Raw genomic sequence first — 55,253 nt, 5'->3', positions numbered from 1 at the left:
CTGACCACGGCGAAGTCGTGGTAGTTGAGGGAGCTGGCATGCAGGCGCACGGTGATCTCGCAGGCTGCGGGCGCGGCGGTTTCGCAGGTGCCGACCTGGACCTTGTCGTAGCCGCCGCCGGGCAGGACGTAGAGAGCCTTGGTGCTCATGGGGTGGGTCTCCATCGTGGGAAAAGGTGCAGTGCAGCTTAGACAGGTCTGGAGGATCGCGGGGGCAAGCCCGCTCCCACGATGGTAGGCACGGGGAGCGGGCTTGTCCCGCGACAGGGCCGTCAGCCGAGCAACGCCCTCAACGCCCGGCAATCTGCCGCGTGCCAGTCGGCCAGCTGCGGCCAGGGATTGTCCGGCAAGTTGACCAGCACGGTGCGGGTGCCTGCGGCCCGCCCGCAGTCGAGGTCGAAGCGGTAGTCACCGACCATCACCATTGCACCGGGGCTTACACCCCAGGCCCGGGCGATCTGCAACAACCCATCCGGGCTGGGCTTGGGTGCCGCCTCGTCGCGACCGAGGATAAGTTCGACCGGGAAGCAGTCAGCCAGGCCGATGGCCTCGAGGGTCACGTGGGCAAGCTCGCGGGCATTGCGCGTGAGAATGGCCAGCCGGCAATCGCGTCGGGCCAGTTCGCGCACCAGCTCCACGGCGCCGTCGGCGGCCTTGGAAGCTATCGCCAGGTCGCGCTCATGCTCCAGCAGCCAGGCATGCTTGGCCACCGCCTCCGCTGCCGGCAAGGCTGCCAGGTGGGTGAGGATGTCGTGCTCGGACGGGATATCGAGCGCTTCGCGGATGGCCGCGAAGTCATGCACGGCGACCGTGAGGGTGCCGTCCATGTCGAACACCCAGTGGCGGATGTCGCCCAGGCTCATGCCCAGTCCTTGCGATGGCGGATCAGGCCTTCCTGGGTCGACGAGGCCACCAGTTGCCCGGCGCGGTTGAAGATGCTGCCCCGGCAGAAGCCACGGGCGTTGCCGGCCCAGGGGCTGTCGGTGGCGTACAGCAGCCAGTCGTCGGCGCGCAGGTCACGGTGGAACCACAGCGAGTGGTCGAGGCTGGCGATCTGCATGTCCTTCTGCCACACCGACTTGCCATGGGGCAGCAAGGCCGTGGTCAGCAGGCCGAAGTCCGAGGCGTACGCCAGCAGGTACTTGTGCAGCGCCGGAATGTCCGGAAGGTTGCCGTCGGCACGGAACCAGGCGTACTTGACCGGATCGCCGGGCTTGGGATTGAACGGGTCGCGCTCGGTGACCGGGCGGATCTCGATGGGCTTGGCGCACAGCACCTTCTCGCGGATGCGCTCGGGCAGCCTTTCAGCCATGGCACTGGCCAGCTCGACCTCGCTGGGCAGGTTCTCCGGGCCGACCACGTCGGGCATCGGCGCCTGGTGCTCGAAGCCTTCCTCGTCGTACTGGAACGAAGCGCTGCAGGTGAAGATCGGCTGGCCCTTCTGGATCGCCGTGACCCGCCGGGTGCTGAAACTGCCGCCGTCACGCACGCGGTCCACCGAGTACACCACCGGCATGCTGGCGTCACCCGGGCGCAGGAAGTAGCCATGCAGCGAATGCACATGGCGCGCGTCCTCGACCGTCTGGCTGGCCGCCGACAACGACTGGCCGAGCACCTGGCCGCCGTACAGCTGGCGGAAGCCCAGGTCCTGGCTGCGTCCGCGGAACAGGTTCTCCTCGATGGACTCGAGGCTCAGCAAGTCGACCAGATCGTCGAGTACGTGGCTCATGGGGTTCTCCTGGCAAGGCAATACGGCGCTGTTATGGCGGCAAATGATACAGGGTTTGTCTGTAGTCCCGCCGTACGAATGGCCACCTATTCAGCCGCGCAGGTTCTGTTGCCAGCGGGCGCGGTCGATGCGGTAGAGCACATGAGGGCGCAGCGGATCGCCCGGTGGCAGGCGCGGGTGCTCGAAGCTGGCCTCGAGGTCCTGGACCATGCCGATGGCCTGCATCACCTTCTGCGACGGCAAATTGCCCTCGGTGGTGAACGACACCACCTCGTCCAGATGCAGCTGGGCGAAGGCACAGCGCAGGCAGGCCCAGGCGGCCTCGCTGGCGAAGCCCAGCCCCCAATGCCGGCGGGCAAGGCGCCAGCCAATTTCCACCGCCGGGCCGAAGGGCGCGTCAAAATTGACGTTGAGCAGGCCGGTCATGCCGATGAAGGCGCCGCTGTCCTTGCGCTCCAGGGCCCAGAGGCCGAAACCGTATTCGTTGAAATGACCGCGCACCCGGCCGATCAGCGCGGCTGCCTCGACCCGGGTCATCGGTGCGGGGAAATAACGCATCACCTGTGGGTCGGCGCACAAGGCGGCGAACTCGCGCAGGTCGTCGTCCTGCCATTGGCGCAGCACCAGGCGCGGGCTTTCCAGTTCGAGGATGGGGGTCATCGGCGCGGCTCCGAAATCACAGTCTGCCAGTGTACAGCGTAGGCCGCGCACATCGGCCAGCCGATGCTTTTTTCACATCGGCTTCACCGCCCCCCGACAGGCCTCTTTGCACAATGCCGGACACTACCGCGGCCTTTGTCGACGCCGCACTGCCATCGGAGTGACGCATGCACCCCAGCAACACCCTGCACAACCCGGCCCTGCTGGCCCGCCCCGAACGCCGCCGTTCTCGCACCGCGCTCGGCGCCGCCTTCGGCCTGCTCCTGGCACTGGCCGGGGCCAGCACCTGGCTAGCGACGAGGACGCACATCGTGAATCTTGGCAACGAGCAACAACTGAGCGAAAGCGGCCTGCTGCAGGACTGGAAGGACGGCGCGGTGATCGTGATGATCCGCCACGCCGAACGCTGTGACAGTGCCCCAGGCCCCTGCCTGGACGATGCGACCGGCATCACCGTGGCCGGCAGCCAGGCGGCGCAGCGGGTCGGCCAGGGCCTGCGGCAACTGGGGCTGAGCGGTGCCGATCTGCTCAGTAGCCCAAAGCTGCGAACCCGCCAGACCGCGCATTTCATCCTTGGCCAGGCCGTCTCCAGCGAAGACTGGCTGGAGCGCTGCGACCGTCCTTTCCCCGCCGAGGCCATGGCCCGCAAGCGGCCCGGGCACAACCTGATACTGGTGACCCACAATGGTTGCATCGATCACTTCGCCCGCCAGCAGCATGTGCCGGGCGGTGAGCGTGAAAGCGGCTACGCCAGTGCGCTGTTCGTGTCGGTGGATGGCAATGGCAAGGCGCGGATTCTGGGGCGGATGAACGAGCCAGACTGGCAAAGGGTGCTGGCATCGGCAGGCCAATGAGCGCCACAAGATGACCGCAGCTGCGTGGGAGCGGGCTTGCCCCGCGATTGCGTTGGCGCCGGCGCCACCAATACTGGCAAGATCGGTGTTCGCCCCCAACGCGCCGACACCATGCCCCTGCCGCTGATCTACCACGACGACTACAGCCCCGAATTCCCGCCGGACCATCGCTTCCCGATGGACAAGTTCCGCCTGCTGCGCGATCACCTGGTAGACAGCGGCCTGACCACCGACGCGGCCCTGCTGCGCCCTGAAATCTGCCCCAACGAGATCCTCGCCCTGGCCCATGACCGCGCCTACATCGAGCGCTACATGAACGGCGAACTGTCCCGCGAGGACCAGCGCCGCCTGGGCCTGCCCTGGAGCGAAGCCCTGGCCCGACGCACCGTGCATGCAGTAGGTGGTTCACTGCTGGCCGCCGAGCAAGCGCTGCAGCATGGCATCGCCTGCCACCTGGCCGGCGGCACCCATCATGCCCACTACGATCACCCGGCCGGCTTCTGCATCTTCAACGACCTGGCAGTGATCAGCCGTTACCTGCTGGAAGCCGGACGCGTACACCGGGTGCTGATCTTCGACTGCGACGTGCACCAGGGCGACGGTACGGCGCGCATTCTCCACGACACGCCGGAGGCGATCACCGTGTCCCTGCACTGCGAGCAGAACTTCCCGGCGCGCAAGGCCCAGAGCGACTGGGATATCCCCCTGCCCCGCGGCATGCACGACAGCGCATACCTCAAGGTGGTCGAGGATGCGCTGAACTACCTGCTGCCGTTGTACCAGCCAGACCTGGTGCTGTATGACGCCGGCGTCGATGTGCACAAGGACGACGCCCTGGGCTACCTGCAACTGACCGACGCAGGCCTCGCTGCCCGCGACGAGCATGTGCTGCGCCAATGCCTGGGCCGCGACATCCCGGTGGTAGGGGTGATCGGTGGCGGCTACAGCAAGGACCGCCAGGCCCTGGCCCGGCGCCACGGCATCCTCCACCACAGCGCGGCGCGGGTGCTCGGTTGTGCACAATGACTGTGGAACCGCCTGTGGATAACCTGCGAGAAAGCCGCTCCAGCCCTTTAACTGCCTGAGCTGCAAAGAGTTGGTTGTTTTTTGAGCAGTGCCGCGAGCCGTCCCGCTGGGGTAGAATGCGCGCTCTTTTCCACAGCCTGCCGCCCGCCATGAACGATCCTCGCCCCGCCTCCCGCCCCCTTGTCGCCGTGATCGGTGGCGGCCCTGCTGGCCTGATGGCCGCCGAAGCCCTGGCCAGGCGCGGGATGGCGGTTGAAGTGTTCGACGCCATGCCTTCGGTGGGCCGCAAGTTCCTGCTGGCCGGTGTCGGTGGCATGAACATCACCCATTCCGAGCCCTACCCGGCCTTCGTCGGCCGCTACGGTAAACGCCACGGCGAGATCGACACGCTGCTGCACGACTTCGACGCCGATGCCCTGCGCCAGTGGATTCACAGCCTGGGCATCGAAACCTTCGTCGGCACCTCGGGTCGCGTATTTCCCCGCGACATGAAGGCCGCGCCGCTGCTGCGTGCCTGGCTCAAGCGCCTGCGCGAGGCCGGGGTGGTTATCCACACCCGCCACCGTTGGCTGGGCTGGACCGACGCTGGTGCCTTGCGGATCAGTTATCCACAGGGCGAACGACACGTGCAGGCAGACGCCGTGGTGCTGGCGCTGGGTGGCGGTAGTTGGGCGCGCCTGGGTTCGGACGGCGCCTGGGTGCCGCTGCTGGTCGAGCGGGGTGTGGATATCTCAGCGCTGCAACCGAGCAATTGCGGCTTCGAAGTCGAAGGCTGGAGCACGCTGCTCAAGGACAAGTTCGCCGGTGCCCCGCTGAAGAACATTGCCTTGAGCGTCCCCGGCGCCGCACCGCGCAAGGGCGAGTTCATCCTCACCGCCCAGGGAGTGGAGGGCAGCCTGGTGTATGCCTGGTCGGCGGCGCTGCGCGAGGCGATCAACCGCGACGGTCGAGCAACCCTGCTGCTGGACCTGCTGCCGGACCGGCCTGTGGAGAAGATTGCCCAAGCCCTGGCCAAGCCGCGTGGATCGCGCTCGATGGCCAAGCATCTGCACGGTCAGCTCGGCATCGACGGGGTGAAAGCGGCGTTGCTGCGCGAACTGACCGACCAGGCGACCTTTGCCGACCCCGGGTGCCTGGCGGCGGCGATCAAGGCGCTGCCGATCGTGCTGGTGCGGACCCGGCCGCTGGACGAGGCGATCAGCAGCGCCGGCGGGGTACGGTTCGAAGGGTTGGACGACGGACTGATGGTGCGCAACCTGCCCGGGGTGTTCTGCGCGGGGGAGATGCTGGATTGGGAAGCGCCGACGGGTGGGTACCTGCTGACGGCGTGCTTCGCTAGTGGGTTGAGGGCGGGAAATGCGGCGGCTGATTGGCTGACGCGCCTGACCTGATGAATGCCGGGCTGCTACGCAGCCCCGAGGATCTCAAGGCTTGGGCTTGCGCGGCTTGCCACCGAACGCCGGCACCTTGCGCACCGCCTTGACCGCCGGTGCCGCAGCCCCCGCGCCCTCGCTGTCCATCCAGCGCCCCAGGCCGCGCTTGGCGCTGTTCTCCTTCGGCTTCTTGGGCTTCTTCGGTTTCTTCAGCACCTGGCCACTGGCATCGGTCACCGGCACCCGGTGATCGGGGATGAAATCCGGCTCCTCGTGCCGTGGCAACACCTGGCGGATCAGGGTCTCGATCGTGGCCAGCAATTGCACCTCGTCGGCGCACACCAGCGAAATCGCCTCGCCCTTGTTCCCCGCGCGGCCGGTACGGCCGATGCGGTGCACGTAGTCTTCGGCGACGATTGGCAGGTCGAGGTTGACCACCAGCGGCAGGTCGTCGATGTCCAGGCCGCGAGCGGCCACATCGGTGGCCACCAGTACCTGGATCTCACGGGCCTTGAAGCTGTCCAGGGCACGCTGGCGGGTGGCCTGCGGACGGTCGCCGTGGATGCCGTCGGCATTCACGCCCTCGGCCAACAGGCGCTCGACCAGTTGATCGACACCGTTGCGAGTCTTGGCGAACACCAGCACCTGCTTCCAGCGCTGCTTGCGCATCAGATGGATGAAAAGATCGGCCTTGCGCTTTTTATCCACAGGCACCAGCCACTGCTTGACCGTAGTCGCGGCGGCGTTGCGCGGGCTCACTTCGATGCTCAGCGGATCGTTCAGCGCCAGGCCCGCGAGCAGGCGGATCTGCTCGGAGAAGGTGGCGGAGAACAACAGTGTCTGGCGCTTGCGCGGCAACGCCGCGTACACCGATTGCAGCTCCTCGGCAAAGCCCAGGTCGAGCATGCGATCGGCTTCGTCGAGCACCAGGGTCTGCACCTGATTGAACTTCACCGCGTTTTGGCGGAAGAGGTCGAGCAAGCGGCCTGGGGTCGCCACCAGCAGGTCAACGCCACGACGCAGGCGCATCATCTGCGGGTTGATGCTGACCCCGCCATACACCGCGTAGGTGCTCAACGGCAGGTTTTCGGCATACTCGCGCACGTTGTTGTGCACCTGCTCCGCCAGCTCGCGAGTCGGCACCAGCACCAGCGCGCGGATCGAGTTGCTGGCGACCTTCTCCCCTTCCAGGGCCAGGCGCTGCAGCACCGGCAGGGCGAAGCCGGCGGTCTTGCCGGTGCCGGTCTGGGCGGCGGCCATCAGGTCACGGCCAGCGAGCACGGCGGGGATGGCCTTGGCCTGGATCGGGGTGGGCGTGGTGTAGTCCAGCGTCTGCAAGGTGCGCAGCAGCGGTTCGATCAGGCCGAGTTGGGCGAAATTCATGGCAATACCGTCAGGGGGTTCAGCGAAGGCGGCAAGTTTACCGCAACGCCCTGCCCTACTTGCACATTTCGCCTTTCAGCGGCACCGGCTGCTGCGGCGCCTTGCGCCATTGCGGCAGGCCGATCAGCACCACCGCGCCAATGATCACCGCCATGGCCACGCACTCCTCGGCGCCGATCTGCTCGCCGGCGAAAACGATCCCCAACAGCACCGCCACCGCCGGGTTGACGTAGGCGTAGCTGGTCGCAGCCGCCGGACGCACGTGCTTGAGCAGGTACATGTAGGAACTGAACGCCAGGATCGAGCCGAAGAACACCAGGTAGGCCAGCGCCCCCCAACCGGCCGCCGTGGGCATCTCGGTCAGGCGCTCGCCGCTCACGGCACTGCCGATCAGCAAGGCGGCGCCGCCCACCAGCATTTCCGCGGCACTGGCCATGGCGCCCTGGGGCAGCGGCAGGCTCTTGCTCCACACCGAGCCGAAGGCCCAGGCCGCCGCGGCGAACAGGATCAGCGCCGCGCCCATGGGGCTGGCCTGCAGGTTCGAGCCCAGGTTGAGCATGCCGATGCCGACCAGCCCCAAAACAATCCCCGCCCATTCCAGGCGCGAGTTGCGATGGCCGAAGAACAGCCCGAACACCAGGGTGAACAGCGGCACCGTGGCTACCGCCAGCGCCGCCACGCCCGAGGCGACTCCGGCATGCTCGGCCAGGGTCACGCCACCGTTGCCGCAACTGAGCAGGAGAAAGCCGATGGCGCCGGCGGCGCGCCACTGCGGCCAGGTCGGCGCCGGCGCGCCACGCCAGCGCAGGAAGCCATACAGCAGGCTGCCGGCAATCACGAAACGCACCCCGGCCATCAGCATCGGCGGCCAGGACTCCACGCCGATACGAATGAACAGGTAGGTCGAGCCCCACACCAGGTACAAGGCAAGGAAGGCTCCGATGAGCAACAGCGGGAAGCGGCGGGCGGTGGACATGGCAGGGCTCGAAATCCGTTTACGGGTGGATTAGTTTAGAAAGGCCCTCGCGCAAACTTAAGTTACAAAACACGTTTAAAACACCAAAACACTTTGCAATACACGGTTATGCAGACGCTTCACCGTCGATTGCAAGGTCACCTGGAATCGCCATGGACAAGTACGATCGCATGCTTCTCGCCGCGCTGCTGGAAAACGGCCGGGCCACCTACGCGCAGCTGGCGCGCCAGGTCAATCTCTCCGCCCCGGCGGTGGCCGAGCGGGTGGCCAAGCTGGAGGCCAGCGGTGTTATCAGCGGCTACACGGCCAAGGTCGACCTGGAAAAAATCGGCCTGCCGATCCAGTGCGTGATGGAACTGCGCCTGGCCAGCCATGGCAACCAGCAGGCCTACGAGGCCTTGGAGAAGATCCCTGAACTCACCGAGTGCCACCGAGTGACCGGTGACCCGTGCGTGATCATGCAAGCGGCCGTCACGTCCATGGGCGAGTTGGAGGCGCTGATCAACCGCGTGTCGCAGCTGGGCTTCACCAAGACCTCGATCATCCTATCCAGCGCGGTGGCACGAAGGGTGCCGCTGGGGCATCTGGGGGGCAACGGCAAAAAAACCTGAGCCTGGGTTCAGTGACGCAGCAGCAGCCTGCCCTCGATCGGCACGTAGCGGCTTGCGGCGCGGATTACCGACAACGCCGTCAACCCCGGCACGCCGTACACGACGGTTTCCACGCCATGGCGTTGCATTGCCCGCTCCAGCAACAGGTCGAAATCACCGTCGCCGGAGGCCAGCACTACCTGGTCGACCCGAGCTGCCGCCTCGATCACATCGAGGGTGATGCCAACGTCCCAGTCGCCCTTGGCCGAACCGTCGGCACGCTGGATGAACGGCTTGAGGCGCACCTCAAAACCGAGGTTGCGCAGGATCTGCTGGAACTGCTGCTGCTTGCTGTCGCCGCGGTCGATGGCATAGGCCACCGCTTCGACGATCTGGCCCTCGCGGCTGACGTCGGCCCACAGCGCGGCGTAGTTGAAATGGCAGCCATGGCCTTGGCGAACCGTGTAGTAGAGGTTCTGTACATCGGCGAACAGCGCGATTTTCTTCACCGGGAGCCTCTCTCTGGCGGTGGCAGACAATCGCGGGGCATGCCCGCCCCCACGCTTCGGCAGGAGCGGACTTGCCCCGCAATCAGACGCTGCAGTATGCCAGAGCCCTCAGACGTAGTCGTCGTCCGAGAAGAAGCCGCCATCGTCGCCGCCGCTGTAGTCGGTATCGGCGAACCCGCCCTGGTCATTGCCCCAGCCACCGTTGTCGGCCACCTGGCGCTGACTGTCCTGATCGTTCCAGCCTCCAGCATCGCTGGCCGGCGCCGGCTCTTCCTTGATCACCTCGACGATTTCTTCAGGCTGCGAGTTGTGGTTGAACAGGCTGCTGATACCTTGAGCCAGCAGCACGCCACCAGCCACCCCCGCAGCAGTCTGCATTGCCCCGCCGAGGAAGCTGCTGGCACCGCTGCGCGCCGGAGCAGGCGCCGCACCGAAACCCTGTTGTGGTTGCGGCGGGGAATAAGCCTGTGGCGATGGCTCACGCCAGCCTCCTGAGGAACTCGAAGCCGGTGCCACCGGCCGCTGCGGCTCCGGGCTGCGCGCTCCGGCGCCGAAGATGCTGGAAAGAAAACCGCCGCCGCTGCCACTGGGGCGACTTGCCTCCAGTTGCGCCCGCACTTGCTTGAGCTCGGCCTCGAGCTGCTTGTTCTGTTCGTCCAGGCGCTTGATCGCCGCTTCCTGCACCAGGATCGCCTGGGCCATGTAGTACGGCGCCGCCGGCTGCTGGCGCAGGTGCTCCTCGATGCGTGCCTGGGCCTGGGCATCGCGCGGCTGGGCCGGGTCTTCGGCTTGCTTGAGACGGCCGAACAGGCCATCGATCAGGGTTTGTTCTTCAGTGTTCATCGGGGCAACCTCGTGCGCTGAACAGGGCATCGGACAGCGTCAAAGATGGGGGGCCGGGCGCGGTGATTCAATTGCCCCGGCCATGAAACTTTTTTCAGCAAGCGGGCGGTCTGGGCTAAAGTTACGCCCTGCTTTTTCCGCCATGCGATGTTGACCGATGAATCCGTTGAGCGTTCTGCGCGACTCCCTGTACTTCTTCCGCCGTCACCTGACGAGCATCCTCCAGCTGTGCCTGCCGTTGGTGGTACTTGAGGCCCTCGGCACCCAGTTGCTCTACAACCATCTCGGCGAACAGGCCTCGCCTGCCTACGGCATGCTGGTCAGCCTGCTGTTCTATCCGCTGTACAGCGCCGCGCTGATCCTCTACCTCGACACCCGCAGCAATGGCCAGGACACCGCCAAGCGCGACCTGTTCGCCCGCGCCCTGCAGCTGTGGCCGATGCTGGCCCTGCTGATCGTGATCAGCTCGCTGCTGATCATGGCCGGCCTGGCGCTGTTCATCTTCCCCGGCGTGTGGATCATGGTGAACCTGGTGTTCGCCGAGTACCTGCTGGTGCTGCGCGGCCTGCCGGTGATCGAGGCGATGCGCACCAGCGCGCGCATGACCACCGGGCACTTCCTGCGCATCATGGTGTGCATGCTCTCGGTGCTGGCGCCGCTGTGGCTGATTGACGGCCTGCTGCTGCAGCTGTTCCCCGAACCGCAGGCCGGTGTGCAACTGGCTTTGGACAGCCTCAGCGGCTTCCTGCAGCTGTTCAGCACCGTGGTGCTGTACAGGTTGTTCATGCTGCTGGAGAGTGAGGCGGGCGCAGCCAACTGATCGCGCGCGTTCAGGGTTTCCTCGGCTTGGCCCTGGCCGTGGCTTGCGCCACCAGCGGGTCGTCCGGCCAGTAATGCTTGGGATAACGCCCTTTCAGGTCCTTCTTCACCTCGGCGTAGGTGGTGCGCCAGAAGTTGGCCAGGTCCTGGGTCACTTGCACAGGCCGACGTGCTGGCGACAGCAGGTGCAGCTTGACCTGCTGCCGCCCATTGGCGATGCGTGGAGTATCGGCCAGGCCGAACAGCTCCTGCAGGCGCACGGCCAGGATCGGTGGTTGCTCACTGTAGTCCAGGCGTATGCTTGAGCCCGAAGGCACGGCCAGGTGCGACGGTGCGAGCTCGTCCAGGCGCTGGGGCAGCGGCCAGGGCAGCAGGTTGCGCAGGATCGAGGCCAGGTCCAGGTTAGAGAAATGGCTCAGCCGCGACACCTTGCCCAGGTAGGGTTGCAGCCAGTATTCCAGGCTGGCCAGCAAGGCGTCATCGCCCAGATCGGGCCACTCGCTGTGGCCGTCCTTTTCCAGATCCAGCTGACGCAGCAGCGCGACGCGGGCCTGCCACTGGCGCAGTTCCGGGGTCCAGGCCAGCAGGTTCAAGCCTTTGCGCCGAACCAGGCCGAGCAACGCCTTGGCCCGCGCCTCGTCGTCCAGCCCAGGCAACGGTTCACGGCTGAGGACCAGCTCGCCGACCTTGCGCTGGCGCTCGGCGCGCAACACCTGCTCGCGTTCGTCCCAGTCGAGCAGGTCGATTTGCTCGACCTGCTCGGCCAGCACTGCGTCGAACAATACCGGGTCGAACTCTGCAGCCAGGTAGATACGTTCCTCGCGCTGCCCCTGCCGGCTGCCCAGATCGGCAATCACCAGCCACGGGCTCTTCATCAGCACATCGGCTTCGGCGAACAGTGCCGCCCGGCCATTGGCCAGGCGGTATTCGCCGCCGCCTTCGCGGCGCTGTTGCGCCACCCGGTCGGGGTAGGCCAGCGCCAGCACCGCGCCCAGCCAGCGTGGATGGTCGGGGTCGGCGACCGGGTTGCGCGGTTTGCCACGCAGCTGGCCGCGGTATTGCCGGGCCAGCTGCCGCGCACGCTGCACACCGCCCTGCCCACCTCGCGCGGCGCGGCTTTCACCGCTGAGCAAAGCCAGCCGGCTATGCAGGTCAGCACCACCGCCACGCAGGATGTCGCGCTCGCCTAGCAACGCTGCGACATCGCACGCCAGGTCGGCCAACCCGAGATCCTGACCGCGCAGCAGCAAATGGGCGATGCGTGGATGCGCAGGCAGCTCGGCCATGGCTTGGCCATGGGCGCTCAGAACGTCGCGGCAACCTGGCTTGAAGGCGCCGAGTCGGGTCAGCAGGTCCAGGGCTTGGCCATAGGCGGCCGTAGGTGGCTGGTCGAGCCAGCTGAGCTGCTCCGGTGGTACGCCCCAGCGCGCCAGCTGCAGGGCGAGCCCGGCCAGGTCGGCCTGGAGGATCTCGGCGCTGCCATGGGCCGCCAACTGGTCGTGTTGCGCCTCGGACCACAGCCGATAGCACACGCCAGGCTCGAGGCGCCCGGCCCGACCGGCGCGCTGGGTGGCGCTGGCCCGGGAGATGCGCTGGGTGTCCAGGCGGGTCATGCCGCTACCGGGGTCGAAGCGTGGCACCCGCGCAAGCCCTGCGTCGATCACCACGCGCACACCGTCAATGGTCAGGCTGGTCTCGGCGATGTTGGTGGCTAGCACCACCTTGCGCTGGCCCTTGGGCGCCGGCTCGATGGCGGCGCGCTGGGCACTCAGCTCAAGCTCGCCGTGCAGCGGGCAGAGCAGGATCTGCGGACGCTCGCCCACGGCCTCCTGCAGAGCCTGGTGCACGCGGCGGATCTCGGCCTGCCCGGGGAGGAACACCAACAGGCTGCCGGATTCGTCGGCCAGGGCCTGGAGCACGCAGTCGACCACGCGCGGCTCGACGAACTCGCCAGGCTGGAACGGCCGGCTCCAGCGAATATCCACCGGGTGCATGCGCCCCTGACTGCTGATGATCGGTGCATCGTCGAGCAGGCGCGACAGGCGCTCACCCTCCAAGGTCGCCGACATGAGCAGAATCTTCAGCGGCGGCTCGTCACGCAGCAGCGCCCGGCCGTTGAGGCTCAGGGCCAGGGCCAGGTCGGCATCCAGGCTGCGCTCGTGGAACTCGTCGAAGATCACCAGGCCCACGCCTTCAAGCGCAGGATCGCTTTGCAGGCGGCGGGTGAGGATGCCTTCGGTGACCACTTCGATGCGCGTGTTCGGGCCGATCTTGCTGTCGAGGCGGATGCGATAACCCACGGTTTCGCCGACCTTCTCGCCCAGCTCGCTGGCCAGGCGTTCGGCAGCGGCGCGGGCGGCCAGGCGCCGGGGCTCGAGCATGAGGATGGTCTGCCCGGCCAGCCAGGGTTCGTCGAGCAGCGCCAGTGGTACGCGGGTGGTCTTGCCGGCGCCGGGTGGCGCCTCGAGCACCGCTTCGTCACGTTCGGCCAGGGCCTGGCGCAGGTCGGACAGTACGGCATCGATCGGTAATGAAATCATGGTGGTCCTCGAACAATCGTCCGAGTATAACGGCGAACCGAGGCAGCCCTATCATGGTCTTAACCTCAGGCGCCGGCGATTGCCGCGCCCTTGATCGTCGTTACCTTTCGGAGATTCACATGCGCATCCCCTCCCGCGTCATCGGTGGCGCCCTCATCGCCACCTTGCTGACCCAGCTGACGGCCTGCGGCACCCTGTTCTACCCTGACCGTCGCGGCCAGATCGAAGGCAAGATCGACCCTGTGGTGGCGGCCATGGATGCCATAGGTATTCTCTTCTACGTGCTCCCCGGCCTGATCGCCTTCGGCATCGATTTTGCCACCGGTGCCATCTACTACCCTGGCGGCAAGAGCGCTCAGGTCGACCCGGCCAAGCTCAAGCCGGCGATCAATGCAGATGGCCACGTCGACAGGACCAAGCTGCAGGCTATCCTGGAGAGCGAACTGGGCCAGCGCCTGCCGCTGAACGACCCACGGCTGATCCAGCACCGTGGCAGTGTCGAACAACTGGCCAGCTACGGCCTGGTGCCCGCCGCCTGATCTGACCACGGACGATTCATAGCGCATGACCGCCAACGCCGAACACCAACGCCTGCTGCGCCTGGCCACCCGTGCGTCGCTGAGCGTTGCCTGCATCCTGGTGCTGAGCAAGGCCGTGGCCTGGTGGCTGAGCGGCTCGGTCAGCCTGCTGGCCGGGCTGACCGATTCGGCGCTGGATGCCGCCGCCTCGTTCCTTAACCTGCTGGCCGTTCACTACGCTCTGCGCCCCGCCGACGACGACCACCGCTTCGGACATGGCAAGGCCGAAGCCCTGGCCGGCATGGCCCAGGCGCTGTTCATCGGGGTCAGCGCGGTTCTGATCGGGGTCCAGGCGGTTGATCGGTTGTCGTCGCCAGAGCCTTTGGGCGATACCGCTGCCGGTATCGCCGTGATGCTGCTGTCGCTGGTGCTCACTTTCGCGTTGCTGGCATTCCAGCGCAAAGTCATCCGGGCGACTGGCTCCACGGCCGTGCGAGCCGACTCGCTGCATTACCGCTCGGACCTGCTGCTCAACGCCAGCATCCTCCTGGCGCTGCTGCTGGCCCGCTTCGGCTGGCCGCAGCTCGATGCCCTGTTCGGCCTCGGGATCGCCTTGTATATCCTGTGGAGCGCGCTGCATATCGCTCGCGAAAGCACGGCAATCCTGATGGACAAGGAACTGCCGGCCGATGTCGGCGAGCGCATGCATGAAATAGTGCTGGCGATACCAGGCGTGAAGGGCGTACACGACCTGCGCACACGGGTGTCAGGCAACCAGTGGTTTGTGCAGCTGCATCTTGAGTTGCCCGGCGAAATGCCGCTGCACGCCGCCCATGAATTGTGCGTGCAGGCATCTCAGGTCATTCGCCAACACTATCCGCGGGCCGATGTGATGGTTCATGCCGACCCGGTGTAGCCGGCTATCGCAACTGACTTGTCAATTGACGCTGTAGCCGCGGCCGCTCAGGCAGGCCCCCAATGCCCGCCTATAGTTGTCCGCCACATTGGCCGGCGGCGCATAGGTCGCCGTCGCCGGATCGAACCCCGACTGGCTCACCGCCCAGCGGTGGCACTGGTAGCGGTCCTGCTCCTGCTGCTCCGGCCCCTGGCCGTACATCGGGTAGGCGATCACATCATAGCCACTGCCCTGCTGCTGCGGTGCAGGCGCAACGCTGGGCGGGTTGACCACCACGTACTCGCGGCTGTCGGCGAGGTACTGGTAGTAGGTGTCGGCCACCAGGAAGAACAACGCACCGCTCAACCACACCTCGCGGGCATAGGGCGGCAGATAGCCGACCCGCACACCGTAAGGCGGCGTGACCACCACGTAGCCGCCGCCATGTGGCCGGTACCAATACCCGCCCGAGTAGAAGTAGTCCTGCCCACGATAAGGCACCTTCCAGTAGCGGTCCGGGAAGCGATCGACGGTGTGCCCTGGGTGATACTGCGGTCCTGGCCCCCAGCCATTGCCATGACCATCGGGCCGTCCCGACCAATCGCCGCCGGGGCGCTGACCCGGACCTCCCGCCTCCCAGTGACGGTTGTCACCGTAACGCCGGGGAATGTCCTGGTAGTAGCCCTGGCGCGGCGGTTGCGTCTGGCGCACTTCGTCCCGTGAATTGAGCGGTGATCCGCGCCGTTCACCACCGCCCTGCTCCTGCTGGCCGCCATGACCGTCATGCCCGTCTCCGGGGCCCTCGGCCATGGCGCCCAGGCTGATGCCCAGGCCCAGCAAACCAACGCCTGCCAACCGCCAGATGCGCGAACTCATGTTGTTCCTCTCGATGAAAACGCTCGCCTTTACCGTTCGCAGTCTACTGCGCAGACCGCGACCGGCAGATGAAATAGCCGACAGCCTAGCGCGCCAGCAGGCCACGCAGAATTAATTCCAGGGCAACCAGAGCCTGGCCGAGGCGGGAATCGCCGTCCTCCACCTGGGCGATCCAGACCGCCGCCTCCGACAGGCTGCCATGTACCAGGGCCGCCAACGCCCAGGGATCGGCCTCGGCAACCACACTTTGCTGGACCAGCCCGCTGAGCATCCGCTGCAGTGATGCGATGCAATGCTGCTGCGCCTCAGGCGAGGCCGCACCCAGGACGGCGCGCGCATCACGCAGGACAATGCGCTGGATTTCCGGCTCGCGGGCCATGCGCAGGTAGGCCTCGCAACGCTGGCAGAAGCCTTGCCAGGGGTCATCGCAGGATGCGGAGATGGCCAGCAGACGTGCATCCATCTCACCATCGATCTGTGCCACCACGGCCGCCAGCAGGCCCTGCTTGTCGCCGAAATGGTGGTAGAGCGCGCCACGGGTAAGCCCGGCGCGAGCGGTCAGGTCATCCATGGACGCCTGTGCGTAACCTTGTTCGCTGAAGACCTGGCGGGCCATTGCCAGCAAGGCGGCGCGGGTTTCTTCCATCTCGGCGCGGGTGCGACGAACCATGGCCTCTCCTTTACGTACAATCCGTATGAATATTTACATTCAACTCGTATGAATATTTAATCATACGCACTGTACGTATTATCCACGTCCTGCCTTGCCGCCAGCAAGCGGGCCGTCTCACGGAGGAAGCGACATGCCCAACCCTTATGCACACTTGTTCGTCCCGACCGGCACCCTCGGGTTCACCTTGGCCGGCCTGCTGGCCCGCCTGCCGTTGCCCATGACCGGTATCGGCATCATTACGCTGGTGGCGCAATGGCGCGGCAGCTATGCCTTGGCCGGGGCGGTGTCGGCCTGCTTCGTGCTTACCTATGCCCTGTTGTCGCCACAGGTATCACGCCTGGTGGATCGCCTGGGCCAGCGCCGCGTGCTGCCGCGGGCCAGCCTGCTGAGCGTGCTCGGGCTGCTGCTGATGGCTGCCTGCGCCTGGTGGCGTAGCGCCGACTGGCTGCTGTTCGTCGCCGCCCTGCTGGCCGGCTGCATGCCGAGCATGTCGGCTATGGTCCGGGCGCGCTGGACCCATCTGTACCGTGGCCAGCCGCAACTGCAGACTGCCTACTCGCTGGAAACCGTACTCGATGAAGCCAGCTTCATTGCTGGCCCACCGCTGGCCGTCGGGCTCAGCGTGGCGCTGTGGCCCCAGACCGGGTTGCTGGCGGCTGCCGCGTTACTGCTGCTGGGTACCCTGGCGTTGACCCTGCAGACCGGCAGCGAACCACCGGTGGCCCCTGCCGAAACCTCGTCCAGACGTGACCTGCCGGCCTGGCGATGCGACGGGGTGCCTCAGCTGACGCTGCTGATGGCGGCAATGGGCATGATCGTCGGCACCGTGGACATCGTCAGCGTCGCCTTCGCCAGCGAACAAGGGCAACCGGCTGCCGCCAGCCTGGTATTGTCGGCCTATGCCGTGGGCTCCTGCGTTTCCGGGCTGCTGTTCGGCACCCTGCGCTGGCGGATGTCGCAGCCCCGTCAGTTGCTGGTCGGCGCGCTGGCTACCACCCTCAGCACCCTGCCGCTGCTCCTGGTCGGCAATATCGCCCAGCTCGCGGCGGCAGTGTTAATGGCCGGGGTGTTCTTCGCCCCGACCATGATCGTGGCCATGGCCCTGGTCGAGCGCAGCGTGCCAGAGCGCCAGCTGACCGAGGGCCTGACCTGGCTGCTCGCCGGGTTGAATGTCGGCGTGGCCATCGGCGCGGCAGGTGCCGGCCAATGGGTGGACGCCACGACAGCGCGCAGCGGCTTCATGATTGCCGTGATCGGCGGCTTGCTGGTGCTGCTGGCGGCGCTCGCCGTGGCGAGTCGCCGCCAGGCCAGGCCTGTGCAATCTTCAGCACAATAAAAAAGGGAGGCCTTGCGGCCTCCCTTCGGGAATTGTCGTCCGTGCTCGGCACTTGTGGCACCGGCTCACCTCGCGCCGTCTTCTGGACAGTGCGTAGCCCGGGGGCCTGGCGGATCCTGTTGGATCGCTGGCCGCGACCGCCCGCCTAGGGCGCGTCGCCGTGGACTGATGTCCGGGCAGTGATTCTGTTGATAAAGATAGGGCAGACGCCGGGGCAGAGGATTGCGAAGATTGCTCTGTTAAATAGGGCTTGCGCAATTTTTCACTCAGGATCGATAATTCGCCGCAATCTGAACAGAAAAGGCCCTTTTCATGAGCAAGCTCGACCGCTACGACCTGAGCATCCTCGCCGAATTGCAGCGCGATGCGCGCATCTCCAACCAGGAACTGGCCGAACGCATCGGCTTGTCGCCGTCACCCTGCTCACGTCGGGTCAAGCAGCTCGAAGACGACGGTTATATCTCGCGCCAGGTAGCGCTGCTGGATCGCAAGAAACTCGGCCTGAGCCTTACGGCCTATGTGCTGATTGGCATGGACCGGCACACCCCCGAACGTTTCGAAACCTTCGAGGCGGCGATCCGCAGCCTGCCCCAGGTCCTCGAATGCAGCCTGGTTACCGGAATGGACGCCGACTACCAGCTCAAGGTGGTGGTGCCGGACATGGATCATTACCAGAAACTGCTGCTGGGCAGCCTGACTCGTATCGAAGGGGTGACCAGTGTGCGCTCCAGCTTCGTGCTCAACCAGGTACTGGCCAGCACTGAGCTGCCATTGACCCACCTGCGTTGAATCCCTGCGCGCCCGGCGTATGATCGGGCTTTGTGCTTGCCTGGAGTAAACCGATGGATCCCGCCGTATTCGAAGAATGGATGATGATCATCCTCGTCACCGTGCTGATCGCCTTCATGGGCTTCATCGTCTGGGACCTGGCGAAGAAGTCCAAGGCTGGCCGCTTCGGCACGCTGATCCTGTTCTTCGTGCTGGGCCTTGGCGTGCTGGCGTTCATCATCAAGAGCGTGGTGGTGGGGTTCCTGGAAGGGGTCTGACAACCCCACCCTGGGCGGCGACTACAGCTTCGCCGCCACTTCCCGCCAACATCCCTGCTGCAGCCCTTCGATCGTCCAGTCACCGATACGCACCCGCACCAGACGCAAGGTCGGCAGCCCCACCGCCGCCGTCATCCGCCGCACCTGGCGGTTGCGCCCTTCACGGATCACCAGCTCCAGCCAGGCAGTCGGCACGCTCTTGCGAAAGCGGACCGGCGGATTGCGCGGCCACAGCTCGGGTTCCTCGAGCAGGCGTGCCTGCGCCGGTAGCGTGGGCCCGTCGTTGAGTTCGACGCCCTCGCGCAGGCGCTGTAGCTGCTCCTCGCTCGGCTCGCCCTCCACCTGCACCCAGTAGGTCTTGGCCAGCTTGTGCTTGGGGTCGGCGATCCGCGCCTGCAGGCGCCCGTCGTTGGTCAGCAGCAGCAGGCCTTCGCTGTCGCGGTCCAGGCGCCCGGCCGGGTAGATGCCGGGAATGTCGATGAAATCCTTGAGCGTGGCGCGCCCTTCTCCGTCGCTGAACTGGGTGAGCACATCGAACGGTTTGTTGAACAGGATCAGGCGCGGCTCGGCCGGCGGCGCCTTGGGCTGGCGACGCGGGCCGGTGGGTCGCGCCGCAGGGCGACGCGGGTTGCTACGGGGTGGCAGGGGCATGGATCCTCAGCGGAACGGCGGCTCATCGAAGCTGCGCAGTTTACGCGAGTGCAGCGAGTTGAGCTCGGTGCGCAGCAGGTCGAGGGCGGCGATGCCGATCTTCAGGTGCTGGCTGACCGCGCGGTTGTAGAAGGCGTTGGCCGACCCCGGTAGCTTGATCTCGCTGTGCAGCGGCTTGTCGGAGACACACAGCAAGGTGCCGTAGGGAACGCGCAGTCGGTAGCCCTGGGCAGCGATGGTGCCGCTTTCCATGTCTACCGCCACGGCACGGGACAGGTTGATAAGCGGGCGCTCCTGGGCCCAGCGCAGCTCCCAGTTACGGTCGTCGTAGGTGAGCACGGTGCCGGTGCGCAGGCGCTTCTTGAGCTGCTCGCCACGCTCACCAGTGACCTGCGCCGCCGCCTCCTGCAACGCCAGCTGCACCTCGGCCAGGGCCGGGATCGGGATGTTCGGCGGCACAACCCGGTCGAGGATGCCGTCGCGGCGCATGTAGGCGTGGGCCAGCACATAGTCGCCGATGGTCTGCGACTGGCGCAGGCCGCCGCAGTGACCAATCATCAGCCAGCAGTGCGGACGCAGCACCGCCAGGTGGTCGGTGATGTTCTTGGCGTTGGACGGGCCGACGCCGATGTTGACCAGGGTCACGCCATCGCCGTCGGCGGCGATCAGGTGGTAGGCCGGCATCTGGTAGCGGTGCCAGACCACGCTGGCAACCAGCGCCTGGGCCTCGCCGTTGTCCATGCCCTTCTCGATGACCACGTTGCCCGGCAGGACCATGCGCACGAAGCGTGGATCCTCGCGCAGTTGCTCAAGGCCATGGGCGATGAACTGGTCGACGTAGCGGTGGTAGTTGGTCAGCAGGATCCATGGCTGCATGTGCCGCCAGTCGCTGCCGGTGTAGTGCACCAGGCGGCGCAGGGAGAAGTCCACGCGGGCGGCGTCGAACAGCGCCAGCGGCAGGGTCTCGGCGCTTTCCCAGTCGTACAGGCCATCGGCGGTGTTGTCGGTGGCCGCCGACAGGTCGGTGCTGGGGAAAACGCGTGCCAGCTGGGCCGCGGTGATGCCGCTGCCCGCCAGCTCATCGCCCTGGTCTACCACGTAGGGGTAAGGGATGTTCTGTTCGCTGACACCAACTTCCACGGTCACGGTGTAGTCGTGCATCAAGGGGCGCAGCTGTTCGAGCAGGTAGCCACGGAACGCCGCGGGCTGGGTGACGGTGACGCTGTAGGTACCATCCACCTGGACCTTGGCGTAAGCGCGGGTGGTCGCGGCGACTTCGCCCTGGCTGGAATAGATGAGGCGCAGGGCCGGGTAGCGAAACAGCGCGCGTTCTTCGTCACCGGGCTCGGTGCGGTCTTTCAGGTAGCGCTTGAGGGCCTGGCTCAGGGCACCGGTGGCCTGTTCATGCAAGGCCGCCAGACGGTCGACGGCCTGTTCGGGGGTATCAACGACTACAAACGCTTGGCTCACGCTGGGCTTCCTGTCTTATGGAATGCATGACCACCATCTTGCCTGCGTTGCAGGGTAAAAACACCCCCGCGATGGCGTTACCCAGTCCACGCCGGCGTGGCCCTGGCCACCAACGCCGCAGCATCCACCCCGCGCGGCAACGCACCATACACCCGCCCGCCAGCGCCCAGCCGGCTGCCGATGAACGCATCGCTCACCGTGGCGTTGCCCGCCTCCAGCAACAGCTTGGCCTGCAACGCCACGGCGATGTCCTCGGTCAGTTGCCGGGCGCGGTACTGGATATCGCCGGTATCGGCGAAGGCGCCCTTGAGGTTGCCGATGAACGCCGCCAGGCGTGGGTCGCCATGACCATCCCCGAGCTCAGTGAAAAGTGCCTCCAGTACACCTGGCTCCTTCGACAAGGCGCGCAGCACGTCCAGACACTGCACATTGCCCGAGCCCTCCCAGGTCGAGTTGACCGGCGCCTCGCGGTACAGCCGCGGGAGGATGCTGTCCTCGACGTAGCCGGCGCCGCCCAGGCACTCGGCGGCCTCGTTGATCATCCCGGGGGCGCGCTTGCAGATCCAGTACTTGCCCACGGCTGTCACCAGGCGGGCGAAATGTGCCTGCTGCGGGTCGTCGAGCCGATCAAGCGCCTGGCCCATGCGCAGGCTCAGGGCCAATGCGGCCTCGCTTTCCAGGGCCAGGTCGGCGAGCACGTTCTGCATCAAGGGCTGTTCGGCCAGCACGCGCCCACCGACCTTGCGATGGGCGCAATGATGCGCGGCCTGGGTCAAGGCCTGGCGCATCAAGGCGCTGGAGCCGACCATGCAATCGAAGCGGGTCATGGCCACCATCTCGATGATGGTCGGCACGCCGCGCCCCTCCTCGCCCACCATCCAGGCCAGGGCGCCACGGAACTCCACTTCGCTGGATGCGTTGGAACAGTTGCCGAGCTTGTTCTTCAGGCGCTGGATATAGAACTGGTTGCGGTTGTCGTCAGGGCGGTGGCGCGGCAACAGGAAGCAGCTCAGGCCCTTGTCGGTCTGCGCCAGGGTAAGGAAGGCATCGCACATCGGCGCCGAGCAGAACCATTTGTGCCCCACCAGTTCATAGGGCTGGCCCGGCCCGGGCGCGCCGACCGGGTAAGCGCGGGTGGTGTTGGCGCGCACATCGGTACCGCCCTGCTTCTCGGTCATGGCCATGCCGATCGTGACGCCGGCCTTGTGCCGGTCGCCGACATTGCGCGGGTCGTACTCGCGGGCAAGGACCTTGGGCAGCCAGTAGCCAGCCAGCTCGGGCTGCAGGCGCAGGGCCGGCACGGCGGCGAAGGTCATGGTCAGCGGGCAGCCGGTACCGGCTTCGGCCTGGCTGTGCAGATAGGTCATCGAGGCCCGGGCCACGTGGGCACCGTCTCGTGGCTCCGCCCACGGCAACGAGGGCAGGCCATGCTCGACGGCAGTACGCATCAACTGGTGATACGCGGGATGGAATTCCACCAGGTCGATGCGGTGACCATAGCGGTCATGGCTGCTGAACTCGGGCTTGTGGGCATTGGCCAGGAAACCCGCCGCCATCAGCGGGCCACCGGCCAGGGCGCCGTAGGCGTCGATCCGCGACTCGGCCCAGCCGGCACCGAAGCGCCGCGACCACTCCTGCAAGGGCTGGTCGAGGCGGTAGAGGTTGGCACCGTCGAGGGACGGCGGCTGGTTGGTGACTTCGTGGGTTTCCGCGAACTGGTGCAGGTTCATCGTGGGCCTCCTGGATCCGTTCATGCCTGGATAACCCAGTGAAGCACCGCGGGCCGGTCAGTCAAAGTGACAAAACGGACTACATCGGGGGCACCTCTGTTCAGAAGCGGTCCAGCCTCGAGGCGGCACGCGCCGGTGGAGCCTGCACCTGTGCCACCGCCAGGGGCAGCGTCAGCTCGAACCGACTGCCCAGCCCCTGCGTGGACTCATGGGACAACGTGGCGCCGATCAACTCGCTCAACTGGCGGCAGATGGACAGGCCGATCCCCAATCCGCCATAGCGCCGGGTCATCGAACCGTCCACCTGGAAGAAGCGCTGGTACAGCACCGCCTGGTCCAGGTCGTCGAAACCGATGCCACTGTCGCTGACCGTGAGGCTCAGGGCCAGGCTGTCAGGTCCGGTACGCCGGCCACGGGCCTGCACGGTAACGCCGCCCTGGTGGGTGAACTTCAGCCCGTTGTCCACCAGGCACGCCAGGCAGCGGGCGAGCTTCTGCGCATCGCCGACCAGGCTGTCGGGCAGGTCGGCGGGGATGTCCAGGCTCAGGTACAGGCCCTTGGCCAGCGCCTGGCTCGCATAACCGGCCCGCAGTTCCTGGAGCAGGCGCCGTAGGCTGAACGCCATGCCATGGTTGCGCAGGCGCCCGGCCTGCAGTTCGGTGAGGATGAGGATATCGTCGACCATCGCCATCATGTCCTGGGCCGAACCGGTGGCGGTGCGATGGTACTGAGCCTGCTCGGCGCTCATGGGCAGTGTGTGCAGCAGCTCCAGCGAACCGATCACGCCGTTCATCGGCGTGCGCAGCTCGTGGGTCACGGTGGCGAGGAACTCGTCCTTGAGCCGGTTGCTGCGGGCCAGTTGCAGGTTCATCTGCTCCAGGGTGCGTCCGGTTTCGCGCAGGGCCTGGGCCTGCTGCTCACGCAAACTGTTGATGCGGTCGGCCAGGGCCAGCGACAACAGCGCCACTTCCAGCGCAGCGCCCAACTGACTGGCGTACATGGTGATGAACAGGTTGGGCAGGTACCCCAGCACCATCAAGGTGTTGACCAGCCCGCCGACGAGGAAGGCCGTCCAGGCGATGATGAACCAGCGCGCCACGCGCAAGCCGCGCCACCAGGCATACAACCCCGCACTGAAGACGCTCACGGTGAACAACAGCGCCAGCAGCGTGGCCATGCGCAGCGCCACGCCGTAACGCAGGGTCACCGCCAGCACCATCACCAGCGCGCCGCCAGCCATCAACCCCTTCAGCAGGCGGTCGAGGCCACGGCTGAGGTTGCCCAGTTGCAGGAAGTGCCGGGCGAACTGGCAGCCGAACAGCCCGGCGGCGCCGATGAAAAATGGCGTGGCGGCGTTGGCCCACCAGGGACTGTCGGGCCAGAAGTAGGCGATGCCGGCACCATTGACCGAGACCTGATAAAGGCCGAACGAAGCGATGTAGAGGATGTAGTACAGGTAGCTGACATCACGCACACTGAGGTAGAGAAACAGGTTGTACACCAGCATCACCAGCAGCACGCCATAGATCATCCCCAGCACATAAAGACGCGTGGGCTGGTCTTCCAGATAAGCCTGAGCCGACCACAAGGTCAGCGGCGCCTGGATCGAACCCTCGCTCTGCAGACGCAAGTAGGCGGTCGTCGCCTGACCGGGACGCAGTGGCAGCTCGAACAGGTAGTTGTTCTGGCGGATCTGCCGGCTGGCATAGGGCAGGGCATCACCCGTGCGCTGGGCCAGCCGATAAGTGCCCTGGGCGTCGGGCAGATAGAGTTCCAGATGATCCAGCGGCGGGTAGGCAAGCTCCAGCAACCACTGGCGTGGTGCTGGCGAAGGTGTGGCTGCATAGGCGAGATCGACCCGGAGCCAGAAAACGGAGGTCGAATAGCCGGCGTTGAGCACCTCGTCGTGATGGGCATGGAAGCGTTTGGCGAATGCACCGGCACTGACCTGGGCGATGCTGGCGCTGCCTTCGTGGTCTTCATAGACCTGCATGTAGCGGCCCAGCGGCAAGCGTCCGGTGGCGTCGTCGAATTCGACCGCTCCGGCCAGCAGGGGCAAGCAGCCCAGAAGCACAATCAGCAAATAGCGCATACAGCCCCAGCATGGCCTGTCCGGTCGCGTCGCGGTTGCCTCCCTTCCCTTTGAGACGACGTGATCCGGCAGAACCCGTTCATCGAGTTATCCGAGCACTCTAGCATAGCCTCCAGCATTGCTCAGCAGCTACTGTCAATTTCAAAGCAGAGGCTCTAGAACGCACGTTTCAGAATATCCAATAAAACCAATCTGACCACTTGATCAGCAAATCTCTCACCGCGACCGAACCGCACAAAAAGGTTTGGTGATAAGCTCGCCGACCATGAATACCTACAGCTCCCGCCCCGTTGTCCTCTGTCTCTCCGGCCACGACCCCAGTGGTGGCGCCGGGCTGCAGGCAGATATCGAAGCCCTGATCGCCCAGGGTTGTCACGCCGCACCCGCCGTGACCGCCCTGACCGTGCAGGATACCGTCAACGTTTCCGACTTCCGCGTGCTCGACCGCGAGTGGGTGCTGGCCCAGGCCAACGCCGTGCTGGCCGACTCCACGGTGGCCGCGGTGAAGCTGGGGATGCTCGGCTCGATCGAGATGGTCGACACCGTCGCCGAACTGCTGGCCGCCCACCCGCACCTGCCACTGGTCTGCGACCCGGTGCTGCGCGCCGGTGGCGGTGGCCGCCTGGGCAAGGACGAGGTCGGCTACGCGCTGCGCGAACGCCTGCTGCCGCTGGCCACCATCGCCACGCCGAACCTGCCGGAAGCACGCATTCTGGCGGAACTGCCCGAAGGCACCGCAGACGAGTGCGCCGAGAAATTGCTGCCGTTCTGTAGACACCTGTTGATAACCGGCGGTCACGGCGACGAGGTGGAAATCCACAACCGCCTGTATAGCCGCGACGGTCAACAGCACACCTGGACCTGCCAACGCCTGCCGGGCAGCTACCACGGCTCGGGCTGCACCCTGGCCAGTGCCCTTGCCGGCCGCCTGGCCCTGGGCGAAGCATTGACCAGCGCCGTGCGCAGCGCCCTGGACTACACCTGGCGCACCCTGCGCGACGCAGAGCAGCTGGGCAAGGGCCAGTACGTGCCGCGCCGCCTGCCCCTGGATTTCTGTTCCTGACTCGAGGCCATCCGATGAAGCTCCGCGGTCTGTACGCGATCACCGACAGCCAGCTGCTGGCCGGCCGTTTCCTCTCCCACGTTGAAGCGGCACTGGAAGGTGGCGTTCGTCTGCTGCAATACCGCGACAAGAGCGACGACACCGCCCCCAGACTGCGCGAGGCCGAAGCGCTGAAGACGCTCTGTGAGCGTTACGGCACCGAGCTGATCATCAACGACGACGCCGAACTGGCTGCCCGCCTGGGCGTTGGCGTGCACCTCGGCCAGACCGATGGCCCGCTCACGCCGGCCCGCGCCCTGCTCGGCCGCCAGGCGATCATCGGCTCGACCTGCCACGCCAGCCTCGACCTCGCGCAGCAGGCCGCCAACGAGGGCGCCAGCTATGTCGCCTTCGGTCGCTTCTTCAATTCCGTCACCAAACCGGGTGCGCCCGCCGCCAGCGTCGATCTGCTGGAGCAGGCCCGCGCCCAGGTCAAGCTGCCGATCGCGGTGATCGGCGGCATCACCCTCGACAACGCCGCCCCGCTAGTCGCCCATGGCGCCGACCTGCTGGCGGTGATCCACGGCCTGTTCGGTGCCGACAGCGCGCAGGAAGTCACCCGCCGCGCCCGCGCCTTCAATGCCCTGTTCGCTTGCTGATTTCGAGAGAAGATCCCATGTCCCGTTCCGAAGCCCTGTTCGCCCAAGCCCAGAAACACATCCCCGGTGGCGTCAACTCGCCGGTGCGCGCCTTCAAGAGCGTCGGCGGCACCCCACTGTTCTTCAAGCACGCCGAAGGCGCCTACGTCATCGATGAAGACGACAAGCGCTACGTCGACTATGTCGGTTCCTGGGGCCCGATGATCCTCGGCCATGCCCATCCGGACGTGCTGGACTCCGTACGCAAGCAGTTGGAGCACGGTTTGTCCTACGGCGCGCCGACCGCCATGGAAACCGAGATGGCCGACCTGGTCTGCTCGATCGTGCCGTCGATGGAGATGGTGCGCATGGTCAGCTCCGGCACCGAAGCGACCATGAGCGCCATCCGCCTGGCCCGTGGCTACACCGGCCGTGACGCCATCATCAAGTTCGAAGGCTGCTACCACGGTCACTCCGACAGCCTGCTGGTCAAGGCCGGCTCCGGCCTGCTGACCCAGGGTGTGCCAAGCTCGGCCGGGGTGCCGGCGGACTTCGCCAAGCACACCCTGACCCTACCGTTCAACGACATCGCCGCGGTCGAGAAGACCCTGGCCGACGTCGGCCAGACCGTGGCCTGCATCATCGTCGAGCCGGTGGCCGGCAACATGAACTGCGTGCCGCCGGCGCCGGGCTTCCTCGAAGGCCTGCGCGCATTGTGCGACAAACACGGCGTGGTACTGATCTTCGACGAGGTGATGACCGGCTTCCGCGTCTCCCTTGGCGGTGCCCAAGGCCACTACGGCATCACCCCCGACCTGTCGACCTTCGGCAAGATCGTCGGCGGCGGCATGCCGGTCGGCTGCTTCGGAGGCAAGCGCGAGATCATGGGCTGCATCGCCCCGCTGGGCCCGGTCTACCAGGCCGGTACCCTGTCGGGCAATCCGTTGGCCATGGCCGCCGGCCTGACCACCCTGAAGCTGATCAGCCGCCCGGGCTTCCATGACGAGCTGAGTGCCTTCACCAGCCGCATGCTCGATGGCCTGCAACAGCGTGCCGACGCTGCCGGTATCCCGTTCGTAACCACCCAGGCGGGCGCCATGTTTGGCCTGTACTTCAGCGGCGCCGACGATATCGTCACCTTCGACGACGTGATGGCCAGCGATGCCGAACGCTTCAAGCGCTTCTTCCATCTGATGCTCGAAGGCGGCGTTTACCTGGCGCCAAGCGCATTCGAGGCGGGCTTCACCTCAATCGCCCATGGTGACAAGGAGCTGCAGATCACCCTGGATGCTGCCGAGCGGGCATTTGCCAAGCTGAAGTAAAGGATGTGCCTGGCTCTGCCTGATTGCGATCAGGCAGAGCCAGGCAAGCCTGTGACACCCATCACAACCCGACGCGTCCCATTGTGCTGTAGAAATTCGCGTAAATCTTTGTAAGGTAGGCGCTGCTTATCCCATAATGTGCCACCAGAGACATTGGCCGCAGCTTTGCAGAGGTAAGTCGATCCCCATGAACCGCACCGGCCGCGCCCTGACCCTGGGCTGCCTGTTGCTTCTTCAGCCCCTGCTGGCACTGGCAGAGGGCGGTAATTCGTTGCTGATTCCGGCGACGGGCCGCTGCGCCCTCGATACCGCGCCCGAAGACCTGCAAAATGCCCTCAAGGCCTGTGAGCAAATCGCGCAGTCAGGGGATGCCGAAGCGCAGTACGAGCTGGGCGAGTTCTACTACAGCGGCACACCGCGTCAACTCGACAACGCGCTCAAATGGTTCGAGAAAGCCTCGCTGCAAGGCCAGGCGCAGGCACAGTACCGCCTCGGATCGATGTTCTTCCACGGTGAAGGGGTCAAGGCGAACAACGTCCAAGCCTACATACTGCTCAAGATCGCCGCGGTCAACGGTGCCGAGGACGCGCTGGACATGGCTGACGAAGTCACCGAGCAAATGCCCCGCGACGAACTCGAGCACGCTACCCAGGTACTCGGCCAGATCTTCCGCAAATACCTGCTGGAACTGCAGAATGCCGAAGGGCGCACCCCTTTCTCTCCCCTTCCCTGAACCATTGCCCTGCCTGTAGCTGGCCCCTATCATCAATTCGTCAGCTTGCCCCGCCATGCTCGAGGACGCTTCGCACCGACCCTTGATCGTTTCAGTGCTTTCGCCACTGCCACTCTAGGGTTATTCTTGAGTTCACATTCATTGCCGTCGAGCGGCTAAAAACGACCTTGAACGCACCCATACAACCCCATCGCTTCATCCTCGAACCCTTCGAGGCCCACCGTTTCGCCAACCTGTGCGGCCAGTTCGACGAGCACCTGCGCCTGATCGAACAACGCCTGGCCATCGAGATCCGCAACCGCGGCAATCAGTTCGAACTGATTGGAGAACCCAAGACCACTTCTGCCGCCGAACAGCTGCTGCGCCGCCTCTATCGCGAGACCAAGGCAACCGACCTGTCGCCGGAAACGGTCCACCTTTATCTTCAGGAATCGGCGGTTGAGAGCCTCGAGAATCCGGCTGTCAACGAGGTCAGCGTCTCGCTGCGCACGCGCAAGGGCAACATTCGCCCACGCGGCGTCAACCAGCAGCGCTACGTCAAGGAAATCCTGGCCAACGACATCAACTTCGGCATCGGCCCGGCCGGTACCGGCAAGACCTACCTGGCCGTAGCCTGCGCGGTCGATGCGCTGGAGCGCGAGCAGGTGCGCCGCATCTTGCTGGTGCGCCCGGCGGTCGAGGCCGGCGAAAAGCTCGGTTTCCTGCCCGGCGACCTGGCCCAAAAGATCGACCCGTACCTACGCCCGCTCTACGACGCACTTTACGAGATGCTTGGCTTCGAGCACGTGGCCAAACTGATCGAGCGCCAGGTGATCGAGATCGCTCCGCTGGCCTACATGCGCGGCCGCACCCTGAACAACAGCTTCATCATCCTCGACGAGAGTCAGAACACCACGCTCGAACAGATGAAGATGTTCCTCACCCGCATCGGCTTTGGCTCGACCGCGGTGATCACCGGTGACATCACCCAGGTCGACCTGCCCCGCGGCACCAAGTCGGGCCTGGCCCATGTGATCGAGGTGCTCAAGGACGTGCCAGGCATCAGCTTCACCCATTTCCAGCCAAAGGACGTGGTACGCCACCCGTTGGTGCAGCGTATCGTCGAAGCCTACGACCGCTTCGAAGCCCGTCAGTCCAAGCCCGAGGCACCCGGCAAAGATGCTTGAACTCGACCTGCAACGGGCCACGGACGCCGCTGCCCCGGATGACGCCGCCTTCCGCCGATGGTGCGAACTTGCCCTGCGCCAGCGCAGCGCCGACTCGGAAATGACCATTCGCCTGGTCGACGCCGCCGAAGGCCGCGAGCTGAACCACACCTACCGGCACAAGGACTACGCCACCAACGTGCTGTCATTCCCCGCCGACGTCCCGGACGAGTTGCTCGATATCCCGCTGTTGGGTGACCTGGTGATCTGCGTGCCAGTGGTCGAGCGCGAGGCCGCCGAACAGGGCAAATCCCTGGAGGCGCACTGGGCGCACCTGGTCATCCACGGCTGCCTGCACCTGCTCGGCTACGACCACATCGAAGACGATGAGGCCGAGGAAATGGAAGCGTTGGAACGGCAATTGCTGGCGGAACTGGGTCATCCGGACCCTTACGCCGACGACGAAACCGAAACAATCACACACTGATACTGCAAGGATCACGAGTAACCGCCATGAGCGAAGACCGATCGAGCAACGGGCAAAAGTCCTGGTTGGGTAAGCTGACCCAGGCTTTTGCCCATGAGCCGAAAAACCGCCAGGAGCTCCTCGAGCTGCTGCGCGAAGCCCATCAGAACAAGCTGCTCGACAGCGAAGCGCTGACCATCGTCGAAGGCGCCATCCAGGTCGCCGACCTGCAGGTGCGCGACATCATGGTGCCGCGTTCGCAGATGATCAGCATCAAGGCCAACCAGTCGCCCCGCGAGTTCCTGCCGGCAGTTATCGATGCCGCGCACTCGCGCTACCCGGTGATTGGCGAGAGCCACGACGATGTGCTCGGCATCCTGCTCGCCAAGGACCTGCTGCCGCTGATCCTCAAGGAGAATGGCGACAGCTTCAACATCAAGGATCTGCTGCGCCCGGCTACCTTCGTGCCCGAGTCCAAGCGCCTGAACGTGCTGCTGCGCGAGTTCCGCGCCAACCACAATCACATGGCCATCGTCATCGACGAGTACGGCGGCGTGGCGGGGCTGGTGACCATCGAAGACGTGCTCGAGCAGATCGTCGGCGATATCGAGGACGAGCATGACGTCGAGGAAGACAGCTACATCAAGCCGCTGCCCAGCGGCGACTTCCTGGTCAAGGCCCTGACCCCGATCGAGAACTTCAACGAGTTCTTCGACAGCGAGTTCTCCGATGACGAGTTCGATACGGTCGGCGGCCTGGTGATGAGTGCGTTCGGCCATTTGCCCAAACGTAACGAAACCACCGAGATCGGCGGCTACCGCTTCCGCATTCTCAATGCCGACAGCCGCCGGATACACTTGCTGCGCCTGACACCGATCAACCGTTAAGGACGAACATGCGCTGGATCACCCGCCCCGGCTGGCCCGGTAACCTGCTGGCCATGGCGGCCGGCGCTTCCACCCTGCTGGCCCTGGCCCCCTTCGACATCTGGCCGCTGGCCCTGCTGTCCCTCGCGCTGTTCTATGCAGGGCTGCGCGAACTGAGCCCGCGCCAGGCGCTGGGCCGGGGCTGGTGCTTCGGCTTCGGCCTCTACGGTGCCGGCACCTGGTGGATCTACGTCAGCATGAACACCTATGGCGGCGCCTCGCCGCTGCTGGCAATCCTGCTGCTGCTGGCGTTTTTCGCCTGCCTGGCCTTCTTCTTCGCCCTGCCCGCCTGGCTTTGGGCACGCTGGTTGCGGCGTGACGAGGCGCCACTGGCCGACGCCTTGTGCTTTGCCGCCCTGTGGTTGCTGCAAGAAGCTTTCCGAGGCTGGTTCCTCACCGGTTTCCCGTGGCTCTACGCAGGTTACAGCCAGCTCGACGGCCCCCTCGCGGGCCTGGCGCCGCTGGGCGGTGTGTGGCTGATCTCGTTCGCTCTGGCGTTGACCGCGGCCCTGCTGTGCAACCTCCATCGCCTTCGCGAGCGCCGCTCGTTCTTGGCCGTTGGTGTAGCACTGTTGGTGGCGCCTTGGATTATTGGCCTGGCTCTGAAGGATCATGCCTGGACGCAACCGGCGGGCGATCCACTGAAGGTCGCTGCCCTGCAAGGCAACGTCGAACAGGATCTGAAGTGGGACCCGGCACACGTGAATGCGCAACTGGCGCTGTACCGTGACATGAGCTTCAGCTCGAAGCCCGTCGATCTGCTGATCTGGCCGGAAACCGCCGTGCCGGTACTCAAGGACCAGGCCCAGGGCTACATCGACATGATGGGCACCTTCGCCGCCGAACGGCATTCGGCGTTGATCACCGGGTTGCCGGTGCGGCAGATGGTTCACCACCAACGCCGCTACTTCAACGGCATCACTGTGGCCGGCGAAGGCGACGGCACCTACCTCAAGCAGAAGCTGGTGCCCTTCGGTGAGTATGTGCCCTTGCAGGACATGCTGCGCGGCCTGATCGAGTTCTTCAACTTGCCGATGTCGGATTTCGCCCGTGGCCCCGCGGACCAGCCACTGCTGCAGGCCAAGGGGTACCAGGTTGCCCCGTACATCTGCTACGAAGTGGTCTATCCCGAGTTCGCTGCGAGCCTGGCCGCACGCAGCGACCTGCTGCTGACCATCAGCAACGACACTTGGTTCGGCACCTCGATCGGCCCGCTGCAGCACCTGCAGATGGCCCAGATGCGCGCGCTGGAGGCCGGCCGCTGGATGATCCGCGCCACCAACAACGGTGTGACCGCGCTGATCGACCCGTTCGGCAGGATCACCGCGCAGGTCCCGCAGTTCCAGCGGGCGGTCCTGTATGGCGAGGTGGTACCGATGCAGCAACTGACGCCGTACCTGCAATGGCGCTCGTGGCCGCTGGCGATCGTCTGCGTGCTGCTACTGGGCTGGGCCTTGCTGGCCGGACGCATCGCGCGAACCGTCTGAGGCACCCCTGGGGCTGCTACGCAGCCCCAGTCCTTAGTAGAACAGGCGATACCCCACCAAGCCCGCCGCCTCGTTGAGCAACTGCCCGCTCTGCCACATTGCCCGGGTTTCCGGCAGCAATCCCGCGAACGGCCGCGCATGATCCCTCCCCAGGAACCCCACCGGTGCCGGTACCACTTCGAACCCGGCCCGCTCGAAACTCCAGCGCGAGCGCTGCATGTGCCAGGCCTGTGTCACCACCACTACCCGCTTGATACCCAGCGGCTGCAACACCTTGGCGCTGAACTCGGCGTTTTCCCAGGTGGTGCGGCTGGCTTCCTCCTTCCAGGAAACCTTTACCGCAAAATCCGCCTCCAGGCGGTCAGCCATCAGCTGGGCCTCACTGGGCGGCGTGCCATAGTGCAAGCCACCGCTGGTCAGCACCGGCAGCCCTGAGGCCTTGGCCAGTTGCGCGGCGTAGCGCATGCGCTCGAGGGCGACGTAGGTTGGCTGATCAAGACCACCCCAGGCCGGATCGCCGCGCTCCCGCCCGGCACCCAGGACCACGATGGCGTCGGCCCTGGAGGCCAGGCCTGCCCACCCCTCGAGCGCCAACGCAGGCTCTGTTTCAAGGGTTCGGGCAACTTGCTCGACCGTCAGTGGCAAGCTCATCAGCCACAAGCCACCCAACCCCAGGGTGAAACAGGCCGCGGCCAGGCGTGGACGGCGACGGCGCCACCACCAAGCGGCAAGCAGCAACAGGAACAGGACGCCGGGCGGCATCAACCATTGTTTGATGAAAAAGCGCAGCGGCATCACACACCTCCATGGAAGGCGTGCAGCCTAAGAGGATCGGCGCCGGGCCTCAAGGGCAACCGGCGCCGATCGATGCGTGCATTGCGAAAACCGGCGCGTCGCCGCGCCTGCAACCCTGAACGGCTATCGGGACGGCAATGTCCTGGAGCTGGCTGGGGCGCCGGGGCGCCTGCGGTCCTTGAGCCAGACGATCCTGGCCGAGGACGGCTCCGGTTGCGGGTAGGCACCGGCACTGGCAAAGCGGCCGTCCGGGAGGGATTCCAGGTAGGCCTTGATGACTTCGAACTCGGCATGGCTCAGGCCACGCAACTCCAGTTCGGCAGGCATCTCGTCGCGCAATCGCACCGAGGTCCTGGCCACTTCCAATGCCAGGCCCAGCCGGTCGATCAGGCGTTCGTATAGCTCCGGTTTGCTTGCGGTTAGTTGCGACTCTCCCATCCGTTCACCTCATTGAAGGTAAGAATATCTCCCCCCACAAATGAGCTTAGCGTCACTCGTAAAAGCGGCCGGGCGCCGCGACCAACGGCCCGCGCGGCGGGCGATGCAATCAGGGTTTCCCACGATGCGCGGCGCTCATGTATGCTACGGCGTTCACTCTTGCAGATCCGGAGTGCCGGACGCAGCAAGCCCGAGCTGCCTGGAACATGTCTCTTATCTCTCAATACAAAGTAGCCATGCACGAACAATACACGCCCCGTGATGTAGAAGCCGCCGCCCAGAATGCCTGGGACGAGCAACAATCGTTCGCTGTCACCGAACAGCCAGGCAAAGACACCTACTATTGCCTATCGATGTTCCCGTACCCGAGCGGCAAGCTACACATGGGCCACGTGCGCAACTACACCATCGGTGACGTGATCGCCCGCTACCAGCGCATGCTGGGCAAGAACGTCCTGCAACCGATGGGCTGGGACGCCTTCGGCATGCCGGCGGAAAACGCCGCGATGAAAAACAACGTCGCCCCGGCCAAGTGGACCTACGAGAACATCGACTACATGAAGACCCAGCTCAAGAGCCTGGGTCTGGCCATCGACTGGTCGCGTGAAGTCACCACCTGCAAACCGGACTACTACCGTTGGGAGCAGTGGCTGTTCACCCGCCTGTTCGAAAAAGGCATCATCTACCGCAAGAACGGCACCGTGAACTGGGACCCGGCGGACCAGACCGTACTGGCCAATGAACAAGTCATCGACGGCCGCGGCTGGCGCTCGGGCGCGCTGATCGAAAAGCGCGAAATCCCGATGTACTACTTCCGCATCACCGACTATGCCGACGAGCTGCTGGAAAGCCTCGACGAGCTGCCGGGCTGGCCCGAGCAGGTCAAGACCATGCAGCGCAACTGGATCGGCAAGTCCCGCGGCATGGAAGTGCAGTTCCCCTATGACCAGGCGAGCATCGGTCATGAGGGCACCCTGAAAGTCTTCACCACCCGTCCGGACACCCTGATGGGCGCGACCTACGTGGCCGTCGCCGCCGAACACCCGCTGGCCACCCAGGCCGCCCAGGGCAATCCGGCGCTGCAGGCGTTCATCGACGAGTGCAAGAGCGGCAGCGTCGCCGAGGCCGACATGGCCACGCAGGAGAAGAAGGGCATGGCCACTTCCCTGTTCGTCGAGCACCCGCTGACCGGCGAGAAGCTGCCGGTATGGGTCGCCAACTACGTGCTGATGCACTACGGCGATGGCGCGGTCATGGCCGTGCCGGCGCACGACGAGCGCGACTTCGAATTCGCCCACAAGTACAACCTGCCGGTCAAGGCGGTGGTACGCACCAGCGTCGGCGACGAAGTCGGCAGCGAGTGGCTGGCCGCCTACGGCGAGCATGGCCAGCTGATCAACTCCGGCGAATTCGACGGCCTGGATTTCCAGGGTGCCTTCGACGCCATCGAGGCCGCGCTGATCCGCAAGGACCTCGGCAAGTCGCGCACCCAGTTCCGCCTGCGCGACTGGGGCATCAGCCGTCAGCGCTACTGGGGCTGCCCGATCCCGATCATCCACTGCCCATCCTGCGGCGACGTGCCGGTGCCGGAAGACCAGCTGCCGGTCACCCTGCCGGAAAACGTGGTTCCGGACGGTGCCGGTTCGCCCCTGGCACGCATGCCCGAGTTCTACGAGTGCACCTGCCCGAAATGCGGCACCGCGGCCAAGCGCGAAACCGACACCATGGACACCTTCGTCGAGTCGTCCTGGTACTTCGCCCGCTACGCTTCGCCGAACTACGACAAGGGCCTGGTCGATCCGAAAGCCGCCAACCACTGGCTGCCGGTTGACCAATACATCGGCGGCATCGAGCACGCCATCCTGCACCTGCTGTATGCGCGCTTCTTCCACAAGCTGATGCGCGACGAAGGCCTGGTCACCTCCAACGAGCCGTTCAAGAACCTGCTGACCCAGGGCATGGTCGTCGCCGAAACCTATTACCGCGTAGCCAGCAACGGCGGCAAGGACTGGTTCAACCCGGCCGACGTCGAGATCGAGCGTGATGCCAAGGCCAAGATTATCGGCGCTCGCTTGAAGACCGACGGCCTGCCGGTGGAAATCGGCGGCACCGAAAAGATGTCCAAGTCGAAGAACAACGGCGTCGACCCACAGTCGATGATCGAGCAGTACGGCGCCGATACCTGCCGCCTGTTCATGATGTTTGCCTCGCCACCCGACATGAGCCTGGAGTGGTCCGACTCCGGCGTCGAAGGCGCCAGCCGTTTCCTGCGCCGCGTTTGGCGCCTGGCCCAGGCCCACGTGGCCCAGGGCCTGCCGGGCACGCTGGACATCGCCGCCCTGAGCGACGAGCAGAAGGTCATCCGTCGCGCCATCCATGCTGCGATCAAGCAGGCCAGCACCGACGTGGGCCAGTACCACAAGTTCAACACCGCCATCGCCCAGGTGATGACCGTGATGAACGTGCTGGAGAAGGCGCCACAGGCCACCGCCCAGGACCGCGCCCTGCTGCAGGAGGGCCTCGAGGCCGTGACCCTGCTGCTGGCACCGATCACCCCGCACATCTCCCATGAGCTGTGGAAAGCACTGGGCCACGACCAGGCGGCGATCGACGCGGCCTGGCCGACGGTCGACGAGAACGCACTGGTGCAGGACACCGTGACGCTGGTGGTTCAGGTCAACGGCAAGCTGCGTGGCCAGGTAGAGATGCCGGCCGCTGCCAGTCGCGAGGAAGTCGAAGCCGCCGCTCGCAACAACGAGAATGTCCTGCGCTTCACCGACGGCCTGACCATCCGCAAGGTCATCGTCGTTCCGGGCAAACTGGTCAACATCGTCGCCAACTGATGGCAACGCCCGCCTGCATATCCTGCCGGCGGGCGTAATCGGTCCACGAGGGAGCAACACACATGATCAAACGCAATCTGCTGGTAATGGGCCTGGCTGTGCTGCTCAGCGCCTGCGGTTTCCAGCTGCGCGGCACCGGCACTACCGAACTGACCATCAAGGAGCTGGACCTCAGCGCCCGCAACGCCTATGGCGAGACCATTACCCAACTGCGCCGTACGCTGCAGAACAGTGGTGTCAAAGTGTACAACGGCGCCCCCTACAAGCTCGTGCTCACCAATGAGCAGGAGAGCCAGCGCGCCGCGACCTATACAGGTGGCAGCCGCTCAGCCGAGTACGAGCTGACCACTGTGCTGAATTACACAGTCGAGGGCCAGAACGACACGGTACTGCTGGAAGACAAGCTGCAGGTACAGAAGTACTACGTCTACGATGGCAACAACATCAACGGCTCGGGCCAGGAAGCCGTCCAGGTCCGTCAGGAAATGCGCCGTGACCTGGTCCAAGGCATGATGGTCCGCCTTCAGCAACTGACTCCGGTGCGCCTGCAAGACCTTCAGCACAAGGCCGACGAACGCGCCAAGGCTGAAGCCCGCGCCCTCCAGGAGGCACAGCGTATCCAGGACGAGACGCCCCAGCAGTCGCCGCTGGAAGTCCCGGCTCCCTGAGCCTGAACGGGGCACCTGAGGTGCCCCGCCCTTCGCCATGAAGCTCTCCCCCGCTCAACTCAACAAGCACCTGCAAGGCCAGCTGGCGCCCGTCTACATCGTCAGCGGTGACGACCCGCTGCTGTGCCAGGAGGCCGCCGACGCCATCCGCAGCGCCGCGCGCCAGCAGGGCTACGACGAACGCCAGGTGTTCAGCGCCGATGCCAACTTCGACTGGGGCAATCTGCTGCTGGCCGGGGCAAGCCTGTCGTTGTTCGCCCAGCGCCGGCTGCTGGAGCTGCGCCTGCCCTCGGGCAAGCCCGGCGACAAAGGCGCTGCCGCGCTGATGGAATACTGCGCCAACCCGGCCGAGGACACGCTACTGCTGATCAGCCTGCCCAAGCTCGATGGCAGCGCGCAGAAAACCAAGTGGGGCAAGGCCTTGATCGAAGGCGCGCACTGCCAGTTCATCCAGATCTGGCCAGTGGACGCCCAGCAATTGCCGCAGTGGATCAACCAGCGCCTGTCCCAGGCCGGGCTGTCGGCCCAGCGTGACGCCATCGACCTGATCGCCGCTCGGGTCGAGGGCAACCTGCTGGCCGCCGCCCAGGAGATCGAGAAGCTCAAGTTGCTCGCCGAGGGCAACCAGATCACCGTCGAGACCGTCCAGGCCGCTGTTGCCGACAGCGCCCGCTTCGATGTGTTCGGGTTGGTCGATGCCATTCTAAATGGCGAAGCGGCCCATGCCCTGCGCATGCTCGAGGGGCTACGCGGCGAAGGTGTCGAGCCGCCGGTCATTCTCTGGGCCCTTGCCCGCGAACTGCGCCTGCTGGCCGGCCTCGCGCAGCAGTTCAGCCAGGGCGTGCCACTGGACAAGGCGTTCAGCCAGGCCCGACCGCCGGTGTGGGACAAGCGCCGTCCGCTGGTGAGCAAAGCCTTGCAGCGCCTCTCTGCGCAGCGCTGGGCCATGCTCCTGCAGGATGCCCAGCGTATCGATGCACAGATCAAGGGCCAGGCCGAGGGCTCGCCATGGACCAGTCTGGCGCGCTTGTCGCTGCTCATGGCCGGGCAGCGCCTGGCGCTGCCCGCCGAGTAAGGCTCATCGTGGGTCACGCCCGCGATGAGCCCTGACGCCATAAACACAATCAATTGGCTCACATAGCGCTACAGGCCTAGAGTGCGCCCGCAATCCACACAGATCGGGGATCCACCATGAGCAAGAAGCCGAAGAAGCACGGCCCCAACAAGGCCAAGTCGATCATCGCCCAACCACTGTTCCGCTGCCGCCAGGAACAGGCAGGAAAAGGCAAAGGCAGCTACCGCCGCGAAGCCTTCCAATCGAGAGATTGGGAGGCTTCCTGCTTTATGGCCGCCTGAAAAGGCATGAAATGCGCAGGCATGGTATGGTCGGCACCTGACCTGCAATTCTGGATCTGTGCATGCCCTCTCGTCTCACTCTCCGCTGGCAACCCCGCCAGCTGATCGCGGCCACAAGCTTCATCCTGCTCGTCGCCTGCGCCGAGAAACCCACCGCCGCCGATGCCCTGCCGCTGGCACCCGCCCAGCCTGCACCCGTCGTTACGCTACCCGGCGCCACGCCCGATAGCAGCAGCGAAATCCAGCCCCTGCAGACCTTCGCCCAATGGCAGGCCGGTTTCCGCGAGCAAGCCCTGCAAGCCGGGATCAGCGTCAGCCTGTTCGACCGCGCCTTCCTCGGCGTCACTCCGGACATGGACGTGATCAAGGCCGACCGCAGCCAACCGGAGTTCAGCCGCCCGGTCTGGGAATACCTGGACGGTGCCCTGTCGCCGCTGCGCGTACGCAACGGCAAGAAACTGCTCGAACAGAATGCCGAGCTGTTGACCCGCATCGAGCAACGCTACGGCGTCGACCGCCAGGTGCTGGTTTCGGTGTGGGGCATGGAGAGCAACTTCGGCCAGTTTCAGGGCAGCAAGTCGGTGATCCGTTCGCTGGCCACCCTGGCCTATGAAGGCCGCCGCCCACAGTTCGCCCAGGACCAGCTGATCGCCGCCCTGCAGATCCTGCAAAACGGCGACATCCAGCCTGACGCGATGCGCGGTTCCTGGGCCGGCGCCATGGGCCAGACCCAGTTCATCCCGACCACCTACCTCACTCACGCGGTGGATTTCGACGGTGATGGTCGCCGTGACATCTGGAACAGCACCGCTGACGCCCTGGCATCCACCGCGCACTACCTGCAGGCCTCCGGCTGGAAGCGTGGCCAACCTTGGGGCTTCGAGGTACAGGTACCTGCCGGTTTCGACTGGTGGCTGGCCGATGGCAGCCAGCGCAAGAGCGTCAGCGAATGGTTGCAGCTGGGCGTGAAACTGCCCGCCGGCACCGCATTGCCCGCTGGCAGCAACCAGCTGTCCGCTGCCCTGCTGCTTCCCGCTGGTGCCCGTGGGCCGGCGTTCCTGGTGCTGGACAACTTCCGCGCGATCCTCAAGTACAACAACTCGTCCTCCTACGCGCTGGCGGTGAGCCTGCTGGGGGATCGCTTCTACGGTTGGGGGTTCATTGCCGGCAGCTGGCCGAAAGAAGACCTGCCGCTAAGCCGCAGCGAACGTATCGAGCTGCAGACCTTGCTCAACGCCAGTGGCCATGAGGCAGGCAATCCCGACGGGATCATCGGTGCCAATACCCGCAAGGCCATTCGCAATGCGCAGCAGGCGCAGGGCTGGCCGGCGGATGGTTATCCGACGCACAAGCTGCTCGACAGCCTGCGTCGCTAGAACGTATCGGGGCCGCAAAGCGGCCCCAACTGTTTCAGGCTTTGAACAAGGCCTGTTCGAGCACCAGCCGCTTTTCTCCCGCTTCAAGCCTGACCCTCGCCCCCAACGGCAGGCACACATTCGGGTCACAATGCCCGCTACGCCACCCCGCCAGCACCGGCACCCCGAGCGGGCCGAAGATATCCAGCAGCAAGGGCGTCATGGCCGCGACCGTGATCCCGGCAAAATCCCCCACCAGTACACCACGCACGCCCGCGAGCTTGCCGGCCAGGCGCAATTGGGTCAGCAGGCGGTCGACACGATAGAGCGGCTCGTTGACGTCCTCGATGAACAGGATGCTGCCCTGAGTGTCGACTTCGCCCAAGGTCGCCAATGTTGCCCCAAGCACCGACAGGTTGCCGCCAACCAACCTGCCACTGGCCACTCCGGGAATGATTCCGGTCAGCGCAAAAGCCGCCGGATGGGCAATCTCGTCCCCCGCCACTACCTGCCCGCCAAGCTGGTCGAACAATGAGCGTACGGTCGGCTCCAGCTTCGCTCCCAGCAAGTCGGCATTGAGCATCGCCCCATGGAAGGTCACCAACCCCGCATGCCGGTTGATCGCCGTATGCAAGGCGGTGATATCGCTGTAGCCCACCAGTGGCTTGGGGTGACGGCGGATCAGGTCGAAGTCGATACGGTCCAGCAGGCGCATGCTGCCGTAGCCCCCGCGCATGCACAGGATCGCGTCGATGTCCGGGTCACGGAACGCGTCATGCAGGTCTCGCAGGCGCTGCTCATCGCTGCCCGCCAGGTAGCCGTCCGCCTGCAGCACCCCGGGGTAGATCCGGCACTGGTGCCCACGCTTCTCGAACCATTGGCGAGCCTTGTCGGTATCGAGCCGCGCCGGGCCAGCCGGGGCGATGATGGCGAAACGGGCGTTGCCAGGCAGTGCCTTGGGCAACAGGGGGTCAGCGGTCTCCAGGCAATTCATCGCGCCACTCCTTGCAGCTCGTCGCTTGAAACATGCAGCTCAAAAAAATGCCGATGCCGCCTTCCGGCGCGCATCGGCATATCCCGCTCAAGCCCGACTCAGAGCTTGATCTTGGCTTCGTGAGCTTGCTGGTCGGCGTGGTACGACGAGCGTACCAGAGGACCGGAGGCGACGTTCTTGAAGCCCATCTTGTAACCTTCCTCGGCGAACCAGGCGAAGGTGTCCGGGTGCACGAAGCGCTGTACTGGCAAGTGGTTGCGCGACGGCTGCAGGTACTGGCCGAGGGTGAGCATGTCGATATCGTGCTCGCGCATGCGGTGCATCACCTCGATGACCTCCTCGTCGGTCTCGCCCAGCCCCAGCATCAGGCCGGACTTGGTCGGTACGTGCGGGACCATTTGCTTGAACTTCTGCAGCAGGTCCAGCGACCAGTCGTAGTCCGAGCCCGGGCGTGCCGCCTTGTACAGGCGCGGCACTGTCTCGAGGTTGTGGTTGAATACGTCCGGCGGGGTCTGTGCGGTAATTTCCAGCGCCACGTCCATACGGCCGCGATAGTCCGGCACCAGGGTCTCAAGCTGCACGCCCGGCGACAGCGCGCGGATCTCGCGGATGCAGTCGGCGAAGTGCTGGGCACCGCCATCACGCAGGTCGTCGCGGTCCACCGAGGTGATCACCACGTACTTCAGGCGCAGGTCGGCGATGGCCACGGCAAGGTTCTTCGGCTCGTCGACATCCAGCGGCTTCGGCCGGCCGTGACCGACGTCGCAGAACGGGCAGCGGCGGGTGCAGATGTCGCCCATGATCATGAAGGTGGCGGTACCGCCAGAGAAGCACTCACCCAGGTTCGGGCAGGAAGCTTCTTCGCATACGCTGTGCAGCTTGTGCTTGCGCAGCAGTTGCTTGATGCGGTCGACTTCCGGGGAAACCGGAATGCGCACGCGGATCCAGTCGGGCTTTTTCGGCAGCTCTTCGGTGGGGATGATCTTCACCGGGATACGTGCCACCTTGTCGGCGCCACGCAGCTTCACGCCGGCTTCCACTTTCTTGGGAGCAGGGCGCGGGGTGACGTCTTGCGTCGAGATCAGGTTCGGCACGGTTTCTTGCACAGTTGTCATAATCAGTCGATTCCGCCCGTCAGGGTCGTCTGCTCAGCATAGTCGAGGTGCTTGACCAGCTGTCCGCGCAGCCTTGTCCTGACCTCAGTGAGTTCGATCGGACCTGCCAGGTCGCGCAGCTGGGTCATGGCCAGCCCCGCATACCCACAGGGGTTGATTCGGCGGAATGGCGCAAGGTCCATGTCCACGTTCAGGGCAAGGCCGTGGAACGAACGGCCATTGCGGATTCGAAGGCCAAGGGACGCGATCTTCGCGCCATCGACATAGACGCCCGGAGCGTCGGGTTTGGCCACCGCTTGCACGCCATAGCTGGCGAGCAGGTCTATGAGGGTCTGCTCGATGCGACTGACCAGCTCGCGTACGCCGATACTCAGGCGGCGCACATCCAGCAGCAGGTAGGCCACCAGCTGGCCGGGGCCATGGTAGGTGACCTGTCCGCCGCGGTCGGTCTGCACCACCGGTATCTCGCCGGGCACCAGTAGGTGTTCGGCCTTGCCGGCCTGGCCCTGGGTGAACACCGGAGGATGCTCGACCAGCCAGACTTCGTCCAGGCTGTCCGGGCCGCGCTGCTCGGTAAAGCGACGCATGGCCTCCAGCACCGGTTCATAGGGCTGCAGGCCAAGATCGCGAAAACCGAGGCAAGCGGGCATCACAGCACCATTTTCACGATGCCGGTAGCGCGCAAGGCGCTGTTGATGTCGTGCAACTGGTCCTCACCGGTGGCAACGATATGCAGTTGCACCGTGGTGTACTTGCCTTCCTTGCTCTGGCGTTCGGCCAGCGTCGAGAGGTCGACCTTGGCGTACTTGCTGAGAATTTCGATTACCGTGTCCTTGAAACCGACAACGGTGTCACCGATCACCTTGATCGGGTAATCCTCGCAGGGGAATTCGATCTTGTGCGACTTGACGTCTTCTTCGCTCATGGCGGAAACGGCCTCGTAAGCCGTGGCAGCAGCGCCCCCGCCTGGTTCACGGGGGCGTGCAAGTCACGTATCAGTTGAACAAACCGTAGAAGAACAGGCGGATGCTGTCCCACATGCGGCCGAAGAAACCTGCTTCCTCGACGCCGTCCAGGGCGATGAGGTCGGCACTGTGAACCACTTTCTCATCCAGTTTGACTTCCACTTTGCCGATGACGTCACCTTTGGCAATCGGAGCGGTCAGTTGCGGGTTCATGGTCATCGACGCCTGGAGGCGTTTCAATTGGCCTTTAGGCATGGTCATGGTCAGGTCGTTGGCCAGGCCGGCCTTGACCTGGTTGGTCGCGCCTTTCCAAACCTGGGCTTGAGTCAGCTCGGTACCCTTCTGGTAGAAGGTCTGGGTTTCAAAGAAGCGGAAACCGTAGGTCAGCAGCTTCTGGGTCTCGGCGGCGCGGGACTGCTCGCTGTTGGTGCCAAATACCACGGCGATCAGGCGCTGGCCGTCACGCACAGCCGAGGCGACCATGCAGTAGCCGGCTTCGTCGGTGTGGCCGGTCTTCAGGCCGTCGACGGTCTTGTCGCGCCACAGCAGCAGGTTGCGGTTAGGCTGCTTGATGTTGTTCCAGAAGAACTCTTTCTGCGAATAGATGGCGTAGTGCGCCGGATCTTCGTTGATGATCGCGCGCGCCAGCAGGGCCATGTCGTGGGCCGAGGAGTAGTGCTCCGGGTTCGGCAGGCCGGTGGGGTTCATGAAGTGGCTGTTGGCCATGCCCAGGTCGGTGGCGGTCTTGTTCATCATGTCGGCGAAGGCATCTTCGCTGCCGGCGATGTGCTCGGACAGGGCGACCGATGCGTCATTGCCGGACTGGATGATGATGCCGTGCAGCAGGTCGCTGACGGTCACCTGGCTGCCAACCTTGATGAACATGCGCGAACCGCCGGTGCGCCAGGCGTTCTCACTGACGGTCACCGGGTCGTTCTCGCCAATCTGGCCACGACGAATGTCCAGGGTGGCGATGTAGGCGGTCATCAGCTTGGTCAGGCTGGCTGGCGGCAGGCGCTCGTCACCGTTGTTCTCGACCAGCACGTTGCCGCTGGACGCGTCCATGAGTACGTAGGACTTGGCGGCCAGTTGCGGTGGTGCCGGCATCATCTGCTCCGCTGCGAAGGCAGCAGGCGTGATCATCAGCAGAACAGGCAGGCAAAGTCGTTTGGCAAGGTTGGTGATGTTCATCCGTCTCTCGTAAATCGCTAATGGTCTGATGTTCCGTGGGCAAGTTCATTTGCCCAGCGCCCCGTCAGTCTAGTTTTATGGCCTGTGGCCTGGCCCAGAAAGTGCGGCGTAATGCCGCTGCGGGCAAAAGCGGCATTGTACATACCTACGACCGGCAATTCATGAACAAACCGACAGGTCGGTGTGCTGATTCATTGCGGGGCATACCCGCTCCCACGCCGTTCGGACCACCTGGCATGGGCGCGGGTTCGCTGCGCGATGCCGCTCAGTCAGTCACGACTTTCGCCTGGCCTAGATTGGCCAGGCGAATGCTGTCCTGTGCCTGCTGGATCTCGCCCTGGCTGTTGATCGGCCCCAGGCGCACTCGATGCAGGGTCTGCTGGTTACGCACCACGGAGCTGATGAATACTGGTGCGCTGACCATGGTGCTCAGCTTCGAGCGGAGCAATTCAGCGGCGTCCGGGTTGGCGAACGCGCCCACTTGCAAGATGCTGCCGCCGCTGGCATTCGGCACATTGTTTCCGCCCACCTGCACCGGCACCACGGGCGCCGCGTGTTGCTGCGGCGGCGGGGTCCACTGCTCGACACGCCCGGTGCTGGCGGGAATCGGCTGGGCCTGAGCGACCTGCGGCTCCTTGAGCACCATCGGCGGCTGCTGGCCACGCTGGGCCCACCATTGTTGCGGGTCGATGCCCTCGACGCGCACGTGGGCGGTGCCGATCTCGGCATAGCCAAGCTTCTTCGCCGCCGCGTAGGACAGATCGATGATCCGGTCGGAGTAGAACGGACCACGGTCGTTGACTCGCAGAATCACACTACGCCCGTTGGCCAGGTTGGTCACCCGCACGTAGGCCGGCAGCGGCAGGGTCTTGTGCGCCGCGCTCATGCCGTAGAGGTCATAGAGCTCGCCGTTGGCAGTGTTCTGGCCATGGAACTTGGTGCCATACCACGACGCGGTACCCTCGGCGCGGTAGTTGCGCGAGTCCTGCATCGGGTAGTAGGTCTTGCCCAGCACCGTATACGGGTTGGCCTTGTAGTTGCCGGTGTGCACGGTCGGCGTGGCGTCGGGGATCTTGTTGACGTCCACGTCCCACCAGGGCGCGCCATCCTTGTGGGCACGGTTGATGTCCAGGCCCGGTTGCGCACGCACGGTGTTGCCGCTCTGCGGGGTGGAGGGCCGGCTCGACGAGCAACTGGCCAGCACCAGGCCGACGGCGACGCAGGTCAGCAGTTTTGCGGTATTTACAGTGAAGATTTCGCGCATTTACTTGACGCCCCGTGCCAGAACCAGCTGTTCCGAAAGCTGATGCACCGCCATGGCATACATCACGCTGCGGTTGTAGCGAGTGATCGCGTAGAAATTCTTCAGGCCCATCCAATACTCAGGGCCGTATTCACCTTCCAGGCGGAAGGCGGTGACCGGCAGATCATCGCGCAGCGCATCATGACTCGACCAGCCCAGCGCCCGCAACTGCGCGACCGTCTTCACCGGCTCGATGCCGCTGGTCAGGCCTTCGTCGGCGCGCTCGCCACGCACGGTGGCACGGCTGACCACAGGCTCCCCGGCCACCCAGCCGTGGCGCTTGAAGTAGCTGGCGACACTGCCGATGGCATCGTCCGGGTTGTTCCAGATATTGATGTGCCCGTCGCCGTCGAAGTCCACGGCATAGGCTCGGAAGCTGCTCGGCATGAACTGCGGCAGGCCCATGGCGCCGGCGTAGGAGCCCTTGAGCGTGAGCGGGTCAAGTTGCTCTTCGCGGGCCAGCAGAAGGAATTCGCGCAGCTCCTTGCGGAAGAATTCGGCGCGTGGCGGGTAATCGAAGCCCAGCGTGGACAGCGCGTCGATGACGCGATAGTTGCCGGTATTGCGGCCGAAGAAGGTTTCCACCCCGATGATCGAGACAATCACCTGCGCCGGCACGCCGTATTCCTGCTCGGCGCGGGCCAGCACGGCCTCGTGCTGGCGCCAGAAGTCCACGCCACGGGCGATGCGCGCATCGGTAATGAACATCGGGCGGTATTCCTTCCACGGCTTGACCCGTTCGGCCGGCCGCGAGATCGCGTCGAGGATCGCCTGCTTGCGCTGCACCTCACGGAACACATCCATCAGTTGCTCGCCGGCAAAGCCGTAGTCGCGAGTCATCTCGCCAACGAACTCGGCCACTTGTGGCGAACCATCATAGTCACCGGCATTGGCCTGCTGGACTGCGCCGAGCAGACCCAACGCGCCGAACCACGGCGCCAGGCGGGCAGCCCAGCCACGCACTGCTTGCATGAAATTCTTCACCTTTTTCAAACCTGTGCGATCCATTTGCGGTGCGTATGGATCGACATCAGAACGCCAAACGCTGACAGCAGCGTCACCAACGAAGTTCCGCCATAGCTGATAAAGGGCAGCGGCACGCCCACCACGGGCAGAAGGCCGCTGACCATACCGATATTGACGAACACATAAACAAAGAAGGTCATGGTCAGGCTGCCCGCGAGCAGCTTGCCGAACAGGGTTTGGGCCTGGGCGGTGATCATCAGCCCGCGGCCGATCAACAGGATGTAGATCAGCAGCAGCAGGCAGATGCCAACCAGGCCGAACTCCTCGCCGAGCACGGCGATGATAAAGTCGGTGTGGCTCTCGGGCAGGAAGTCCAGGTGCGACTGGGTGCCCAGCAGCCAGCCCTTGCCGAACACGCCGCCCGAACCGATGGCCGCCTTCGACTGGATGATGTTCCAGCCGGTGCCCAGCGGGTCGCTTTCCGGATCGAGGAAGGTCAGCACGCGCTGTTTCTGGTAGTCATGCATGACGAAGAACCACATTGCCACCGCCACCGGCACCGCCGCCGCGATCACGCTGACGATCCAGCGCCAGCGCAGCCCGCCCATGAACAGGACGAAGGCGCCGGAGGCGAGGATCAGCAGCGCCGTGCCCAGGTCGGGCTGACGCACGATGAGGATGAATGGCACGCCGATCAGGATCAGGCTGATCGCCACATGCTTGAGGTGCGGCGGCAAGGTGCGCTTGGACAGGTACCAGGCGATGGTCGCCGGCATGATGATCTTCATGAATTCCGAGGGCTGGAAGCGGATCACCCCGGGAATGTTGATCCACCGCGTGGCGCCCATGGCGTTGTGGCCCATGACGTCAACCACGATCAACAGGAATACCCCGGCCAGGTACGCCAGCGGCACCCAACGCGCCATGAAGCGCGGCTCGAGTTGGGCGATGATGAACATCGACACCAGGCCGATGCCGAATGAGCTGGCCTGCTTCATCAGCAGGTCCCAGTTCTTGCCGCTGGCCGAATACAGCACGAACAGGCTGCCGGCGGCGAGCGTCAGCAGGATAAGCAGCAAGGGACCGTCGATATGGATGCGCTGCAGGAAGCTGGCGCGCCTGCGCATCACGTCCTCGCTGGAGAGCATGCGGTCGAAGTTGTTCTTCACGGGGCCGATTCCTGGGCGACTGTGGCGGGGGCGAACTCGGGCTTGAGCCGGCCATTCTCGTCAAGCAGCCAGGCATCCATGACCTGACGTACCACGGGGGCAGCGACGCCGGATCCGGACTCGCCGTTCTCGACCATCACCGAGACCACGATCCTGGGGGCGTCGGCCGGGGCGAAGGCGACAAACAGGGCGTGGTCGCGGTGGCGTTCCTGGAGTTTGTTGCGGTCGTACTTCTCGCCTTGCTTGATCGCCACTACCTGGGCGGTACCGCTCTTGCCAGCGATGCGGTACTGAGAGCCGATTGCGGCCTTGCGGGCGGTGCCGCGGGCGCCGTGCATCACCTGCTCCATGCCATGGGTGACCCGGGCCCAGTCGGACTTGTCGCGCAGTACGATGTTTTCCATGGGGTTCTCGTCCACCGGCGGTTGGCCTTCGATGGTCTTGGCCAGGTGCGGGCGGTTCCACACGCCCTTGTTGGCGATCAGCGCGGTGGCCTGGGCCAACTGCAGCGGTGTGGTCTGCATATAGCCCTGGCCGATGCCGAGGATCAGCGTTTCGCCGGGGAACCAGGCCTGGCGGCGGGTCGCGCGTTTCCACTCACGAGACGGCATCAAGCCGGGCGACTCCTCGAACATGTCCAGGGCGACCTTCTGCCCGATACCAAACTTGTTCATATAGCTGGACAGCCGATCGATGCCCATTTTGTGTGCAAGATCGTAGAAATATGTGTCATTTGACCGCATGATCGCCACATCCAGGTCAACCCAGCCATCGCCGGTACGGTTCCAGTTGCGGTATTTGTGATCGTAGTTGGGCAGTTGGTAGTAACCCGGGTCGAACACCCGGCTGCCCGCCGTCACCACGCCACTGTCGAGCCCGGCGATCGCCACCGCCGGCTTGATGGTCGAGCCCGGCGGGTAGAGGCCGCGCAGCACGCGGTTGAACAGCGGCCGGTCGATCGAGTCGCGCAGTTCGGCGTAGGCCTTGAAACCGATGCCGGTAACGAACAGGTTGGGGTCGAAACTCGGCTGGCTGACCATCGCCAACACTTCGCCGGTGCGCGGATCGAGGGCGACGATGGCGCCACGGCGCCCGCCCAACGCCTGCTCGGCGGCCTCCTGCAGCTTGATGTCGAGGCTCAGGACAATATCCTTGCCCGGCTTCGGATCGGTGCGTTTGAGCACCCGCAGCACCCGGCCCCGAGCGTTGGTCTCGACTTCCTCGTAGCCCACCTGGCCATGCAGTTCGTCTTCGTAGAAGCGCTCGATGCCGGTCTTGCCGATATGGTGGGTGCCGCTGTAGTTCACCGGGTCGAGGGTCTTGAGTTCCTTCTCGTTGATTCGCCCGACATAGCCCACCGAATGGGCGAAGTGCGCGCCCTGGGGATAGTGACGAACCAACTGCGCCGCCACCTCTACCCCAGGCAGGCGGAACTGGTTGACCGCGATGCGGGCGATCTGCTCTTCATTGAGCTCGAACAGGATCGGCACCGGCTCGAACGGCCTGCGCCCCTGCTTCATGCGCTTCTCGAACAGGGCACGGTCGTCAGGGGTGAGCTCGAGCACCTCGACGATCACGTCCAGCACATCCTGCCATTTGCCCGCGTTGCCAGCGCGTTCGCGGGTCATCACCAGGCTGAAGCTGGGGCGGTTGTCGGCCACCACCACGCCGTTGCGGTCGAAGATCAGCCCGCGTGTCGGCGGGATCGGCTGCACATGCACCCGGTTGTTCTCCGACAGCGTCGAGTGATAGTCGTACTGGATGACCTGCAGGTAATACAGCCGGGCGATCAATACGCAGACGAGCAGCACCACCGCCACGGCGCCCACGACGACGCGGTTGCGCACCAGGCGGGCGTCTTTCTCGTGGTCCTTGAGGCGGATCTGCTGCGGCATCGGACAGGCTTACAGGTTCATTTGTGGTAGGGATGCCCGGACAACACGGTCCAGGCGCGGTAGATCTGCTCGCCGATGAGTATCCTTACCAACGGGTGCGGCAATGTCAGCGGCGACAACGACCAGCGCTGCTCGCTGCGTGCGCAGACTTCCGGCGCCAGCCCTTCCGGGCCGCCCACCATCAGGTTGACCGTACGCGCATCCAGGCGCCAACGGTCCAGCTCGCCCGCCAGTTGCTCGGTACTCCAGGGCTTGCCATGGACCTCGAGGGTGACGATGCGTTCCCCGGGCTGCACCTTGCTCAGCATCGCCTCGCCCTCCTGACGGATCAGGCGGGCGACGTCGGCGTTCTTGCCGCGGGTGTTCAGCGGGATTTCCACCAGCTCCAGCGCAAGCTCCGGGGGCAGGCGCTTGGCATATTCATGCCAGCCTTCCTCGACCCACTTGGGCATGCGCGAGCCGACCGCGATCAGGCGCAGACGCACGACGCTTCCTTATTCCCGGTCCTTGAGCTTGTCGGAGTACTCGTGAGCGTGCTCCGGGCTGTGGTGCTTGCCGTCGTTGGCGCGGCTCTGCTCGGCGCCCAGCCACAGGCGTTCCAGGTCGTAGAACTGGCGGGCGGCGGCGGTCATCATGTGCACGATGACGTCGTTCAGGTCCAGCAGCACCCAGTCGCTGTCGCCCTTGCCTTCTTCGCCCAATGGCTGTGCGCCCTTGGCCTTGACCGCTTCACGGACCTTTTCCAGCATCGCGTTGATCTGGCGGTTGGAAGTACCGGTGGCGATGATCATGTAGTCGGTCAGGCTGTGCTTTTCACGCACGTCGATGACCTGGATGTCCTGGGCCTTGACGTCTTCCAGCGCGGCCTTGGTCAGTTCGACCAGTTCTTCGCCGCTGATGCCGTTGATTTTCTGCTTGGTCATATAAAACTCGTTCAACTCATTGATTGAGGCGCCCATGGGCGCCGTCAGTTGGACGCACGATACAGGTCGTGCGCCTCGATATAGGCCAGTACTGCGTCCGGCACCAGAAACCGCACCGACTTGCCGCTGGCCAGCAGCTGTCGGATCTGCGTGGCGGACACCGCGAGCGGGGTCTGCCAGACGAACGAAATGTGCCCCGCCGGGCCGGACATGGCGGTGGGATCGCTCTCCGAGCGCGCCGCCAGCAGGTTGCGCAGCTCGTCAGGGGGTTCGACATCGGCATCCGGGCGTTGCAGCACCAGGATGTGACAGTGTTGCAGCAGCTCTTCCCAGCGATGCCAGCTGGGCAGGCCGCAGAATGCGTCCCAGCCCAGCACCAGGAACAACTGGTCGTGCGCGTTCAGTTCGCCGCGGATCGACTCCAGCGTGTCGATGGTGTACGACGGTTTGTCGCGGGCCAGCTCGCGGGCATCCACGCTCAGGCGCTCGACGCCCTGCACGGCGCCGCGCACCATGGCCAGGCGATCCTGCGCAGCCACCAGCGGAGTGTCGCGGTGCGGCGGCCGGGCGTTGGGCAGCAGGCGCAGTTCGTCCAGGCACATGAATTCGGCCACTTCCAGCGCACTGCGCAGGTGACCGATATGCACCGGGTCGAAGGTGCCGCCGAGAATGCCGACGCGCCGGACTGCGACAGGGTTGCTCAACTCAGCACGGCTCCTGGCCGCGCAGCTGGCCATCGCCGATCACCACGTACTTCTCGCAGGTCAGGCCTTCCAGGCCGACCGGGCCGCGGGCATGCAGCTTGTCGGTGGAGATACCGATTTCCGCGCCCAGACCGTATTCAAAGCCGTCGGCGAAGCAGGTCGGGGTGTTGAGCATGACCGACGCCGAGTCGACCTCGGCCATGAAGCGCCGGGCCTGGCCCTGGTGCTCGGTGATGATCGAATCGGTGTGGTGCGAGCCATAGTGGTTGATGTGCTCGATGGCCTGTTCCAGGCCGTCGACCACGCGAATCGACAGGATCGCGTCGAGGTATTCGGTGTGCCAGTCGTCTTCGCTGGCCGGCTTGGCGTCGATGAACGCCCGGGTGCGCTCGCAACCGCGCAGTTCGACGCCCTTGTCCTGGAAACGGCGGGCCATTTCCGGCAGGAAGCGCTCGGCCACCGACTGGTCCACCAGCAGCGTCTCCATGGCGCCGCAGATACCGTAACGGTAGGTCTTGGCATTGAAGGCAACGCGCCAGGCCTTGTCCAGGTCGGCGTGGGCATCGACGAAGATGTGGCAGATACCGTCCAGGTGCTTGATCACCGGTACACGGGCATCGCGGCTGATGCGTTCGATCAGGCCGCGGCCGCCACGGGGCACGATGACATCGACGAATTCCGGCATGCTGATCAGCGCGCCCACGGCTTCACGGTCGGTGGTCTCGACCACCTGCACCACTGCCGGCGGCAGGCCGGCCTCGGCCAGGCCGCGCTGGATGCAGGTGGCGATGGCACGGTTGGAATGGATGGCTTCGGAGCCGCCGCGCAGGATGGTGGCGTTCCCCGACTTCAGGCACAGGCTTGCGGCGTCGATGGTCACGTTGGGGCGCGACTCGTAGATGATGCCGATCACCCCCAGCGGCACGCGCATCTTGCCGACCTGGATCCCCGACGGGCGGTGGCTCATGTCGCGGATGGCGCCGACCGGGTCCGGCAGGCTGGCCACCTGGCGCAAGCCAGTGATCATGCCGTCGATGCGTGCCGGGGTCAGCGCCAGGCGCTCGAGCAGCGCGGGTTCCAGGCCGTTCTTGCGGCCATTGGCCAGGTCCTGTTCGTTGGCTGCGGTGAGCGCGTCGCGGGCCGCGTCGAGAGCGTCGGCGGCGGCCTGCAGGGCGCGGTTCTTCTGCGCGGCGCTGGCACGGCCGATCACCCGCGAGGCCTCACGGGCGGCGCGACCCAGGCGGGTCATGTAGTCAAGAACGGACTCGGTCATGGGTTCGGTGTCTTGGCAAAGGGGAAATCGGCTGATTATAACTGGAGCGCTCGGGTACGCCCAGCGGCGGGTGGCGGATGGTAGAAAATGGCTGCCGCCAATACGTAGGAAAGATGTAACCACCCGTATCGAAACACACCTCAGCGTCATCGCGGTGCAAACCCGCTCCCACGCCCTACGGGGCATGCAGCCATTTCCGTGGGAGCGGGCTTGCCCCGCGACAGCGTCAACTTGATTCAGCCTCGATTAAGCCATTCATTGCTATCATCCCCGCCTTCACAGCCACGAACCGCCCGTATGTCCGCCCCAGCCCCCTGCCCGGCCCGCGCCCTGCCCGACAGTTTCTTCGATCGCGATGCGCAGACCCTCGCCCGCGACCTGCTGGGCAAGGTCATCCGTCACCGCCAGGGCGACCTATGGCTGGCGGCGCGCATCATCGAAACCGAGGCCTACTACCTCACCGACAAGGGCAGCCATGCGTCCCTGGGTTTCACCGAGAAGCGCAAGGCGCTGTTCCTCGGTGGCGGGCATATCTACATGTACTACGCCCGCGGCGGCGACTCACTGAACTTCAGCGCCCAGGGCCCGGGCAACGCGGTGCTGATCAAGTCCGCCTACCCCTGGATCGACACCATCTCTGATGCCAACAGCCTGGCCCGGATGCAACTGAACAACCCCGACGCCAGCGGCAACCTGCGCCCGCCCGAACGCCTGTGCAACGGCCAGACCCTGCTGTGCCGCGCCATGGGCCTGAAGGTGCCGCACTGGGATGCCCGGCGTTTCGACCCCGAGCGCCTGTACGTCGAGGATTGCGGCATCGCGGTCCCCCGGGTGATCCAGACCACCCGCCTGGGCATACCCCATGGCCGCGACGAACATTTGCCCTACCGCTTCGTCGATGCCGATTACGCCCGCCACTGCACCCGAAACCCGCTGCGACGCGGCCAGGTCGAAGGGCAAGACTTCTTCATGCTTGAACAAGGAAACTGAACCATGGGCCAATGGCTGGACAGCCTGACCACCTGGCTTGGCGCCAACCCTCAGTGGCTGGGCCTGGCAATCTTCCTCGTGGCCTGCGTCGAATGCCTGGCCATCGCCGGTATCATCGTGCCCGGCACCGTACTGTTGTTCGCGGTCGCCGTGCTGGCTGGCAGCGGCACCTTCAGCCTGGGCGAAACCCTATTGCTGGGTTTCCTCGGCGGCATGCTCGGCGACGCGATCTCCTACGCCATCGGCAAGTACTTCCACCAGAACATCCGCCGCCTGCCGTTGCTGCGCAGCCACCCGGAGTGGATCGGCAGCGCCGAGGCGTACTTCCAGCGCTATGGTATAGCAAGCCTGCTGGTTGGCCGCTTCATCGGCCCGCTGCGGCCCATGCTGCCGATGGTCGCCGGCATGTTCGACATGCCCCTGCCGCGCTTCATCGCCGTTAGCCTGGTGGCCGGCGCCGGCTGGTCGGTGGCCTACCTGCTGCCCGGCTGGGCCACCGGCGCGGCGATGCGCCTGCCACTGCCGGAAGGCTTCTGGCTGGACGCGGGGATTGTCATGGGCACCCTGGCGGTGCTGATCGGCCTGAGCCTGAGCACCAGCATCCGCGATCAGCGTCACGGCACCCGCCTGATCGCTGCCCTGAGCGGCCTGGCGGTAGCCGCGCTGTTCATCGGCTGGCGCTACTTGAGCGAATTCGACCAGGGCGTCATGACCCTGGTCCAGGAGCACCGCAGCCAGGCCATCGACGGCGCCGTGGTGGTGATCACCCGCCTGGGCGACTTCCGCACCCAGTTCTTCCTCGGCGGCTTGCTCACGGGCCTGCTGCTGCTGGCCCGGCAATGGCGCCATGCGCTGTTCGCCGGCGCGACGCTGATCGGCACAGCCCTGGCCAACGGCACGCTGAAATGGTTGTTCGCCCGCGCCCGCCCCGAGGTGCTGACCGACCCGCTGACCAGCTACAGCATGCCCAGCGGGCATAGCTCGGCATCGTTCGCCTTCTTCCTGGTGCTGGCGGTGCTGGCCGGGCGTGGCCAGCCGCCGCGCATGCGCCTGACCTGGGTGCTGCTGGGATGCATTCCGGCCCTGGCCATCGCGCTGTCGCGGGTATACCTGGGCGCGCACTGGCCGACCGATATCCTCGCCGGCGCGCTGCTGGCATGCTGCGTGTGCGCGCTGAGCCTGACCCTGGTGCAATATCGCCAGCCACTCACCGCGCTGCCGCAGCGGGTATGGTGGCTGGTATTGCCAGCGTGCATCGCGTTGCTGACATTCTTTGCCCTGCACGCGCTGCCCAAGGCGTTGCTGCGCTACCAATACTGACGGCCATCACTGGGCAACCCGCTCCATCGGAGCGGGCCTGGATGGTTCAGGCGAACAACTCGCCCTGGATCCGCTCCAGCAATGCCTGGATCGCTTCCAGCCTCAACTGCGGCGAGTCGATGGCCAGCAGGTCGAGCTTGTCCTCTTCCACGAACGGCAACAGGTAGGCCAACTGGTTGGCCAACGCCTGTCGCCCGTCGACATCCCGCGGCATGTCCAGCGCCTCGACCATCGGGTGCTCGCCCAGGGCCAGCAGCAGCGCCAGCAGGTCATCGTCCTGCTCCTGCAGCGGTCCGTCCGCCAGCTCCGACAGCCACTGCACCTCGCCGATCATCAACTGGTCCTTCTGCACCTCGGTACTCTCGACACGAAAACGCCGCACGCCTTCGACGCGAATACCCAGCAGGCCGTTGTCCTGCTGCACGAAGTCGCGGATCAGTGCCTCACAGCCGACCGACGCCACTACCGGCGCCGCCTTGCCCACCTGCTCGCCTTCCAGGATGCATACCACGCCGAAGCCTTCACCCTGCTTCATGCAACGGCCGATCATGTCCAGGTAGCGCGCCTCGAAGATCTGCAGATCGAGCAGGCAACCGGGGAACAGCACGGTATTGAGGGGAAACAGCGGTAATGTCATCTCGAT

General features: G+C 65.2%; 56 protein-coding genes (1 of these 56 running past the window's edge). 25 read left to right on the top strand and 31 right to left on the bottom strand.

The window, feature by feature from the left end; all coding sequences use genetic code 11:
• The 4 genes from LU688_RS03030 to LU688_RS03015 all read right to left on the bottom strand — a co-directional run.
• Positions 1-149, bottom strand: the 5' portion of a protein-coding gene (locus LU688_RS03030; protein ID WP_160290987.1) for a zinc-dependent alcohol dehydrogenase family protein. 862 nt of this gene lie to the left of the window's left edge; only the first 149 of its 1,011 coding nucleotides appear in the window; its start codon is at positions 147-149; the stop codon falls past the left edge of the window.
• Positions 150-271: 122 nt separating this feature from the next.
• Positions 272-862, bottom strand: a complete 591-nt coding sequence (locus LU688_RS03025; protein ID WP_094012272.1) for an HAD family hydrolase — start codon at positions 860-862, stop codon at positions 272-274.
• The gene (gene tesB, locus LU688_RS03020) at positions 859-1,728 is read right to left on the bottom strand and encodes an acyl-CoA thioesterase II (RefSeq protein WP_023632343.1); all 870 of its coding nucleotides are present in this window, start codon (positions 1,726-1,728) and stop codon (positions 859-861) included. The genes LU688_RS03025 and tesB overlap by 4 nt, the downstream gene beginning before the upstream one ends.
• 90 nt (positions 1,729-1,818) lie before the next feature.
• Positions 1,819-2,388: a GNAT family N-acetyltransferase gene (locus tag LU688_RS03015; RefSeq protein WP_023632344.1), complete on the bottom strand. Its 570-nt coding sequence runs from the start codon at positions 2,386-2,388 to the stop codon at positions 1,819-1,821.
• Between the two features lie 167 nt (positions 2,389-2,555).
• Between LU688_RS03015 and pmrG the strand changes: the two genes are divergently transcribed.
• The 3 genes from pmrG to LU688_RS03000 all read left to right on the top strand — a co-directional run bounded on the left by pmrG (position 2,556) and on the right by LU688_RS03000 (position 5,659).
• Complete coding sequence (gene pmrG / locus LU688_RS03010) at positions 2,556-3,242, top strand: lipopolysaccharide core heptose(II)-phosphate phosphatase PmrG (RefSeq protein ID WP_094012273.1); 687 nt, start codon at positions 2,556-2,558, stop codon at positions 3,240-3,242.
• Positions 3,243-3,353: 111 nt separating this feature from the next.
• Positions 3,354-4,268, top strand: a complete 915-nt coding sequence (locus LU688_RS03005; protein WP_232888221.1) for a histone deacetylase family protein — start codon at positions 3,354-3,356, stop codon at positions 4,266-4,268.
• 149 nt (positions 4,269-4,417) lie between these two features.
• Complete coding sequence (locus LU688_RS03000; RefSeq protein WP_038707295.1) at positions 4,418-5,659, top strand: TIGR03862 family flavoprotein; 1,242 nt, start codon at positions 4,418-4,420, stop codon at positions 5,657-5,659.
• A gap of 33 nt (positions 5,660-5,692) precedes the next feature.
• Here LU688_RS03000 and rhlE1 read toward each other — a convergent pair whose 3' ends face one another.
• Together rhlE1 and yedA are read right to left on the bottom strand one after the other, a co-directional pair.
• Positions 5,693-7,024: an RNA helicase RhlE1 gene (gene rhlE1 / locus LU688_RS02995; protein WP_038707294.1), complete on the bottom strand. Its 1,332-nt coding sequence runs from the start codon at positions 7,022-7,024 to the stop codon at positions 5,693-5,695.
• Positions 7,025-7,079: 55 nt separating this feature from the next.
• A complete protein-coding gene (gene yedA, locus LU688_RS02990) occupies positions 7,080-8,000 on the bottom strand; it encodes a drug/metabolite exporter YedA (protein WP_038707293.1) in 921 nt (306 codons plus the stop codon).
• Positions 8,001-8,152: 152 nt separating this feature from the next.
• Between yedA and LU688_RS02985 the strand changes: the two genes are divergently transcribed.
• The gene (locus LU688_RS02985; protein WP_023631363.1) at positions 8,153-8,611 is read left to right on the top strand and encodes an Lrp/AsnC family transcriptional regulator; all 459 of its coding nucleotides are present in this window, start codon (positions 8,153-8,155) and stop codon (positions 8,609-8,611) included.
• Positions 8,612-8,619: 8 nt separating this feature from the next.
• On the opposite strand, the gene LU688_RS02980 is transcribed toward LU688_RS02985, so the two are convergent.
• Positions 8,620-9,099: an NYN domain-containing protein gene (locus LU688_RS02980; protein WP_023631362.1), complete on the bottom strand. Its 480-nt coding sequence runs from the start codon at positions 9,097-9,099 to the stop codon at positions 8,620-8,622.
• Between the two features lie 108 nt (positions 9,100-9,207).
• On the bottom strand, positions 9,208-9,942 hold the full coding sequence (locus LU688_RS02975; protein WP_038707292.1) for a DUF2076 domain-containing protein: 735 nt from the start codon (positions 9,940-9,942) through the stop codon (positions 9,208-9,210).
• A gap of 157 nt (positions 9,943-10,099) precedes the next feature.
• On the opposite strand from LU688_RS02975, the gene LU688_RS02970 reads away from it, so the two are divergent.
• Entirely contained in the window at positions 10,100-10,762 is a 663-nt protein-coding gene (locus LU688_RS02970; RefSeq protein WP_023631418.1) for a YciC family protein, read from the top strand.
• A 10-nt stretch (positions 10,763-10,772) separates the two neighbouring features.
• Here LU688_RS02970 and hrpB read toward each other — a convergent pair whose 3' ends face one another.
• The gene (hrpB, locus tag LU688_RS02965; protein ID WP_160290986.1) at positions 10,773-13,301 is read right to left on the bottom strand and encodes an ATP-dependent helicase HrpB; all 2,529 of its coding nucleotides are present in this window, start codon (positions 13,299-13,301) and stop codon (positions 10,773-10,775) included.
• Between the two features lie 119 nt (positions 13,302-13,420).
• On the opposite strand from hrpB, the gene LU688_RS02960 reads away from it, so the two are divergent.
• Together LU688_RS02960 and LU688_RS02955 are read left to right on the top strand one after the other, a co-directional pair.
• The gene (locus tag LU688_RS02960) at positions 13,421-13,840 is read left to right on the top strand and encodes a hypothetical protein (protein WP_023631922.1); all 420 of its coding nucleotides are present in this window, start codon (positions 13,421-13,423) and stop codon (positions 13,838-13,840) included.
• A 25-nt stretch (positions 13,841-13,865) separates the two neighbouring features.
• Positions 13,866-14,735: a cation diffusion facilitator family transporter gene (locus LU688_RS02955; RefSeq protein WP_023631923.1), complete on the top strand. Its 870-nt coding sequence runs from the start codon at positions 13,866-13,868 to the stop codon at positions 14,733-14,735.
• 21 nt (positions 14,736-14,756) lie between these two features.
• Here LU688_RS02955 and LU688_RS02950 read toward each other — a convergent pair whose 3' ends face one another.
• Both LU688_RS02950 and LU688_RS02945 read right to left on the bottom strand, forming a co-directional pair.
• The gene (locus LU688_RS02950; protein WP_046857260.1) at positions 14,757-15,590 is read right to left on the bottom strand and encodes a DUF6515 family protein; all 834 of its coding nucleotides are present in this window, start codon (positions 15,588-15,590) and stop codon (positions 14,757-14,759) included.
• Positions 15,591-15,675: 85 nt separating this feature from the next.
• A complete protein-coding gene (locus LU688_RS02945; RefSeq protein ID WP_094012277.1) occupies positions 15,676-16,260 on the bottom strand; it encodes a TetR/AcrR family transcriptional regulator in 585 nt (194 codons plus the stop codon).
• 133 nt (positions 16,261-16,393) lie between these two features.
• Here LU688_RS02945 and LU688_RS02940 point away from each other — a divergent pair, with 133 nt between their 5' ends.
• The 3 genes from LU688_RS02940 (at position 16,394) to LU688_RS02930 (ending at position 18,645) form a co-directional block, all read left to right on the top strand.
• Positions 16,394-17,599 (top strand): MFS transporter, encoded by a 1,206-nt coding sequence (locus LU688_RS02940; protein ID WP_160290985.1) that lies wholly within the window; start codon positions 16,394-16,396, stop codon positions 17,597-17,599.
• 312 nt (positions 17,600-17,911) lie between these two features.
• Positions 17,912-18,388: an Lrp/AsnC family transcriptional regulator gene (locus LU688_RS02935; protein WP_011535815.1), complete on the top strand. Its 477-nt coding sequence runs from the start codon at positions 17,912-17,914 to the stop codon at positions 18,386-18,388.
• Between the two features lie 53 nt (positions 18,389-18,441).
• On the top strand, positions 18,442-18,645 hold the full coding sequence (locus LU688_RS02930) for a DUF2788 domain-containing protein (RefSeq protein WP_023631482.1): 204 nt from the start codon (positions 18,442-18,444) through the stop codon (positions 18,643-18,645).
• A gap of 21 nt (positions 18,646-18,666) precedes the next feature.
• Here LU688_RS02930 and LU688_RS02925 read toward each other — a convergent pair whose 3' ends face one another.
• The 4 genes from LU688_RS02925 to LU688_RS02910 form a co-directional block, all read right to left on the bottom strand.
• Positions 18,667-19,296, bottom strand: coding sequence for a pseudouridine synthase (locus LU688_RS02925; RefSeq protein WP_094012279.1), 630 nt, complete (start codon positions 19,294-19,296; stop codon positions 18,667-18,669).
• A gap of 6 nt (positions 19,297-19,302) precedes the next feature.
• On the bottom strand, positions 19,303-20,766 hold the full coding sequence (amn, locus tag LU688_RS02920) for an AMP nucleosidase (protein WP_023632409.1): 1,464 nt from the start codon (positions 20,764-20,766) through the stop codon (positions 19,303-19,305).
• A gap of 77 nt (positions 20,767-20,843) precedes the next feature.
• On the bottom strand, positions 20,844-22,496 hold the full coding sequence (locus LU688_RS02915) for an acyl-CoA dehydrogenase family protein (protein ID WP_094012280.1): 1,653 nt from the start codon (positions 22,494-22,496) through the stop codon (positions 20,844-20,846).
• Positions 22,497-22,596: 100 nt separating this feature from the next.
• Complete coding sequence (locus LU688_RS02910; protein WP_094012281.1) at positions 22,597-24,588, bottom strand: sensor histidine kinase; 1,992 nt, start codon at positions 24,586-24,588, stop codon at positions 22,597-22,599.
• A 265-nt stretch (positions 24,589-24,853) separates the two neighbouring features.
• Between LU688_RS02910 and LU688_RS02905 the strand changes: the two genes are divergently transcribed.
• The 8 genes from LU688_RS02905 to lnt all read left to right on the top strand — a co-directional run bounded on the left by LU688_RS02905 (position 24,854) and on the right by lnt (position 32,347).
• Positions 24,854-25,651 (top strand): hydroxymethylpyrimidine/phosphomethylpyrimidine kinase, encoded by a 798-nt coding sequence (locus LU688_RS02905; RefSeq protein WP_038707286.1) that lies wholly within the window; start codon positions 24,854-24,856, stop codon positions 25,649-25,651.
• Between the two features lie 14 nt (positions 25,652-25,665).
• Positions 25,666-26,289 (top strand): thiamine phosphate synthase, encoded by a 624-nt coding sequence (gene thiE, locus LU688_RS02900; protein WP_038707285.1) that lies wholly within the window; start codon positions 25,666-25,668, stop codon positions 26,287-26,289.
• 17 nt (positions 26,290-26,306) lie between these two features.
• Entirely contained in the window at positions 26,307-27,590 is a 1,284-nt protein-coding gene (gene hemL, locus LU688_RS02895) for a glutamate-1-semialdehyde 2,1-aminomutase (protein ID WP_038707284.1), read from the top strand.
• A 187-nt stretch (positions 27,591-27,777) separates the two neighbouring features.
• Positions 27,778-28,323, top strand: coding sequence for a tetratricopeptide repeat protein (locus LU688_RS02890; RefSeq protein ID WP_031314991.1), 546 nt, complete (start codon positions 27,778-27,780; stop codon positions 28,321-28,323).
• 167 nt (positions 28,324-28,490) lie between these two features.
• Positions 28,491-29,489, top strand: coding sequence for a PhoH family protein (locus tag LU688_RS02885; protein ID WP_023630354.1), 999 nt, complete (start codon positions 28,491-28,493; stop codon positions 29,487-29,489).
• Entirely contained in the window at positions 29,482-29,955 is a 474-nt protein-coding gene (ybeY, locus tag LU688_RS02880; protein WP_023630353.1) for an rRNA maturation RNase YbeY, read from the top strand. Before LU688_RS02885 ends, ybeY begins: the two co-directional genes overlap by 8 nt.
• Before the next feature lie 26 nt (positions 29,956-29,981).
• Positions 29,982-30,821, top strand: a complete 840-nt coding sequence (locus LU688_RS02875) for a CorC family transporter (protein ID WP_023630352.1) — start codon at positions 29,982-29,984, stop codon at positions 30,819-30,821.
• An 8-nt stretch (positions 30,822-30,829) separates the two neighbouring features.
• A complete protein-coding gene (gene lnt, locus LU688_RS02870) occupies positions 30,830-32,347 on the top strand; it encodes an apolipoprotein N-acyltransferase (RefSeq protein WP_094012282.1) in 1,518 nt (505 codons plus the stop codon).
• Between the two features lie 33 nt (positions 32,348-32,380).
• On the opposite strand, the gene LU688_RS02865 is transcribed toward lnt, so the two are convergent.
• Together LU688_RS02865 and LU688_RS02860 are read right to left on the bottom strand one after the other, a co-directional pair.
• Entirely contained in the window at positions 32,381-33,142 is a 762-nt protein-coding gene (locus LU688_RS02865; protein ID WP_094012283.1) for a YdcF family protein, read from the bottom strand.
• A 123-nt stretch (positions 33,143-33,265) separates the two neighbouring features.
• Positions 33,266-33,580: a hypothetical protein gene (locus tag LU688_RS02860; RefSeq protein ID WP_023631398.1), complete on the bottom strand. Its 315-nt coding sequence runs from the start codon at positions 33,578-33,580 to the stop codon at positions 33,266-33,268.
• A 236-nt stretch (positions 33,581-33,816) separates the two neighbouring features.
• Here LU688_RS02860 and leuS point away from each other — a divergent pair, with 236 nt between their 5' ends.
• The 5 genes from leuS to LU688_RS02835 all read left to right on the top strand — a co-directional run bounded on the left by leuS (position 33,817) and on the right by LU688_RS02835 (position 39,823).
• Positions 33,817-36,423, top strand: a complete 2,607-nt coding sequence (gene leuS / locus LU688_RS02855; protein WP_094012284.1) for a leucine--tRNA ligase — start codon at positions 33,817-33,819, stop codon at positions 36,421-36,423.
• Between the two features lie 62 nt (positions 36,424-36,485).
• Positions 36,486-37,091, top strand: a complete 606-nt coding sequence (locus tag LU688_RS02850) for an LPS-assembly lipoprotein LptE (RefSeq protein WP_094012285.1) — start codon at positions 36,486-36,488, stop codon at positions 37,089-37,091.
• 37 nt (positions 37,092-37,128) lie between these two features.
• On the top strand, positions 37,129-38,166 hold the full coding sequence (gene holA / locus LU688_RS02845) for a DNA polymerase III subunit delta (protein ID WP_094012286.1): 1,038 nt from the start codon (positions 37,129-37,131) through the stop codon (positions 38,164-38,166).
• Between the two features lie 116 nt (positions 38,167-38,282).
• Positions 38,283-38,447 carry an alternative ribosome rescue factor ArfA gene (gene arfA, locus LU688_RS02840; protein WP_023630277.1) on the top strand — a complete coding sequence of 55 codons (165 nt, stop codon included), beginning with the start codon at positions 38,283-38,285 and terminating at the stop codon, positions 38,445-38,447.
• A gap of 62 nt (positions 38,448-38,509) precedes the next feature.
• Entirely contained in the window at positions 38,510-39,823 is a 1,314-nt protein-coding gene (locus LU688_RS02835) for a lytic murein transglycosylase (RefSeq protein ID WP_023630276.1), read from the top strand.
• Positions 39,824-39,857: 34 nt separating this feature from the next.
• On the opposite strand, the gene LU688_RS02830 is transcribed toward LU688_RS02835, so the two are convergent.
• From LU688_RS02830 to LU688_RS02770, 13 genes are all read right to left on the bottom strand, one after another.
• Positions 39,858-40,796 (bottom strand): S66 peptidase family protein, encoded by a 939-nt coding sequence (locus LU688_RS02830; protein ID WP_094012287.1) that lies wholly within the window; start codon positions 40,794-40,796, stop codon positions 39,858-39,860.
• Between the two features lie 98 nt (positions 40,797-40,894).
• Entirely contained in the window at positions 40,895-41,911 is a 1,017-nt protein-coding gene (gene lipA, locus LU688_RS02825; protein WP_023630274.1) for a lipoyl synthase, read from the bottom strand.
• Positions 41,912-41,913: 2 nt separating this feature from the next.
• Complete coding sequence (gene lipB, locus LU688_RS02820) at positions 41,914-42,561, bottom strand: lipoyl(octanoyl) transferase LipB (protein WP_023630273.1); 648 nt, start codon at positions 42,559-42,561, stop codon at positions 41,914-41,916.
• Complete coding sequence (locus LU688_RS02815) at positions 42,561-42,836, bottom strand: DUF493 domain-containing protein (RefSeq protein ID WP_023630272.1); 276 nt, start codon at positions 42,834-42,836, stop codon at positions 42,561-42,563. The genes lipB and LU688_RS02815 overlap by 1 nt, the downstream gene beginning before the upstream one ends.
• Positions 42,837-42,906: 70 nt before the next feature.
• The gene (locus tag LU688_RS02810) at positions 42,907-44,067 is read right to left on the bottom strand and encodes a D-alanyl-D-alanine carboxypeptidase family protein (protein ID WP_023630271.1); all 1,161 of its coding nucleotides are present in this window, start codon (positions 44,065-44,067) and stop codon (positions 42,907-42,909) included.
• Positions 44,068-44,332: 265 nt separating this feature from the next.
• Positions 44,333-45,331, bottom strand: coding sequence for a septal ring lytic transglycosylase RlpA family protein (locus tag LU688_RS02805; RefSeq protein WP_038707279.1), 999 nt, complete (start codon positions 45,329-45,331; stop codon positions 44,333-44,335).
• Positions 45,332-46,342 carry a lytic murein transglycosylase B gene (gene mltB / locus LU688_RS02800; RefSeq protein ID WP_094012327.1) on the bottom strand — a complete coding sequence of 337 codons (1,011 nt, stop codon included), beginning with the start codon at positions 46,340-46,342 and terminating at the stop codon, positions 45,332-45,334. It lies immediately after the preceding gene.
• Positions 46,343-46,359: 17 nt separating this feature from the next.
• Positions 46,360-47,463 carry a rod shape-determining protein RodA gene (rodA, locus tag LU688_RS02795; RefSeq protein ID WP_052062270.1) on the bottom strand — a complete coding sequence of 368 codons (1,104 nt, stop codon included), beginning with the start codon at positions 47,461-47,463 and terminating at the stop codon, positions 46,360-46,362.
• 38 nt (positions 47,464-47,501) lie between these two features.
• Positions 47,502-49,400 (bottom strand): penicillin-binding protein 2, encoded by a 1,899-nt coding sequence (gene mrdA / locus LU688_RS02790; RefSeq protein WP_104444557.1) that lies wholly within the window; start codon positions 49,398-49,400, stop codon positions 47,502-47,504.
• A 17-nt stretch (positions 49,401-49,417) separates the two neighbouring features.
• On the bottom strand, positions 49,418-49,885 hold the full coding sequence (gene rlmH, locus LU688_RS02785; protein ID WP_023631106.1) for a 23S rRNA (pseudouridine(1915)-N(3))-methyltransferase RlmH: 468 nt from the start codon (positions 49,883-49,885) through the stop codon (positions 49,418-49,420).
• Positions 49,886-49,894: 9 nt separating this feature from the next.
• Positions 49,895-50,323 carry a ribosome silencing factor gene (gene rsfS / locus LU688_RS02780; protein WP_031315360.1) on the bottom strand — a complete coding sequence of 143 codons (429 nt, stop codon included), beginning with the start codon at positions 50,321-50,323 and terminating at the stop codon, positions 49,895-49,897.
• 44 nt (positions 50,324-50,367) lie between these two features.
• Entirely contained in the window at positions 50,368-51,060 is a 693-nt protein-coding gene (gene nadD, locus LU688_RS02775) for a nicotinate-nucleotide adenylyltransferase (protein ID WP_046857282.1), read from the bottom strand.
• A complete protein-coding gene (locus LU688_RS02770; protein ID WP_094012289.1) occupies positions 51,029-52,300 on the bottom strand; it encodes a glutamate-5-semialdehyde dehydrogenase in 1,272 nt (423 codons plus the stop codon). Before LU688_RS02770 ends, nadD begins: the two co-directional genes overlap by 32 nt.
• Positions 52,301-52,597: 297 nt before the next feature.
• On the opposite strand from LU688_RS02770, the gene LU688_RS02765 reads away from it, so the two are divergent.
• Both LU688_RS02765 and LU688_RS02760 read left to right on the top strand, forming a co-directional pair.
• A complete protein-coding gene (locus tag LU688_RS02765; protein WP_094012290.1) occupies positions 52,598-53,290 on the top strand; it encodes a DNA-3-methyladenine glycosylase in 693 nt (230 codons plus the stop codon).
• A 3-nt stretch (positions 53,291-53,293) separates the two neighbouring features.
• The gene (locus LU688_RS02760) at positions 53,294-54,610 is read left to right on the top strand and encodes a bifunctional DedA family/phosphatase PAP2 family protein (protein WP_094012291.1); all 1,317 of its coding nucleotides are present in this window, start codon (positions 53,294-53,296) and stop codon (positions 54,608-54,610) included.
• Positions 54,611-54,656: 46 nt separating this feature from the next.
• On the opposite strand, the gene LU688_RS02755 is transcribed toward LU688_RS02760, so the two are convergent.
• Positions 54,657-55,247, bottom strand: coding sequence for an LON peptidase substrate-binding domain-containing protein (locus LU688_RS02755; RefSeq protein ID WP_023631658.1), 591 nt, complete (start codon positions 55,245-55,247; stop codon positions 54,657-54,659).
• Between the last annotated feature and the right edge of the window lie 6 nt (positions 55,248-55,253).

The organism is Pseudomonas soli, from assembly GCF_021283165.2.
Lineage (GTDB): Bacteria > Pseudomonadota > Gammaproteobacteria > Pseudomonadales > Pseudomonadaceae > Aquipseudomonas > Aquipseudomonas soli.
The sequence above is the reverse complement of the archived record's forward strand: the minus strand, read 5'-3'. Positions and strand labels throughout refer to the sequence as shown.

What these genes read in the sequence shown, in the direction of transcription:
- LU688_RS03025 (WP_094012272.1), bottom strand. Translation starts at nt 862, where the DNA reads ATGAGCCTGGGCGACATCCGCCACTGGGTGTTCGACATGGACGGCACC.
- tesB (WP_023632343.1), bottom strand. Translation starts at nt 1,728, where the DNA reads ATGAGCCACGTACTCGACGATCTGGTCGACTTGCTGAGCCTCGAGTCC.
- LU688_RS03015 (WP_023632344.1), bottom strand. Translation starts at nt 2,388, where the DNA reads ATGACCCCCATCCTCGAACTGGAAAGCCCGCGCCTGGTGCTGCGCCAA.
- pmrG (WP_094012273.1), top strand. Translation starts at nt 2,556, where the DNA reads ATGCACCCCAGCAACACCCTGCACAACCCGGCCCTGCTGGCCCGCCCC.
- LU688_RS03005 (WP_232888221.1), top strand. Translation starts at nt 3,354, where the DNA reads ATGCCCCTGCCGCTGATCTACCACGACGACTACAGCCCCGAATTCCCG.
- LU688_RS03000 (WP_038707295.1), top strand. Translation starts at nt 4,418, where the DNA reads ATGAACGATCCTCGCCCCGCCTCCCGCCCCCTTGTCGCCGTGATCGGT.
- rhlE1 (WP_038707294.1), bottom strand. Translation starts at nt 7,024, where the DNA reads ATGAATTTCGCCCAACTCGGCCTGATCGAACCGCTGCTGCGCACCTTG.
- yedA (WP_038707293.1), bottom strand. Translation starts at nt 8,000, where the DNA reads ATGTCCACCGCCCGCCGCTTCCCGCTGTTGCTCATCGGAGCCTTCCTT.
- LU688_RS02985 (WP_023631363.1), top strand. Translation starts at nt 8,153, where the DNA reads ATGGACAAGTACGATCGCATGCTTCTCGCCGCGCTGCTGGAAAACGGC.
- LU688_RS02975 (WP_038707292.1), bottom strand. Translation starts at nt 9,942, where the DNA reads ATGAACACTGAAGAACAAACCCTGATCGATGGCCTGTTCGGCCGTCTC.
- LU688_RS02970 (WP_023631418.1), top strand. Translation starts at nt 10,100, where the DNA reads ATGAATCCGTTGAGCGTTCTGCGCGACTCCCTGTACTTCTTCCGCCGT.
- hrpB (WP_160290986.1), bottom strand. Translation starts at nt 13,301, where the DNA reads ATGATTTCATTACCGATCGATGCCGTACTGTCCGACCTGCGCCAGGCC.
- LU688_RS02960 (WP_023631922.1), top strand. Translation starts at nt 13,421, where the DNA reads ATGCGCATCCCCTCCCGCGTCATCGGTGGCGCCCTCATCGCCACCTTG.
- LU688_RS02955 (WP_023631923.1), top strand. Translation starts at nt 13,866, where the DNA reads ATGACCGCCAACGCCGAACACCAACGCCTGCTGCGCCTGGCCACCCGT.
- LU688_RS02950 (WP_046857260.1), bottom strand. Translation starts at nt 15,590, where the DNA reads ATGAGTTCGCGCATCTGGCGGTTGGCAGGCGTTGGTTTGCTGGGCCTG.
- LU688_RS02945 (WP_094012277.1), bottom strand. Translation starts at nt 16,260, where the DNA reads ATGGTTCGTCGCACCCGCGCCGAGATGGAAGAAACCCGCGCCGCCTTG.
- LU688_RS02940 (WP_160290985.1), top strand. Translation starts at nt 16,394, where the DNA reads ATGCCCAACCCTTATGCACACTTGTTCGTCCCGACCGGCACCCTCGGG.
- LU688_RS02935 (WP_011535815.1), top strand. Translation starts at nt 17,912, where the DNA reads ATGAGCAAGCTCGACCGCTACGACCTGAGCATCCTCGCCGAATTGCAG.
- LU688_RS02930 (WP_023631482.1), top strand. Translation starts at nt 18,442, where the DNA reads ATGGATCCCGCCGTATTCGAAGAATGGATGATGATCATCCTCGTCACC.
- LU688_RS02925 (WP_094012279.1), bottom strand. Translation starts at nt 19,296, where the DNA reads ATGCCCCTGCCACCCCGTAGCAACCCGCGTCGCCCTGCGGCGCGACCC.
- LU688_RS02915 (WP_094012280.1), bottom strand. Translation starts at nt 22,496, where the DNA reads ATGAACCTGCACCAGTTCGCGGAAACCCACGAAGTCACCAACCAGCCG.
- LU688_RS02910 (WP_094012281.1), bottom strand. Translation starts at nt 24,588, where the DNA reads ATGCGCTATTTGCTGATTGTGCTTCTGGGCTGCTTGCCCCTGCTGGCC.
- LU688_RS02905 (WP_038707286.1), top strand. Translation starts at nt 24,854, where the DNA reads ATGAATACCTACAGCTCCCGCCCCGTTGTCCTCTGTCTCTCCGGCCAC.
- thiE (WP_038707285.1), top strand. Translation starts at nt 25,666, where the DNA reads ATGAAGCTCCGCGGTCTGTACGCGATCACCGACAGCCAGCTGCTGGCC.
- hemL (WP_038707284.1), top strand. Translation starts at nt 26,307, where the DNA reads ATGTCCCGTTCCGAAGCCCTGTTCGCCCAAGCCCAGAAACACATCCCC.
- LU688_RS02890 (WP_031314991.1), top strand. Translation starts at nt 27,778, where the DNA reads ATGAACCGCACCGGCCGCGCCCTGACCCTGGGCTGCCTGTTGCTTCTT.
- ybeY (WP_023630353.1), top strand. Translation starts at nt 29,482, where the DNA reads ATGCTTGAACTCGACCTGCAACGGGCCACGGACGCCGCTGCCCCGGAT.
- LU688_RS02875 (WP_023630352.1), top strand. Translation starts at nt 29,982, where the DNA reads ATGAGCGAAGACCGATCGAGCAACGGGCAAAAGTCCTGGTTGGGTAAG.
- lnt (WP_094012282.1), top strand. Translation starts at nt 30,830, where the DNA reads ATGCGCTGGATCACCCGCCCCGGCTGGCCCGGTAACCTGCTGGCCATG.
- LU688_RS02865 (WP_094012283.1), bottom strand. Translation starts at nt 33,142, where the DNA reads ATGCCGCTGCGCTTTTTCATCAAACAATGGTTGATGCCGCCCGGCGTC.
- LU688_RS02860 (WP_023631398.1), bottom strand. Translation starts at nt 33,580, where the DNA reads ATGGGAGAGTCGCAACTAACCGCAAGCAAACCGGAGCTATACGAACGC.
- leuS (WP_094012284.1), top strand. Translation starts at nt 33,817, where the DNA reads ATGCACGAACAATACACGCCCCGTGATGTAGAAGCCGCCGCCCAGAAT.
- LU688_RS02850 (WP_094012285.1), top strand. Translation starts at nt 36,486, where the DNA reads ATGATCAAACGCAATCTGCTGGTAATGGGCCTGGCTGTGCTGCTCAGC.
- holA (WP_094012286.1), top strand. Translation starts at nt 37,129, where the DNA reads ATGAAGCTCTCCCCCGCTCAACTCAACAAGCACCTGCAAGGCCAGCTG.
- arfA (WP_023630277.1), top strand. Translation starts at nt 38,283, where the DNA reads ATGAGCAAGAAGCCGAAGAAGCACGGCCCCAACAAGGCCAAGTCGATC.
- LU688_RS02835 (WP_023630276.1), top strand. Translation starts at nt 38,510, where the DNA reads ATGCCCTCTCGTCTCACTCTCCGCTGGCAACCCCGCCAGCTGATCGCG.
- LU688_RS02830 (WP_094012287.1), bottom strand. Translation starts at nt 40,796, where the DNA reads ATGAATTGCCTGGAGACCGCTGACCCCCTGTTGCCCAAGGCACTGCCT.
- lipA (WP_023630274.1), bottom strand. Translation starts at nt 41,911, where the DNA reads ATGACAACTGTGCAAGAAACCGTGCCGAACCTGATCTCGACGCAAGAC.
- lipB (WP_023630273.1), bottom strand. Translation starts at nt 42,561, where the DNA reads ATGCCCGCTTGCCTCGGTTTTCGCGATCTTGGCCTGCAGCCCTATGAA.
- LU688_RS02815 (WP_023630272.1), bottom strand. Translation starts at nt 42,836, where the DNA reads ATGAGCGAAGAAGACGTCAAGTCGCACAAGATCGAATTCCCCTGCGAG.
- LU688_RS02810 (WP_023630271.1), bottom strand. Translation starts at nt 44,067, where the DNA reads ATGAACATCACCAACCTTGCCAAACGACTTTGCCTGCCTGTTCTGCTG.
- LU688_RS02805 (WP_038707279.1), bottom strand. Translation starts at nt 45,331, where the DNA reads ATGCGCGAAATCTTCACTGTAAATACCGCAAAACTGCTGACCTGCGTC.
- mltB (WP_094012327.1), bottom strand. Translation starts at nt 46,342, where the DNA reads ATGCAAGCAGTGCGTGGCTGGGCTGCCCGCCTGGCGCCGTGGTTCGGC.
- rodA (WP_052062270.1), bottom strand. Translation starts at nt 47,463, where the DNA reads ATGCGCAGGCGCGCCAGCTTCCTGCAGCGCATCCATATCGACGGTCCC.
- mrdA (WP_104444557.1), bottom strand. Translation starts at nt 49,400, where the DNA reads ATGCCGCAGCAGATCCGCCTCAAGGACCACGAGAAAGACGCCCGCCTG.
- rsfS (WP_031315360.1), bottom strand. Translation starts at nt 50,323, where the DNA reads ATGACCAAGCAGAAAATCAACGGCATCAGCGGCGAAGAACTGGTCGAA.
- nadD (WP_046857282.1), bottom strand. Translation starts at nt 51,060, where the DNA reads ATGGCCAGCTGCGCGGCCAGGAGCCGTGCTGAGTTGAGCAACCCTGTC.
- LU688_RS02770 (WP_094012289.1), bottom strand. Translation starts at nt 52,300, where the DNA reads ATGACCGAGTCCGTTCTTGACTACATGACCCGCCTGGGTCGCGCCGCC.
- LU688_RS02765 (WP_094012290.1), top strand. Translation starts at nt 52,598, where the DNA reads ATGTCCGCCCCAGCCCCCTGCCCGGCCCGCGCCCTGCCCGACAGTTTC.
- LU688_RS02760 (WP_094012291.1), top strand. Translation starts at nt 53,294, where the DNA reads ATGGGCCAATGGCTGGACAGCCTGACCACCTGGCTTGGCGCCAACCCT.
- LU688_RS02755 (WP_023631658.1), bottom strand. Translation starts at nt 55,247, where the DNA reads ATGACATTACCGCTGTTTCCCCTCAATACCGTGCTGTTCCCCGGTTGC.